Source organism: Solibacillus sp. FSL K6-1554 (genome assembly GCF_038005185.1).
Classification (GTDB): domain Bacteria; phylum Bacillota; class Bacilli; order Bacillales_A; family Planococcaceae; genus Solibacillus; species Solibacillus silvestris.
Map to the genome: position 1 here is coordinate 135,001 of NZ_JBBOSS010000001.1, position 57,671 is coordinate 192,671.

Genomic DNA, 57,671 nt, shown 5'->3' on the forward strand with positions numbered 1-57,671 from the left:
CGACAGGACGGAAAGACCCCGTGGAGCTTTACTGTAGCCTGATATTGAATTTTGGTACAACTTGTACAGGATAGGTAGGAGCCAGAGATCTCGGAGCGCCAGCTTCGAAGGAGGCGTCGGTGGGATACTACCCTGGTTGTATTGAACTTCTAACCCATGCCCCTTAGCGGGGTAGGAGACAGTGTCAGGCGGACAGTTTGACTGGGGCGGTCGCCTCCTAAAGAGTAACGGAGGCGCCCAAAGGTTCCCTCAGAATGGTTGGAAATCATTCGTAGAGTGTAAAGGCATAAGGGAGCTTGACTGCGAGACCTACAAGTCGAGCAGGGTCGAAAGACGGGCTTAGTGATCCGGTGGTTCCGCATGGAAGGGCCATCGCTCAACGGATAAAAGCTACCCCGGGGATAACAGGCTTATCTCCCCCAAGAGTCCACATCGACGGGGAGGTTTGGCACCTCGATGTCGGCTCATCGCATCCTGGGGCTGTAGTCGGTCCCAAGGGTTGGGCTGTTCGCCCATTAAAGCGGTACGCGAGCTGGGTTCAGAACGTCGTGAGACAGTTCGGTCCCTATCCGTCGTGGGCGTAGGAAATTTGAGAGGAGCTGTCCTTAGTACGAGAGGACCGGGATGGACATACCGCTGGTGTACCAGTTGTCTTGCCAAAGGCATCGCTGGGTAGCTATGTATGGACGGGATAAGTGCTGAAAGCATCTAAGCATGAAGCCCCCCTCAAGATGAGATTTCCCATTACGCAAGTAAGTAAGACCCCTGAAAGACGATCAGGTAGATAGGTTCGAGGTGGAAGTGCGGTGACGCATGTAGCTGACGAATACTAATCGGTCGAGGACTTAACCACATTTTATTGCGCAATTCAATGAAACGTTTATCCAGTTTTGAAAGAATGATCTTTCTAAGGGTTTCAAGATACAAGCTAGTCGAGGAAACGACTGAGTGATTGAAGGAGCGTACTTAAGTACGTGACTGAAAGAACGAAGGAAGTTGACGAAGGATAGCGCCGTGTATTGGAAGCCGAAAATAGTGAAGTGATGATGGCAAAGAGGTCACACCCGTTCCCATACCGAACACGGAAGTTAAGCTCTTTAGCGCCGATGGTAGTTGGGGGCTTCCCCCTGTGAGAGTAGGACGTCGCTTCGCACAACGCAAACCCACTGAGGAATCAGTGGGTTTTTTGTTATATTTTATTGAATTTCAACTTTTAAAACCCTGTATTGCCCACTCTAAAATCCATCATATATTAAAACTCCAGAACGGCCCGCAAGTTATTTATATACGATTGACTAACTGGCAATTCCACACCATCATTCAGCTGTACAATAAAATTGGAAGTCAAATCCCGAGAGATTTTCTTTATATAGCAAATATTAATAATATAGGAACGATGAATGCGAAGAAAGTTATTTGGCAATCGAGTCTGCAGCTCCTTTAATGTAATCGCTGTTTTGTATTGTTCTCCTTTGGAATAAAACCATGTCCGCTTTTGCAGACTTTCAATATGCGAAATTTGGTCGATTGAAATCGGTATCCAATCTTCCATTTGTTTACCTGTTAAAAACTGATATATATCTGAACTCTTTACTTTAAATAACGGGGGCAGGACGACAACTAAAGCACCTTGTTCGCCATTTACCAAAATCGGATACCCGATTGCATAATAAGGTGATTCAAAAAGTGTATTTTCCATAACAGCATCTACTTTTCTACCTGTTTGAAGTACTTTATAAGCAATGCTGTCTTTCGGTACATCGGAACCTACTTTCAATGAAAAATGGTGATGACCTGTACTGAAATAAATAAAGCGATTGTTTACTGCTATTGCAATCGATGCATCTTGAGGAATCCAATCTTCTAAAATAATTTTATACTGATTTAAAATGTTCTTTTCGATCTCAATATTTTGTAGTGACAATGCAAATCCACTCCCTCTGTATTATTGCCTAAATGTCAATTCATCCTCCAAATATACACATTCATCCTAAATTAAAGTTAATTTGTCAGAAAATAATGAAAAGTTAAACATTCTGTTATACATTATATTACAGCAAGATGTTCTGTTATGGAACAGGCAATTACAAATTTTTCTAACAGAATATCCATACACAATGGGGAAGGTGGAAATTTATTATGTCAACTCGTCAAGAAAGAATCGAAGCTTTACAAAAGGATTGGGCAGAAAACCAGCGCTGGAAAGGAATTGAGCGTGGCTATACAGCAGAAGAGGTTGTAAAGTTACAAGGTTCATTCATCCAGGAGCAAACATTAGCAAAACGAGGATCAGCTCGTTTATGGAAGTCATTACACGAAGTGCCTTTCATTAATGCTTTAGGTGCTTTAACGGGGAATCAGGCAGTACAGCAAGTAAAGGCAGGTTTACAGGCAATCTACTTATCGGGGTGGCAAGTAGCGGCTGATGCAAACCTTTCTGGTCAAATGTATCCGGACCAGTCTTTATATCCGGCAAACTCTGTACCGGCAGTAGTAAAGCGTATTAACCAGGCACTGCAACGTGCTGACCAAATCGACCATGCAGAAGGCCGCGACGATGGCTTTGACTGGTTTGCGCCGATTGTAGCTGATGCGGAAGCAGGCTTTGGGGGTCCTCTAAACGTATTCGAATTAGTTAAAGGGATGATTGAAGCGGGTGCAGCTGGTGTGCATTTAGAAGACCAATTAGCTTCTGAGAAAAAATGCGGACACTTAGGCGGGAAAGTATTATTACCAACACAAAACGCTGTACGTAATTTAATTGCTGCACGTTTAGCTGCTGATGTGGCAGGCGTTGATACAATTTTAATCGCACGTACAGATGCGGATGCTGCTGACATGGTAACGTCAGATATTGACCCACGCGATGCAGAGTTCTTAACGGGTGAACGTACTCCAGAAGGATTCTACCGTACTAAACCAGGTATTAAGCAAGCAATTGCACGCGGGTTAGCTTATGCACCATATGCAGACTTAATCTGGTGTGAGACTTCTCACCCATCATTAGAAGAAGCTCGTGAGTTTGCTGCTGCAATCCACGCTGAGTTCCCAGGGAAAATGTTAGCGTACAACTGCTCGCCATCATTCAACTGGAAAGCTAAATTATCGGATGAGGAAATTGCAGAGTACCAACGTGAATTAGGGAAACTTGGCTACAAGTTCCAATTCATCACACTTGCAGGTTTCCACAGCTTAAACTTTGGTATGTTCGAGCTTGCGCATGACTACAAAGACAATGGAATGGCTGCTTACTCTAAGCTACAACAAGCTGAGTTTGCTGCAGAGTCTAAAGGTTACACTGCAACTCGTCACCAACGTGAAGTAGGTACTGGTTACTTTGATGAAGTATCACAAACAATTTCAGGTGGTACATCATCGACAACTGCTATGTCAGGTTCTACTGAAACAGAGCAATTTGTATAAGATTAAGATTTTATAGGCAGTGTTATGAATAGATTCATAAACGGGGAACTGCTTTTACGGATTAACTTATTCCTTTTCTTCTATCATATCGATTCAAGTGACATTGGGGAATGTGCACTTAGTAAATAGACGTTATGCCGAAGCGGTTATTGAAAGAAACGTAGGATGGAGAAGGGGAATAACTTTTTGAACTTGAACAGCTTGACTACTACGATAATTACTAAATCGAATTGGAACGCGGTTTAGTATGGGGTTGCCTCCCAACATATAAGGAAAACTTAGGGGTTTTTATAGAGATAAATGTCTTTTTAGCTTGGATGGGGCTAGAAAGGCATTTTCTATTTTTTAAAAATGAAGGAGTTCTAATCTGATATAGAGAATATTATATAGATAGAATATTTTTACTATTGTGAAAAGGGAGTAATTACAATGAAAAATAAAGAATTATTATTAGTACCAGGGCCGACACCGGTAATGGATGAGATTTATGACGCCCTGGCAAGTGAAACGAGAGGGCATACGGATCCTCGGTTTGTGGAAACATTTAAAAACGCACTTGCCAATACAAAAAAGCTATTTAATACAGATGGGGAAGTGTATGTTGTAGCAGGATCAGGAACATTGGCAATGGAAATGGCAATAGTAAATACTATTGCAAAAGGTGAACGTCTGCTTGTTATCAGTCATGGTTACTTCGGTGACCGTTTTACACCACTTGCAAAGGCGTTTGGAATTGAAGTCGATGTACTGCAGTCAACATGGGGTGAGCGTGTAGACTCAAAGCTTGTTGAGGAAGCATTGAAGGCTAACAATTATAAGGCGGTTACAATTACACATGCGGATACATCAACAGGGGTTATGTCCGATTTAGAGACACTTGTACCGATTATTAAAGCATCTGGGGCACTTGTTATTGTCGATGGTGTTGTCGCAACAGCAGCATTGCAAGAGGATATGAGTAAAGCTTACGGTGAAGACGACTATAAAATTGATATTGTGTTAACAGGATCTCAAAAGGCGATTGGTATTCCTCCTGGGCTGGCGATTGTTGCTTTCAGTCAACAGGCACTGGCTGCCCGTGAACAGATCGGGACAGTGCCAGCTTATTATGCGGATATACATAACTGGCGCGCAATTATGGAAAACCCGGCAATGTACTTTGCGACGCCTCCAGTGAACTTAATTTACGCATATGATGTTGCATTAAATATTGTATTAGAAGAGGGCATGGAAAAACGTGAAGCGCGTCATATTGCATTTGGTAAAGCAATCCGTGCTGCACTGCGTTCGTACGGGATGACACCATTGGCTAATGAGGAAGTAGCAGCACCGACATTGAGCTGTATTTTATATCCTGAAGGTATTGATGATGCCAAGTTCCGAGCAAGCTTGGCAAAAAGCGGCGTTATTGTAGCGGGTTCTTTAGCCCACTTAGCAGGAAAAGCATTCCGAATCGGACATATGGGGAATACGACGGCGGAAATGCTGGAGCAGGCAATTGCTGTGATTGGTGAAGCATTGCAAGAGCAACAGCTTCAAGTCGATATCGAAAAAGCTAAAAAAGTATTCTTGCAACAGTTAGAAGCAGCTATGGTACAAAGTTAAAAAGATTGCCCGGAAAGCATATAGAGATTCGGGGGAATATTGAAAAGGGGACGGTGCAATTTATGAGCGTTCCCTTTTTATTTAGTTACTGATAGAAAATATTGTATGATAGTTTGAAATAAAAAGGGTGGGTGGCATATGAAGCAAATCATCGATCAATCCCAAAAACGGGGAAAAGCAGATTTCATTATTCAACATGCACAAATTGCAGATGTCTTTAATTTGCGGTGGCGACAAGGGGATGTTGTAGTAGCAGAAGGAAAAATTGTTGCGATTTCCGAGCCGGGTGAATTTGAAGCAGAAGAAATAATAGATGCGCACGGAAAGTATATTGTGCCGGGCTTTATTGATGCACATATTCATATTGAATCTTCTATGGTGGTGCCAAAACAGTTTAACCGAATCGTGCTTCCCCATGGTGTAACGACTGTTGTTACAGACCCGCATGAAATTGCGAATGTCGCAGGAAAAGCTGGACTGAGATTTATGCTGCAGGATATAGAAAATGTGGAAATGGATATTTATTATATGTTGCCATCCAGTGTACCGGGCACCTCTTTTGAAAACGCGGGCGCAGTGCTGACTGCAAAGGATTTAGAGGAATTTGTTCAACATAAAAGTGTACTAGGTTTGGCAGAGGTGATGGATTTTCCTGCTGTACTAAATGGGGAAAAGGAAATGCTCGCAAAGTTAATGCTTGCTCAAGAAAACGGGATGGTCATCGATGGGCACTGTGCAGGTTTAACAAGTGCACAAATACGTGGCTACCGGGCGGCCGGCATAACAACGGACCATGAATGTGTGACGGCCGAAGAAGCATTGGACCGAGTGGAGCAGGGGATGTATGTGTTGATCCGGGAAGGTTCTGCAGCCAAAAACCTTAAAGCCATTTTACCTGCTGTAACAATGGCTAATTCGCGTCGTTTTGCCTTTTGTACGGATGATAAGCATTTGGATGAATTGATAGAGCAAGGGAGCATCAATTATGCAGTGGCCCTAGCGATTTCAGAAGGAATGGACCCATTACTGGCGATTCAGCTTGCTACAATAAATGCTGCGGAATGCTATCGTTTAGTAAATAAAGGTGCTGTTGCTACAGGCTATGACGCAGATTTTATAATAATTGATGATTTAAAGACGATGAAAGCACGCGCTGTATGGAAAAATGGAAGAAAAGTTGCGGAAAGTGGAGAAATACTTTCACCAATCCCGGAAAAATCTACTGTGGAGAGATCTATTTTACAGTCAATGCACTTAACAAAACTTACAATTGAAGATTTACGCCTGCGGTTTAAAGGAAACCGGGCAAATGTTATAAAAATTGTACCAAACCAACTCATTACAAAACGGATAGAAGTGGAAGTAGATGTAGAAAACGGACAATTTGTACCATCGATCGAAAAGGATTTATTGAAGCTAGCAGTGGTAGAGCGCCACCACCATGTTGGGACAAAAGCAGTTGCAATTGTACAGGGTATCGGTATTCAAAGCGGTGCTGTAGCGACAACGATTTCCCATGATTCACATAATGCGATTGCCGTAGGAACAAATGATGAAGATATGCTAATCGCACTTAATGCACTTCAAGAGATAGAAGGCGGACTAGTCGTAGTTAATGATGGGGAAGTGATTGCTTCTTTTAGTCTGCCAATCGCAGGTCTTATGACAGATATTCCTGCAGAACAGGCGAAGCAAAAGCTGAAAAAATTACATGAAGGACTGCATACCATTCATCCTACGCTCGATTATCATCTGTTTCTGACATTATCATTTCTGGCACTGCCGGTAATCCCTGACATTAAGCTTACCGATACAGGATTGTTTGATGTTAAAAAATTCCGGCATATTCCTGTTGAGATTTTACAGTCCGATCAATCGCATTAACCTATATAGTTCCCATAAATATTTTATTAAGGAGCATGTAAAATGGAGCAAGTCATTATTATGATTCCAGCGCTAAACCCTTTACCGGCCCTTCTGGAATTTGTCAGGAAACTGCGTGCATTGCCGATCGCTCGTATTATTGTCATTAATGATGGCAGTGAAGAAAAATATAACCGTCTGTTTGAACAATTACAGCAAGAAGGTTGCGATGTATTAACACATGACCAAAATCTAGGGAAAGGCCGCGCACTTAAAACTGGGATGGAATATATTCTAAAATCCCGACTGCGTACAAAGGGAATTATTACAGTAGGTGCACATGGTCAGCATTCGGTGTTGGATGTTGAGCAAGTGCTATCAAGTACGAAAATTTTCTCGGATGGGATTATTTTAGGGATTCGTGATTTTAAAGATTCAGACTACCCGTTCATTAGCAAACTTCAAAATCGTGCTTATTCGATGATGTTTGAACTGTTTATTCGTAAACGTTTGCTCGACATTCAAACAGGATTACGTTATATTCCAAGAAAACATCTGCCATGGCTATGTAAAGTGAAAGGAGAGTCTTATCACTATGACACGAATATGCTGATAGAGGCGATAAGACGAAAAGTTCCTGTATACGAGGTGCCGATCGGTCATGCAAAGCTCCGGAAAAATTCAATCATTTACTACGATGAAGTATTGAATCCAACGAAAATTTTTCAGCAACTTTGGATAAATTTCCTACATAAAAGACAAAATACGAAATGAATCTTTTCTAATAGCGAAAACGTATAGGATTACGAGTCGCATATTTGAGGAATACTAATGTAATAGCAAGGAAAGGAGCATGAGTATGAGCGAACAATATAATTTCGAAAAAATGGTTGAAGGTCAAGACCAACATTATTCAGATAAAAAGTTTCTGCATAAATTGAAAAACTTCGGTGGAGGTTTAGGTTATAAAGCGGTGCATGCAGCGGCGACACTTTACGTTGCCCTGCGTAGCCCGGACATGCCTAAATCGAGTAAACTCATTGTTTTAGGAGCGCTGGGGTACTTCATTTTACCATTCGATTTAGTTGTCGATTTTCTCCCTTTAGTCGGTTTGACGGATGATGCATTTATTATTTTAACTGCACTTGGAAAAGTATATTTATCAATTACAGATGAGATGAAGGATGAGGCAAAAGGGTTAATCGATTCAAAGCTTGGAAGCCAGGAAAATGTAGTGAAATAAAAGAAGAAATCCCCTTTCAGCAACTACTGCAAAAGGGGATTTTCTATGTCTACTTTACGGGTTGTGCCCCATTTAATTCACGTAAGCCGCGGTTAAAGATAGCTTCAATCGGCTTTTCCTCACATAACTTTAACGTTATCTTCGGATGTGTTTTTTGGAGCTGTGTAGTTATTAACTCAACAAGCAAGGGATTGTTTTTTAGTATTCCGCCATTTAAAAAAAGTGTATGGGCTATATTGGAGTAACCGGCATTCTTCAATGTCGTTGTTGCCAATAATACAAGCTCATCTGCTGCCTTTTGCATAATTTTTTGTGCAACAGTATCTTCCATTTCGACTGCCTGTTGTAAGTAGGAACTGAAACTTGCCAATCGCGCATTTGTATAATCCGCTGAATAAATTAGATTGAACAATTCATCTGTGCTGTTGACATGATGACCAGCTAAAACAAGCTCTGTTAATAAAGTCGGTTTATTTCGCCCGTCGGCAGCGCGGAAAATTGCTTTTGCAATATGTTTTCCGATCCAGTAACCGCTTCCTTCATCGCCAATCCGATGACCCCAGCCACCGCCGCGGCTAATCCGATCATTCATAAGGCTGTAGCAAATAGCCCCTGTACCGGAAATTAGCAGGCTGACATTGTTTTTCCCGAGCCCCTTTAAAGTTGCTTCAACATCATTTTCGATAATAATTTGACCGAATGTAAAAGGGGAGCGGGCGATACTTTCTTCAATAATCTCTTCGATAATCTTTTTGTCCTGATCTGTATCAATGCCGGCAAGTGCAAATATCGCGATATCAATAAACAGACTTGGTAAATGAGCTGCTGCACTCCGGAGCAGGCCGGTAAATACATGTTGGACATGTTCGATTCCAACAGCTTGGTAATTTGAGCCTGTGGAAGTTGCGGTAAATAGTTCACGGCCATCTGTAGAGCGAATAGTCATTATTGTTTTTGATGCACCACCATCAACGGCTAATACATAACGATTACTCATGTTCCGTCCACCCCTTTAAAATTTGTTCCAATCCATTTTCGGCCTTTAAAATTGCCTCTGTTTTTTCTCTCAGCCAATTTTCAAGATGGACAGTATCATCTTGTGCCTGGCTAAGTGATTTTCGCATTGTTGCAGGCGCAGGACCTCCCTTTAATGTACGAATATTAACGAAGTATTCCGGCTGAATGGCCTGGTAAAAAGCAATCTCATTAATTTGAAGCGTCTTTCCTGTAACTTCCACACATTTCTCATTTGCCAAATTCCATGTCAGGCTTGCAAGCGATTCTTTATTATTTGCCATCAGCTCCCGCACACAAAGGCTAACAATTTTATGTGATTGACGGAATGAAATACCTTCGGAGCGGACAAGGGAATCGGCAAGCTCTGTTACATTGGCAAAGCTGTTTTGTGCACGCTTCAGTAAATTCTCCTTATTCACATCCATCGTGAGAATCATTCCTGCAAATAGCTTATAAATTCCGACTAACCGGTCGATTGCCCGCCATAAATAAGGTTGCATATCATCTTCTGTATCGACAATATCTCCAAATGGTGTATTGTGAACCATCTGCAATACAGTAGCCGCATCCCCGACAACCGATGAGAGCAGTGAACGTGTATGCTCAATTGAAACAGGGTTGCGTTTTTGAGGCATGATGGAACTGATTTGCACATATGGACTGGCTAGCTTAAAAGCATTAAATTCCTGTGTTGCCCATAGTAAAAAGTCCTGAGATGTGCGCCCTAAATTAAGTGCGGCAAGCTGTACGATACTGGCAGCTTCAGCGATATAATCGGCACCGGCTACCGCATCCCAAGCATTTTCGATTAAATCATCAAAGGCAAGCAACTCCTGCACCCGTTCGCGGCTAATCGGAAACCCTGTAGTTGTTAAAGCAGCCGCGCCCATACTGCTTCGGTTAATCGTATTATATGCGGCCTGCATTCGTTTATAGTCCCTAGTAAGCTGGTCAATAACGGCCTTTAAATAATGGGCAAACGTTGTCGGCTGTGCTTGCTGTGTATGTGTATAGCCAATCATAATCGTCTCTACATGCTCTTCGGCAAAGACGATTAGCGATTGACGTAAATTCAAAAGTTCCTGCATGAGCGTGAGCATCTTTTTACGTAGTGTCATGCGGTAAATGGCGATTCCCATATCGTTTCTGCTGCGTCCAATATGTAAATTTCCAGAAACGTCACCACCCAGTTCGATTAGCTTGTTTTCAATACGAAAAAATAAATCTTCAAACTGCGGGTTATAATCACGCGTTTTATAATATTCCAAATCAAGATTTTGGATAGCTTGACCGATACGACGTGCATTTTCTGAGGTAACCAATTCCTGTTCTTCTAGCATCTTTAAATGGGCAATATGAATTTGAAGCATCGCATCCAAAAAATGCTTGCGTGCCTCATCGTAAGCGGGCTGTAAAACCATTTGACGATAACTATTGGAAGGAAATAAAATTCCTTCTTTTTCATTTATTAAATTGCGGTAATTCTGAAAGAACATGTTGAATGGGCCTCCAATCAAATGATAGAAACTACTACCTAATATTCTCATTCTACAATTATTAGAAAATTTTATCAATTCAAATAAATAAAGTGAATTAACCGGAATAAAAGAAAAACAGCCGCCCTAAATTCAGGGCAGCTGTTGTTTTTGATCGATAACACGCACTTTTTTTGAAGCGAAATAAGATGGCAGTACCATACCAAATAGTACAAATACGATACCGAAAATTTGTAGAAGTGTTAAACTTTCATTTAATACAATGACGGATACTGTAATTGCTACTGGCAGCTCCATTGCACTTAAAATTGGGACAAGTGCACCACCGACTTTTGGCGCGGCAATCGAAAATAGTAAAATCGGCAAGATAATACCGAAGAGTCCGAGTGCCAGACCGAACTTCCAAAGACCGTCAGTTAATTGGCCGTTCCATACAATTTCAGGTGATAAGAAGATGAATACGATAATCAGTGACACAACAGATAAAATAAATGTACGTCCAATCGTCGTCACCCCTTCAACAGGCTGAGCGTTAAATTGCATAAATGCTGCAAAAGTAAAGGCAGCGAGTAAACCTAGTGCCCATCCTTGCCAAGCAATCTGCGATAAATCTACATCAATCACACCGGCTGCTAAAATCGTACCTACAAATAAAAATACTAATGAAATTAATTCAATACGAGTTGGCAGACGTCTTTTCAGGAAGCAGTCCATAAACAACCCAATCCATGTGAATTGGAATAGCATAACAACTGCCAATGAAGCAGGTAAATAATTAAGGGAGTGTCCGTAAACAATACCGGTAATCGCTGTACATGTTCCGGCTAAAAGCAAAGTGATAGCGCCTTTTTTTGAAAGCTTCGGTAATGTGCGTTGTGTTACTACAAAAAGTACGAGTGCGAGTAAAAATCCAACGAAATACTGGCTAGTAACAGCTTCTGACGAAGTATAGCCGTGCTGCATTGCCACTTTTACAATTGTTGATAATACTCCATAACTACTACCCGCTATTACGATTAATAGCGGGTAAATCCAGTTTTGTTTCATTTATTACTTCTTCCTATTCTAAAGCGATTTCACCATATGATGAAATGGCTCATTAATTATTGTCCAGCTTTCGGTTGTACGGTAGCCTATTTTTTCATACAAGCGTCGTGCATCTTGTTTCTCTAGTTCCACATTTAGAGAAATTTTTTCATAGCCAAGTTCCTTGCCTTTTTGCTCGGCGAATTGTAAAAGAAGCGTACCAATACCAAGTCCGCGTGCATTTTTTGAGACGCAAACTGTATCGATATAATATTCATCCATATGTGCTTCAATATCCAATGAAGTCTGTATTCCTTTTTTGGCTAGCTGTTGTTCAAGCTGGCGATCGAGCTTGTACCCGAGACGCCCATCATAAAGCACGACAATCCCAACTATTTCACCTTGCTGTTCCGCTACAAAAGTATTCAAATAGCTGTGTCGATTTGTCGTTTCTGTGACATACTGTTCTAAAGCAGCTAAAATTTGCGAAACTTCCTCTTCACCAGTCAAATTGTTTGCAATGTCTCCGATTGCGTCATAAATTAAAGGGGCGACAGCTTTCGCGTCATCTCGTTCTGCTTGTCGAATGGTAATATTCATTAACAATCATCTCCTTACCGAACACAGTATAACAGAAATTAAATTCATGCGCGAAGAAAGCATTAGTTTCAGAATAGTATAAAGTTTTATAAATATATCTTTTCTATGGTAAATTAGTAAGAACATACAACGTCGGAGGTTAGACAATTAATGAGTCAAATAGACAAAGAATTCATCTTAGTTTATGGAGATGCATTCGTTGATTATATTGCAAATGATCAGACCAATACTTCATTTACGAAGTATTTAGGTGGCGCAACAATCAATGTTGCAGCAGGGATTAGTCGTATTGGGGCACCGTCAGCACTTATTACAATTACAGGCGATGATGAAACTTCGGAATTTTGCCGTCAGGAGATCGCAAAAGAAGGTGTGAATCTTGATTTCGCTGTATTTGATGCGAAGAAGCGTGTAAGTGGTGTATATGTGCATTTAACTGAAAAATGTGAGCGAGTATTTAAAGATTATGTCGATGAGACGCCGAATTTACAAGTAACACCTGAGCAGTTACAGGAAGAAGCATTCAAACGTGCTTCCGTTTTAAATGTTTGTTCAGGAACGATGTTTGAAGAAACCGCATTAAAAACAACACGTGCTGCAGTGGATATGGCCAAAGATAAAGGAGCGATTATCGCAATCGATGCGAATATCCGCCCGCTTCGATGGGAATCCGAGGAAATTTGCCGTGAGACGATTGCTTCATTTTTTGAAGATGCCGATATTTTAAAGCTTACCGATGAGGAATTATATTTCCTGACAGAAACAACAACAATTGAAGAAGGTCTCCAAAAGTTGGATGAGCTGTTAGTACCGATTGTGTTAATTACAGTTGGAGCTGATGGAGCATATGCTGTATTAAACGGTGAAGTAACACATGTTCCGGTTGAACAGGTAGTCCCTGTAGATACAACAGGTGCCGGTGATGCATTTATGGCAGGCGTACTCCGTTATGTTCATTTCAATGGTTTACCTACAGTAACAGAAGATTTAATCAGCTGTGTCGCATTCGGCAACAAGCTGGGAGCAATGGCTGCTACTAAAGCAGGTGCGTTAACGGCACTGCCAAGCTTCGAGGAAATTAAGCATTTAATTAAATAAACTTTATATAGAGCAAGCTGTCTCCGAAGTGTTTTTACATTTTGGAGGCAGTTTTTTGTTGAGCGCAAGTTTGGGTTGCGGTTATTAGAAGAGTGAAGCCGTTTATTAGAAGAAGTTGGATGGTTATTAGAACAACGGGTGGTGTTATTAGAAAGTGAGGGGAATTGCGAGTGACAAGGTCTTCGTTTAAACATGAATAGAGGAGAAGGAAGGGCGTTTTAATTTTTATTAGAACAATGGTACGAGATATTAGAAGAAGTAGGAACGATATTAGAAAATACCTTAGCGATATTTGAACAATTCATCCGGATATTCGAACAATGAACGGTTATATTAGAAAATCGCGATTTTATTAGAACAAATAAAAATATATTAGAACTTCCCCCATTTTATTAGAACATCCTGCCTCCACAATCCTAGCCACCACCGCCAAACGAAACCATCAGTTGACAAAATCTATATTTCGAAAGAATTAGTCGCTATTAATCAGCCAAAGTTCTTTTATAATAAGAATAAGAGGTGAGGGGGATGACCAACTTTCAATTTGCGGCCATTTTTACAGAGCGCCGTAAACAATTACAAGTGACACAAGAGGAAATTGCGCGGCATGTCGGGGTATCAAGGGCAGCTGTTTCGAAATGGGAGAAGGGGCAAAGCTATCCGGATATCGCACTATTGCCGAAGCTTGCAACATTTTTCAATATTTCAATTGATGCACTGCTCGGTTATGAGCCTCAATTGACGAATGAACGGATTTTGAAAATGTATGCGGAATTAGCAAAGCGCTTTTCAAAGGAGCCATTTGCTGAAGTGGACGTAACAATTGATCAACTCATTGAAGAATATTATAGTTGTTTCCCGTTTTTACTGAAGATGGCGCAGCTTTACGTCAATTACTATAATCTTGCACAGAATAAAGAAGCCGCTGCGGACAAAATACAGGAACTCTGTAAACGTGTAAAGGAGTTCAGCGGAAATTACCGGCTGAAAAACGAGGCGAATTTACTTGAGGCATATACGTATATTTTAAGAGGAGAACCTCAGCATGTACTCGAATTATTAGGAGAAGATGCTGTAGTTCAGCTTGGTACTGAACAGCTTATCGCTACGGCACAAACGATGCTGGGCAATATAGAAAAGGCGAAGGAAATTCACCAGGTCAACATGTATCAGCATTTGCTGTATATGATTACGAATGCGAATGAAGCACTTGGATTGGAAATAGGAAATGTATCTTATTTCGAACAGTCGGTCAGCCGAATTGAAACGATAATAGACACTTTTCATTTAAATAAACTGAATATACACAACACACTGCTGTTTTATATAAAGGCAGCGAGCGGATATGCAACACAAAATAATATAGAAGAAGCAATTCGCTGTATTGAGCGCTATGTAAAAATTTGTACGCAAATCAAATTTCCATTTCAAATTACAGGAGATGATTATTTCTACTTGCTGGATGGCTGGATCGCAAAGGAAGTTATGCTGAGCACGCAAACACCACGTGATGAAGAAACAATCAAAAAATCAATTTATGAAAGCATTGCCCACAACCCGATGTTGGCAAGTGTGCAAAACGATACGCGCTATAAAAGTTTACTGGTCAATTTAAAACATCATTTAAAAATTTAAGGGGGATTTATAATGGATCAATTATCGAATATTCCTTGGGGACTTATTGCGCCGTTATTAGTATTGCAATTGGTGCTTGGGGCGGTTGCCATAGTGGATATTGTACGCAGTTATGAGACGCGCGGCCCGAAATGGGTATGGGTGCTCGTATCACTCTTTGTTAATACACTCGGACCGATCGCCTACTTTCTATTCGGACGGAAAAGCCAATGATCTGTATTGAAGTGAAGGGACTCACAAAGCGGTTTGGCGCAAAAAAAGTAGTAGAGGATTTATCATTCACATTACCGATGCATACATCAACCGCGCTGATCGGTCCGAATGGCGCGGGGAAAACGACGGCCCTTTCGATGCTTTCCAATATACTGGAGCCGACAAGCGGCAAAATCATGATGCCGGATGTAAAGGATATACGCAGTGCAATCGGCTTTTTACCCCAATATCCCCAGTACTATTCCTGGCTGACTGCACTTGAATATATGGAGATGGTGGCAAATTTAAGCGGTCTTGAAAAACGCTCATTAAGAAGTGAATGTAAAAAGATGCTGGAATTTGTGGGCTTGCATGATGCGATGAACAAAAAGACCGAGACTTTTTCAGGAGGAATGAAGCAGCGCTTAGGTATTGCCCAGGCAATAGTTCATAAACCAAAACTTCTATTGCTGGATGAACCAGTATCAGCACTTGATCCGGTTGGACGTCGGGAAGTGATGAACTTGTTAAAGGAAGTGCAGCAGCAAACGACGATTTTGTACTCAACGCATATTTTAAATGATGCAGAGGAAATGACCGATCAGCTGCTGTTTTTACGAGACGGTAAACTTGTCGAGCAAGGTTCATTAACAGAGGTGAAGCAAAAGTTTGAGGAACCGCGTTATAAAATTACATTCAAGCATGCGGAAGAGGCGATTCAATTTGCGAGTCAGTCTACATTAGGAGCTGTAGCTAATGGTATAGCAGCATATGTGGAAGTTATAGATGAACGTCCTTCGATGCAACAGCTGCTTCAGCAATTGGCGGCCTCACCATTTGAAGTTGTAAAAGTAGAGCGGGAAACGGCAAGCCTGGAGGAAATCTTTATGAAGGTGGCGGGAAAGCATGCAGCAATTTAAGGCATTACTTTTAAAAGAATGGCGTGAAAGTGTTCGTAGCTTTAAAATTATATGGATTCCGCTCGTTTTTGTATTGCTCGGAATTAGTGATCCGCTCATGAATTACTTTATGGAAGATATTTTGCAGGCGGTTGGCAATATGCCCGATGGATTTATGATGACAATGCCTGAACTTCAGCCTGCTGATCTGCTTATGGCATCAACCGGGCAATTTCAATCAATTGGACTGCTTGTATTAATTACTGCCTTTATCGGTTCCGTGAGCCGTGAACGTCAGAATGGTACTGCGACACTTCTTTATGTACGCCCAATGTCTTTTACTGCGTTGTTTTTCAGTAAATGGATTGTTGCAAGCATGATTGCTATTCTCAGCGCATTGGCGGGATATGCGGGGAGTATGTATTATACAGTACTGCTTTACGGGACTGTTGATTTATCAAAATTTTTAGCAATGCTCGGTACGTATTGTGTTTGGCTGATGCTAGTTATGGCGCTTACTGTTGCGATGAGTGCAGCCTTCCAAACATCGGTCGCTGCTGCGATTACAATTATTCTCATCCCAGTCGGTCTGCTTATTGATACATTAATCGGCAGCTTTTGGAGTGTGACACCTTGGAAGCTTGCCCAATACGGAACAGGCCTTCTGACAGATAGCGTATTAATGGAAAATTATTGGTATACTTTATTAGTTGTCCTCATTTTAATTTTTGTCATCGTACTGCTTGGCATTAAAATGAGCAAGAACAATATTCGTTATTTAAAAGTATAGATGGTAAGCAGAAATCGTTGTTTTACAATTGATTTCTGCTTTTTTGTATTAACTTTCAAGAAAATTGGTAATATAATGAAGATTAAATGTCTTTTCAAATGGTTATGAAGGTGGACTAGCATTTTTAATACTAATATAAAGTGATCCATTTTCTAAAATTTGCGCATAATAAACTTTATCGATCTCGTGGATATTTTTCTTTGCTAATTTTTTTCTGAGCCAGTCTTCAGTAAGCTGAAGATCCGTTAAGTTTTTTTGAATAATTTTCCCGTCCGAAATCAATTCCAGAGGAAAGTATTGCGGGGCAGGGGCAGACACTGATACGTCTTCTTTTGTTGCAGTCCGGGCAAGCGGCTTTTTCAGGACACTTAATTCTCCATTTGTTTCAAAAACGGCATATAGTACTTCATCAAATGAGAAAATGCTCTGTTCACGCAACAGCATAGCGAGCTCGTCCGGATGAAGCCGTGCTTTTCTCAATTCATTATTTAATATGACACCGTTATTGATGACAATCGACGGTTTATCGTCAAAAAGGATACGTGCTTTTGAAGATCTGAATGAAATATAACTAACGATAATTGTTAATGCAGCCCACACGATTAAAGAAACCATGCCGTCTAAAAAAGGGGTTTCCACTTGAGTCGAGACTTCGGCAGCAATCGAACCAAAAGTGATCCCCGTGACATAATGGAAGAAAGTGAGCTGACTCACTTGCTTTTTACCGATGATGCGGGCGAGTATTAATATCGCGAAAAAGGAAAAGCTTGCACGTAAAATCATTTCGCCAAGGTTCAGTTCTATGATAATCCCTCCTTATAAAGGGTAGTATGAATAAAATGCGATAATCTATGCACCCTTAATGCATTCAATACGAGAGGCAAAATTGAGGGGTATTTTTATAAAATTAGCGAGTTGCTGAATTAAAAATTATGAGTAATGTATTGATCTAGCAGAAAGAATGTGAAAAAATGTCGACTACAACAGTAAAACAATCAAACCCTGTCTATCCTATTATGGTCTCCATTGGGGTATGTCACTTAATTAATGATACGATGCAGGCGGTTATACCGGCAATGTTCCCATTATTAGAGCGCGACTTAGGACTGACGTTTACGCAGCTTGGAATGATTTCATTTGTCCTGAATATGTTCGCCAGCCTGCTGCAGCCGGCCGTCGGATTTATGACAGATAAGAAACCATTCCCGTATGCATTGCCGCTTGGGATGGTGAGCTCTTTTATCGGGCTGACAATGCTCATATTGGCAGGCGAATACTGGATGATTTTAGTGTCGGTTCTATTCTTGGGGCTTGGTTCAGCCATTTTCCACCCCGAAGGCTCACGTGTATCGTTTATGGCGGCAGGCAATAAGCGCGGCTTAGCTCAGTCCATTTACCAGGTAGGGGGGAATAGCGGACAGGCATTAGCTCCATTGCTAAGCGCATTTATCATTTTGCCTTTTGGGATGTACGGGGTTTCCGTTATTCTTATTTTTACATCGATCGGCATCTTTTTATTAACGAAAATATCGATGTGGTATAAACGTCAGCTCGAAGCGGAAAAGAGATCGAAAATCAAAAAAATGCTGGTTTCGTCCTTGCCGCCTTTAACGAAAAAGCAAGTTGGAATGGCTTTACTCGTGCTGCTGTTCATTATATTTGCCCGTTCGTTTTACGTTACGAATATAACAAGTTTCTATGTCTTTTATTTATCGGAACAATATGGGATGAGTGTTGAGCGCGGTCAGCTGTTTATCTTTATATTCATGGCAGTTGGGGTTGTAGGCACTTTTTTTGGTGGTCCATTATCAGATCGCTTCGGACGAAAAAATGTTATATTGCTGTCGGTAATCGCACCGATTCCATTTTGTTTAGCACTGCCGTTTGTTCCTTTGCCTGCTGTATTGGTATTACTTATTATTATCGGATTGCTGATTATGGTTAGCTTTACCGTCACGGTTGTTTATGCACAGGAACTTGTCCCATCGAAAATTGGGACAATGGCAGGTTTAACAGTCGGAGTTGCCTTTGGGATGGGGGCAATTGGATCGATTGTTATCGGGATGCTCATAGACAAAATGGGCATTCATTTCACAATGAATGCTGTGTCGGTACTGACATTATTATTGCTCGTAGCGTTTTTACTGCCACGCGATCGAGTAGGGGATTAGGGAAATAAAAAGAACTTCGGATTTTATTGTCCGAAGTTCTTTTTTAATAATCCTCCACCAAAATATACGTCATTCTCACTGGTCCGTGTACGCCGACAACTAAGTTCATTTCGATATCTGCGGAGTTGCTTGGTCCTGTAATAAAATTAATGCAGGAAGAGACATGTGACTGCTCACGTAAAAACTGGGCAGCTTGTGTCATGCGTGGAACAATACTGCTTTTCGGTATAACGGCAATCGAATTTTCAGGCAAAAATGAAATTGTTCGGCCGACTTCCGGTGACGCTTGAAGCATAATTGTGCCGGATTCTGCTAATGTCACGTTGCTGATTACGACACCGACATTGGCCTGTTCAGCAAAATCGATATTTCTTTCACCGTTCCCAGATTGCCATTTTAAATGTTCAAATTGCTCGAAAACAGGTAACACATTCAATACTCCAAACCGCGGATCATTGCTGTAAAGTACTCGCCCACCACCATAGTCTACAATTGTTTCATTTAATATTTCAGGCAGTTGCTGCTTTGTGCATTTCTTTAATGTAGTGTGGATGTTCAAACATTGTTCTCTCAACACTTCGATAAGTTCTTCCATCGAAGCATCCTTCAATACTTCGTGTTGAGGGAGATGCTTCCAGTTTCGCTCCGGTTTGGTTAAAGAAGGAGTGGATCTGCCGAGACGAGCAGCGACTGACTGTAAAAACGATTCTCGATTTTGAATCATTTGGGATTGCCTCCTTTGTTATGCTGTTCAAACCAGTCACGGAAACGCTCTTTTTGTAATGATGGAAAATCGCGATACGCTGTCCAGTTTTTCAACGGACCAGGACCATTAGTAATTTTCTCGTTCTTCGTGAACGGCTTCATAACCGTTGAGGCTACTTTAGTACCTAGCTTATAGATTGATTGCGATGAAGTTCCCATTCCAAATGCCTGCATCAGTAGACTTTCACTAATCGGAGCACGGCCTTCTCGTTCAACGATCACTTCCCGATGCTTATGAAGCAATTGGTGTAGCGGAATTTTCACTGGGCATACATCTGTGCATGCACCACATAAAGTGGAAGCGTAAGGCAGCTCTTTATAATCATCATATCCTCCTAATAACGGTGATAATACCGCCCCAATAGGACCCGAATAGATGGAACCGTACGTATGGCCGCCAACATGGCGATAAACAGGGCATGTGTTAATACAGGCAGCACAACGGATGCATTGTAAAATTGACTGAAATTCGCCGCCTAAAATCGAAGAGCGTCCATTGTCCACAATGACTAAATGGAATTCTTCCGGACCATCGACTTCAAGCGCTTCTTTTATGCCTGTCAAGACGGTAATATAGCTCGTCAGCTTCTGGCCAACTGCACTGCGTGTTAGCATACCGACGAGTACTTCCATTTCTTCAAATGTTGGTACTAAACGCTCCATCCCCATGACAGAAATTTGTGTTTTCGGCAAGGCTGTTACAAGATCCGCATTGCCTTCATTTGTTACTAAACAAACAGAACCCGTTTCAGCAACGGCAAAATTGCAGCCCGTAATACCTATATCCGCCGTTAAGTAATGTTCGCGTAAAACTTTGCGGGCATGCAGTGCAAGTTCTTCAGGTTGAGAGGAAGCTGTATAACCAATTTTTTGTTCAAATACTTCACGTATCTGATCTTTGTTTTTATGAAGTGCCGGTGTCACGATATGGGAAGGCGGGTCATGGTCATCAAGCTGTAAAATATATTCGCCTAAATCCGTTTCAATCACTTCACATCCAAGTTGTTCCAAGTGTGAGTTTAAATTGATTTCTTCCGTTACCATCGATTTTGCTTTCACAATTTTTTTAGCATTTTTCTGTTTGGCAATTGTTGAAATGTATTCAGTAGCTTCTTCAGCAGTTTGTGCAAAAAATACATGGCCGCCTCGCGCTTCGACGTTTGTACTCAATTCATATAAATAGTAATCGAGATTTTCCAGTACGTGCTGCCGGATTTCTTCTCCATGATTGCGCCATTCTTCCCAGTTTAAAGAATCTACAGCGGCGCTTCGTCTCGTTTGAAAACGGTGCTGTGCGCCGGCTACGGCACCACGCATAAAATCATTTTCCAAGTTGGACGAAAGGCGTTCATTAAATTTTTGCTGACTGATTTTCATCGCCATTTGATACACATCCTCCTCTCTATTAACGGCTATTCAATATTTCTGCGATATGCATTGTTTTAATGTCAATGTTTTTCCGGTCAATCCGTCCGCCGATATTCATAAGACAGCCTGCATCAGCCCCGATTAAGTAGTGGACAGCAATCTGCTCAGCAGAAGCAATCTTTTCATCTACCATTTGTTCAGATATTTGGCCCATTTTAATAGAAAATGTCCCGCCAAAACCGCAGCAATTTTCTTTTAAAGGCATTTCCAGCAATTCAAGGCCTTCTACATGCTGGAGCAATGTGAGGGGAGCTTTCTGTACTTTCAATAAGCGCGTCATATGACAGGAAGGGTGATAAGTAGCCGTTCCGTTTAGTTTTGCTCCGACATTTTCAATTTTAAGTACATCGACAATAAATTGTGTCAGTTCATATGTTTTGTCTGCGATTCGTTGTGCTTTTTCATGCCAAAGCGGCTCATCTTTAAAAATATGAACATATTCTTTTAGCATGTAAGCACAAGAACCTGATGGACAGACGATGACTTCTGCGTCTTCAAATACTTGAATTGTATTTTTCATCGTTTCTTTAGAGGCTTTTACATAGCCACTATTATAGGCTGGTTGACCGCAACAAGTTTGGCCTTTTGGAAAGCTTACTGTACAACCTAAGCGTTCCAACAACTCAACCGTGTTTTTCCCGATATTACTTTGAACCATATCGACTAAACATGTAGCGAATAATGATACATTCATCCAATCCCCCCCTGTTCCATTAAATTTACAACTTTCTGATAATTAAGTCAACAGGTCATCTGATGACTTTGTAAATTAGTATTTAAAGAGAATTATATTGAATTAAAACATTATTTGTCGAAAAGTAATGATTCGACTGTTTCAAGATGTTTTGCCATCGCTTGTTTAGCTTGTACATCATCTGCATTTACTAAAGCGCTATAAATAGCGGTATGTTCCTCATGCAAATTGTATAAAGCCGCATGATCTGTAGTGGATAAAATGGAACGGGTATGCTGGATTTGCTGTGCAATCGGCTTTGAAACACTTTGTAGCATCGAAACGAGTAAAGGGTTGTCCGCTGCTTCAGCGATGATTGCATGAAAGCGCATATCGGCGTTACTGCTTGTCTCAGGATCGATCAAGGCATCGTTCATTTTGATGAGCGCTTCTTTTAATTGTTCAAGGTGACGAGCCGTTCTGCGCTTTGCGGCATTTTCAATTAAACCTAATTCTAGAATTTTTCGTACTTCAAATATTTGTTGTAAATCCTGCTGTGAAAAGGAGGCATATGTAGGAATGTTCAATGAAATATCCTGGGCCGTTACTTTGCGGATATAAGTTCCTTCTCCTTGGCGGATTTCGATAATACCGCGAGCCTGAAGAGCTGTTAAAGCTTCACGAATAGCAGAGCGGCCAACTTCAAAGTTTTTTGCAAGCTGTTCAACAGAATCCAGTTTATCGCCAGGTGAAATATCCCCGTTCGTAATTTTTTGTTCTATAATAGCGGCTATTTGTTCATATAGTTTTTTTGTTTTAGGCACTTCAAATTTCATATTAATAATCCTTCCTATTTATAAATTCTAAAAAAAGCTGCTCCAATAACTTGGAAACAGCTTTCGTATTAAGGTTTTAGTGATGTAAAGCGATCTTTAGGGAGAATTTCAGGGTTGTTAACAGTACCTTCTGTTATATCAGCTTCTAAAAGCTTCCCGTTATAATTAAACTTGAATATACCATTATCGAAGTCTGTCCCAATTTCCTTAAAGAAAATTCCTTCAAGTGCCACAATTTTAGGGCATGTAAACACGACTTTATAATAATCATTTTCCTGGATTATATAAGCACGAACACCTTTTTCGTATACATCGATCAGTTCATCCTCAGAAGGACGCTTTACCGATACTATATGAAAATCGACGAATGGTACTTCTTTTAAGAGAACATTCAAGAAAGAACCTTTTGTGATTTCCTCCCAGCGGCTTTGGGCACTCTGACCCACGATGATTTGGGTAATGTTAAAGTCCATTGCAATTTCTGTAATGACTTTATGGAATGGACGCTTTTCATTATCCTTAATAATAAACTGTTCTACTTCCAACTCATCAGTCAGTTCTTTCCACTGCTCGATATAGCCGGATTTTTCCGCATCAAATGCATCAATTGGCTTTGAATCAACAGTCAACACATATAATGGGCAGTCAAGTAATGTAGCAAGCTTGTGTCCTCGGCGAATTAAACGCTCACCATTTTGTCCGTAATATACACAAACCAAAATACTTTCGTCTAATCGGCCTTTAACATGTTTCATTTTAGTTCGCACCTCTTTTTCTTATCCTATAATAATGAATTAAATCCGAATATATTTTGAGAAACTAAGCATAATTGAGATAAAACGAAGGCTATTACAGTGCAATGCACTCATCATTATTGTATACTTATTTCTATGATGCATATTTATATTCAGTAAATTTTATGTTATATTTTTGCTTTTGTAATTTTTATTAAATTACTGTTGTTGGAAAATATATTCCCCATATGCCACATTATTATGAAGATAGTTATATAGATAGTCAAGTGTGATTGTTCGAATGCCGAACTTTACATATTTTTATTGGCTCACTCGGTTAGGAGGTTATCGCTTTTGGTTGTTGCTTTTTCGATTATGCTCCCATTTCTTGCTGCAGCATTAATCCCATTAATATACAGGAAATTTAAGAATATCCATTTAGGTTGGTTCGTTTTACTTGTTCCTGTTGCTTTATTTTCGCTTTTAGCTACATATATCCCTCGAATTGCCAATGGTGAAGTATTCATTAGGACATTTGAGTGGATCCCCACTTTCGGTATTAATATTACTACTTATTTAGACGGCTTGAGTATGATTTTTAGCTTACTCATTACTGGGGTAGGCAGTTTAGTAATACTTTACTCAATTTTCTATTTATCAACGAAAGAATCATTACACCATTTCTATTGCTACTTACTATTATTTATGGGCGCGATGTTAGGCGTCGTCTTTTCAGATAACTTAATGGTGCTTTATGTATTTTGGGAATTAACGAGTGTATCGTCATTCCTATTAATCGCATTTTGGCATCATCGTAAAGCATCTCGTGCAGGCGCACGAAAAGCAATGACCATTACGGTTTCTGGTGGTGTTGCGATGCTGGCTGGTTTTTTAATGTTATATGTTGCATCAGGAACGTTTAGTATTCGCGAAATTATTGCGAATTTGGATGTCGTTCAATCGAGCGTTTATTTTGTACCGGCAATGTGTCTTGTACTTTTAGGTGCGTTTACGAAGTCGGCACAGTTCCCGTTCCATATTTGGTTGCCGGATGCAATGGAGGCACCGACACCTGTTTCCGCTTATTTACACTCTGCAACGATGGTAAAAGCGGGTATTTACTTAGTAGCTCGTACAACACCGATTTTTGGCGGGCACGAGGTATGGTTTTGGGCAGTGAGCGGGGTAGGTCTTCTTACATTATTCTGGGGCTCCTTCAATGCGGTCCGCCAGTATGATTTAAAGGCATTGCTAGCATACTCCACAATTAGTCAGCTTGGACTGATTATGTCTTTATTCGGTCTTGGTTCAGCAGCACTGCATTTTGGTTATTCAACACAGTCGGTAATTTATACGCAGGCTACATTTGCTGCATTATTCCATTTAATCAACCACTCGACATTTAAAGGCGCGCTCTTTATGATGGTCGGAATAGTCGACCATGAAGTAGGAACACGCGATATTCGTCGATTAGGCGGATTGATGTCGTTAATGCCGTTTACATTCACGATTGCCGTAATCGGAAGTGCCTCAATGGCAGGGTTACCACCATTCAATGGCTTTTTAAGTAAGGAAATGTTCTTTACAGCTACATTAAAAATTACACAGCTTGATATTTTCTCACTTGATAGCATCGGTCTTTTATTCCCGATTATCGCTTGGGTGGCCAGTGTATTTACGTTTATTTACTGTGTCATTATCGTTATGCGTACATTCTTCGGGAAAATACAGCCGGATCGTTTGGAAAAGCCGCCACATGAAGCGCCGTTTGGTATGTTAATTTCACCATTTATTTTAGTTGCCTTCGTTATTGGAATTTTTATATTCCCGAATGTTTTGGGACATTATATTTTAAGTCCGGCGATGGCAAGCATTTACCCAATGTTCCCATCTGTAGAGGAAATGACGCCTCATATCGCAGCATGGCATGGTTATATAAATACGGAACTTATTATGACGTTTGGTGTCATTGTTGTAGGGGTTTTCTTATACCGTACATTAAAAAAATGGCGTCCTGTCTATCTGTGGATACCGCAAAGCTTTACGCTAAATGCGATTTATGAACGTGTGATTAATTCAAGTGAGAGTGTATCAGGACGTATAACAAACCGTTATATGAACGGTAATTTAACGTATTATTTCGTTTATATCTATGTTTTTTTTGTAACGCTACTGGCAGGGTATATGATTTATGCGGACGTATTCAGCTGGAATCCTTCGAAAGACTCGGTGATTGAGCCATATGAATTGGTTCTTGTATTCGTTATGATTGCGGCTGCAATTGCGATTATTTTTGCAAAGCAGCGTATTACAGTCGTGCTGTTGAATGGAGTACTCGGGTATTCTGTTGCCTTTTTCTTCGTAGTATTTAGAGCTCCTGATTTGGCGCTGACGCAGCTTGTCGTTGAATCGGTTACAACAGCACTGTTTTTACTATCATTTAAATATTTACCGAAGCTTAAAAATGAGTATATTTCGAAAAGCTGGCGTTTTGCGAAGGTGACAATTTCGGTTGCGGTCGGTGCAACCGTGACACTGATTGGATTAGCTGTAATGAATTACGATCGTTTTGAACCAATCTCGAAATACTTTGAGGACTCGTATGATCTGGCAGGCGGGAAAAATATCGTCAACACGATATTAGGCGATTTCCGTGCATTTGATACGATGCTTGAAGTAGTTGTACTTTTCATTGCAGGTCTAGGCGTCTACACACTTATTAAGCTTAAGGCGAAAAAGGGGGATGGAGACGTTGAAAGTAAATGATGTTATTTTAAAATCAGTTGTACGAGGCGTTGTTTTCATCGTCTTTACGCTTGGTATGTATTTATTTTTTGCAGGACATAATGCTCCAGGCGGAGGATTCATCGGCGGGTTAGTGCTTGGCTCTGGGATTGTCCTGTTGTATTTGACGTACGACATTGAAACTGTGCATAAAGGAATGCCGTTCGACTTTAAAAAAGTGGCGGCAATCGGTGTATTGCTGGCGACAGGTTCGGCCATTGCCTCGATTTTCTTTGACGTACCTTTTTTAACACAGACAGCTGGCTATTATAATCTCCCGTTGGTAGGAGAAAAGCATTTGTCGACTGTTACGATTTTTGAAGCAGGTGTCGCAATGACGGTTGTCGGTACACTCGTAACGATTATTTTAAATATAAGTGAGGATGATTAGTATGGAATCATTAATGATTGTACTTGTCGGCATTCTAGTCGCAGTCGCTACTTATTTAATCCTCTCTCGTAGTGTCATACGTGTGATTGTCGGCACCGCCATTTTATCTCATGCCGTTCATTTATTGTTATTGACGGTCGGCGGGTTAAAAAAAGGGAGTGTGCCGCTATTAGGTCAGGCGGCTGCACCATATACCGACGCTTTGCCACAAGCATTGATTTTAACAGCAATCGTTATTAGTTTTGCTGTTACGGCCTTTTTACTCGTACTGGCTTATCGAATGTATTTAATGAACGGAACCGATGATCTAGGGGAACTTGGAGGGTCATCAGATGAATAATATAATTGTTTTACCAATGATCGTGCCGATTATAACGGCCGCATTGTTAGTATTTTTAAATAATAATATTAAACTTCAGCGGGTAGTAAGTTTAGTGACAATGATTTTCGTAGTGGGGACTTCTGTTGTCCTTCTGCAGCTTATTCAGACAGAAGGTATTATGCGTATAGACTTTAGTGGCTGGGCACCGCCGTTCGGTATTTTATTTGTTGCCGATTCATTTTCGGTACTCCTTGTTTTAACGGCAAGTCTAGTTACGATGTTCTGTTTAATTTATGCCTTTTCCACAATCGGCGAGCGTCATGAAAAAATGTACTTCTATCCGTTTGTATTATTCTTACTAGCAGGTGTAAACGGATCGTTTTTAACAGGCGATATTTTCAATTTATTCGTTTGTTTTGAAGTAATGCTTCTTGCGTCATACGTCCTTGTTGCTCTTGGCGGAGGAAAGATACAGCTGCGCGAGTCAATCAAGTATGTGCTCATTAATGTTGTCGCATCCTGGATTTTCCTCGTTGCACTGGCATTCTTATATGGAACGCTAAAGACGCTTAATATGGCGCATATTGCACAGCGTGTTGCAGAAGCCGGTCAAGACCCGTTATTAACGGTTGTCGCACTTGTTTTCCTAATTGTTTTTGCTTTAAAAGGAGGCTTGCTGCTGTTCTTTTGGCTGCCTGGTTCATACAGTGTGCCGCCAACAGCAGTACAGGCATTATTTGCGGCATTGTTAACAAAAGTCGGCATGTATGCATTGTTCCGTACGTTCACGCTCATGTTCCCGTTACAGCCGGAAATTACGCATACGGCCATCGGTGTGATGGCAGGGCTGACGATTATAGCGGGTTGTATGGGCGCATTTTCCGGACGAGATGTTCGGACAATTGCTACGTATAACGTCATCATTAGTGTTGGCTTTATACTGGTGGCACTTGCGATTGGAACAGAATCCGCAATGGCAGGAGCGGTCTATTATTTAATCCACGATATGCTCGGTAAGGCGTTACTGTTTTTACTTATTGGAACAATGGTGCTATTAACAGGGGAAATTGTCGTAAAAAATATGAATGGTTTAATTCGAATTTATCCATTGTTCGGCTGGCTGTTCTTTATTATGATGTGTGCACTTGTCGGAATTCCGCCGTTAAGCGGATTTATCGGGAAAGTATTGATCGGCCAGGGTGCTGTTGAAGCAGAGGCCTATATTTTATTGGCATTGGCATTTGGCTCGAGTATCATCGTACTCTATTCATTATTGCGTATTTTCCTTGCTTCATTTTTTGGAGAAACATCGATTAATGAAGAGGACAAAATTCGGATGCCACGTGGTGCGATGGTATCGTTCATACTCTTGACGATTTGTATCGTTGGCTTGGGAGTTGGCGCAGAAGGACTGGCGGTCTATGTTAATGATGCAGCATACACATTATCAAACCCTGCTGTTTACATTGATGCGGTTTTAAATACGAATAAATAAAGGAGGGTGAGCACTTGTTAGGTCAATTTATTATTAATTTATTTATTGCGGCGCTTTGGTTTTTGTTAAAGGATGATCCAACTGCAGACTTTACGACATTTATGTCAGGATTTTTAGTCGGAACATTGATTTTATATGCTATGCACCGATTTTTCGGAACACAGTTTTACTTGCGTCGTGTATTAAAGATTATTAAGCTCATCCTAATATTTATTCGAGAGCTGCTTTCATCAAGTGTTTCTGTATTAAAACAAGTGCTAGATCCACAGATGAATTTTACACCAGGTATTTTCACTTATGAAACAAAATTAGAAGGAGACTACCAAATAACGACATTGGCCCTGTTATTAACGTTAACTCCGGGTTCTGTTGTAATGGAAGTCTCAGAAGATAACAGTACGTTTTATATTCACGCGATGGATATAGAAGAATCGAAAGAAACGGTACTCCGTTCAATCGGCAAGTTTGAACGTGCCATTTTGGAGGTGACACAATGATCGATTTGATTCTTAAGGCGGCACTTGTTCTATTTATGGTGGCAATCGGTCTATCCTTATTTCGTGTGATAAAGGGGCCGTCACTGCCTGACCGTGCAATCGCTCTTGATACAATTGGTGTTAATTTAATTTCTGCGATCGCCATCGTGTCAATTGTTTTAAAAACAAAGGCATTTTTAGAAGCCATTTTAATATTAGGGATTTTAGCATTTATCGGAACGATTGCATTCTCGAAATATATCGAAAGAGGTGTCATTGTTGAACGTAAATCAGCTGATTGAATTAATGGCGGCACTTCTTATTTTGTTAGGAGCAATTGTGAGTGTCATTAGCGCATTCGGCATGATCCGTTTACCAGATGTGTACACACGCTCACACGCTGCAACGAAAAGTGCGACACTCTCTGTATTGCTTTGTTTGTTCGGTGGGTTCATTTACTTTTGGATCCATGATGGCTATGTGAGTATTCGCCTCATTTTAGGGATTATCTTCGTATTTATTACAGCACCAGTTTCGGGGCATTTAGTCTGTCGCGCGGCATATCGTTCACGCGTACCGCTAGCTGAAGGTTCTGGAGACGATGCATTAAATGAAATTTTGTTTGGCGAAGAAAATTTGCAAGTGAAAGAAGAAGTAGAAGCTACATTGAAAGAAATTAAATAATGAATGGAAAAGCATTCTAAAAGTGATGGCATGTCACTTTTAGAATGCTTTTTTTAGTGGATAAAAAAGAAAGAGGTGTGGATAACTTGTAGATAAAGTTTTGTAAATATCAATAGAAAAGGAGCAGTTTACTTTTTTTTGCGGAAGATTAATACGTAAAGTTAAAATTATTCCTTTTTTATATGAAATGGCTACGTTTAATGTAGAAAAATGTGACATTTTATAGAACAAATGAATATATATTCGAATATTTTTTTAATATCTTGTTCTAAAATAGAATTTCAAGATATTAATATGTGGATAAGTTAATTGCAACCTGTTGAAAAATCGTGATTAAATTGTGGATAATTGACGTTAATGTGTATAACTTTGTGGATAAATAGTATATGTGGATAATATTTCTTGATTTATTGACAAATAAGCTCGTTTTTTATATAGTACATTACAACACTAATGTACTGGATAACTTTGAAAGGAGGATCCCTTTGATTTTTAATACACAAAGTACAATGCCTATTTATATGCAAGTAGCGGAATGGATCGAAAATGAGATATTGGCCGATCGGCTGCTACCGGAAGGGAAAGTTTATTCCCAATATCAGCTTGCTGAAATTTTTAATATTAATCCGGCAACTGCCGGAAAAGGCCTGACAATTTTAGTTGAAAAAGAAATTCTATATAAAAAGAGAGGGCTTGGAATGTTTGTGGTCGGGGATGCAAAATATCGTATTTTAACAACAAGACGAAGTGATACATTGACGAAGATGGTAAAGGAAATCGTAGAAGAGGCAAAACGTTTAGGCGTGATGGATGAAGATTTGATTGAGTTGATCAAACATATTCAAAAGGAGGGGTGAGCGAATGATTGTATGCGAACAAGTGGAAAAACGATACGGCAGGAAAACGATTTTGACACAGTTGTCTTTTGAAATTACAGAGCCGAAAATCATTGGGCTGATTGGGCGCAATGGTGTTGGCAAGTCGACATTGCTGAAAATACTGGCAGGTCATGTAAAAACATCGGCTGGAAAAACAGAAGTTATTGGTAAAAGACCATTTCAAAACTTAACGGTTGCCGCGAATACGATATTTATCGAAGATGGAATAACATTTCCGTCTGTGATGAATTTAGAGGAAATTTTGAAGTCGGGTGAAAAATTCTATAAAAACTTTGCAACGGATTTAGCGTTTGAACTATTGAAGTTTAGCCGCATATCCGATAAAAGTCATCACCACCACCTTTCAAAGGGTCAAAAAGCGGTATTCAATTTAATTTATGGCATTGCAAGCCGCTGTGCGATTACTTTGCTGGATGAGCCAATGAACGGCATGGACGAAACAATCCGTGATGATATGTACCGCATCATTTTAAAGGATTTCCTGGCGTATCCGCGTATTATGATCATTTCAAGTCATTATTTAAATGAAATGGAACATTTAATTGAAGAAATTTTACTGTTGCATGAAGGTAAAGTTGAATTATTCGCTCCTGTTGAAGAAGTGCAGAGTCTTGCCATCAAGCTTGTAGGGCAAAAGGAGAACGTGGAGCCGGCTTTAAAAGCGTATGAAGTACTTGCGACATATGAAAACGGCCCAATTTTCGAAGCAATTGTTAAAAACAGTGAGTTGCCATTACCTGAAGGAGTAAGAATGCAAAATCTATCGGCAAGTGATGTATGCAAAGTGTTGACGACATCGAAAGGGGGTTCCGTTGATGACATCTATCGTAACAGTAAGTCCAATGTGTAATATTTATGAGCAGGTGAAGTGGAAATGTAAGGCGTACAGTTCAATGTTCAGTACGGTGCTGATTGTATATATTTTAATGGGGTTACTTTCAGGTGGTATGAGCGGCTCGTTAGGAACAGGAACCAGTTTTGTGAATTATGAAGAGCAATTCTATTCACTGGACGGATTTTTTATCTATACAATCATGCTAATGCTGATTTTAGGATGGATGCTCGCTTCAAAGCAGCTTTCCCGGCAAAACTATTCAATTGTAACGACAAATCTGACGGAAGTTGTATCAACCGGAATATTCCTGATAGTATTATGTGTTTTTACACTTGCAGCAGCGGTTAGTACTTTAACGATTTCCGTTTTAATCAATCTGTTGAGTACAGGAGATCAGAGTTTGTATTACGACTCTAATATTTCATTTATTGCAATTATCGGTTTTATTGTTTGTACATTACTCGCTGCATCAGTCGGCTATTTTTTGCATGCCGTGTTCAATTTCTCAAAGATTGCTTTTATCATACTCGCTGTCGGTATGTTCTTACTAATTCGTCAATATACATTTGATACATGGCAATTTGTTTTTGGTGATGGAACAATGCAAATTATTGGGAGAAGTGCTGTTTATGTCGTAATTTTATGGCTTCTAATTGCGTTGATCCGTCGAAAAAGGGAGGTGACAAGCCAATGATAGGTGGGGTTATGTTTCTTGTTCTAATACTAGGTATAGTTATGATTTTTACTAGCCTGTTAATTACAAAAATACGAATCTGGAAGCCGAAGCGTACGTTTTGGTTTGCGGCTGTTTACTTTAGTTGTGGAATTATGGCGTTTATATATTTGCTGTTTGTGTCGGGCAATGTGGAAAAGATAGCTTCAGATAAGGTTTTAAAGGAGCAAATGGAGGAAACCGAACAGTTGGAGAAAGATTTAAAAAATCGCCGGTTTGAAAGCTTAAAGGAAGAGCATTTAAAATTTACGGAAACATTTGAAGCGAAAGAAGAAAATATTGAAGTCATACGTAATGAAACCAGCTATTACTTACCGGTTGTTATTTCATGGACGGATTCAGCCGAAAATAAAATAGAGGCTTCTTATTACGAAACACCGCTTTATTTGAATCGTGTTTATATTTCGCCATATGTTAAAGCACCAAAAATCGAGTGGGATGACAATAAACTATACATTATAGAGACCGAAACGAAAATAACAGCGAAATCAATGCGTTTATCTATGGAACTTTTAAACTCTACTGAGTACGAAAGCTACAATAATCCACTCAACGAATTAATTGGTAAACGGATTTTACACTTGAATGTTCCGAAACAGTTCAATATTATTGATAAAGATGGGTGGTATTAGTCGCTGCTTAAAACTCACAATGAATTGAGCGAATAAATTGAAAAAGTTATTGAAATTAATCCTTTTTATAGGCGTTGTCTATCTATTTTTATATATAAATAATAATTGGCTTGTCACAACCGATTATGTACATGAATCAGAGAAAATACCGGAGAGCTTTGATGGCTACCGGATTGCCCAAGTAACCGATCTGCATGATGCGACATTTGGGGAAAATCAATCGCGATTAGTGAAAAAAGTGCGGGCTACCAAACCGGATGCTATTTTCATAACGGGTGATTTAGTTGATAGTCGCCGCTATGACTTGGAAAACAGCTTGCAGGCTGTGCGTCAGTTAGTCGATATTGCGGATGTTTACTATGTTCTGGGCAACCACGAAGTTGCATTGAATTTAACAGATGAAATTTATGCGGCTTTAAATGAGCTGGGCGTCCATGTGTTACCGAATGATGCGGTACAGTTGGAGCGCAATGGAGAGCACATTGTCATTGCGGGTATTGAGGACCCGTTAATGGGGAAAGAAGTGGGACAGTCAATAGATGAAGCACTGTACAATATGAATGCGGATGCATTTAAAGTGCTATTGTCACACCGTCCTGAGGTGTTTGAAACATATGTTGAAAAGGACATTGACCTAGTGTTAACAGGGCATGCACATGGTGGTCAAATTCGTCTGCCATTTATCGGCGGACTTTTTGCGCCAACTCAAGGTTTCATGCCAACATACACAGCAGGTATTTATGAACAGCAGGACACGGAAATGATAGTAAATAGGGGGTTGGGGAACAGCCTGTTTCCTTACCGAATCTTTAATCTGCCTGAAATTTACGTGGTTGAATTGAAAAGGAAAGACTAATTAGTAGTTTTCTAATATATGCTGCAGGTTTTCTAATAAAGTCGAATAAGTTCTAATATAATGTGAGTGTTCTAATAAATTATTAAGAAGTTCTAAAATAGGCCCTTGTTCTTCTAATAACCTGGTGAACTTTTCAAATAAAGTATTCCCTTGTTCTAATAATCTGCAAAAAGTTCTAATATATTTCCAAACCTTCAATAAAGGACGGCATTCCCGTTCTTAAAACGCAAAATATTCGTAAGCTTATGCAGATTATCGTAAAATAAGTGAAAACAGATCTTAGGAGTATGCAAATGGAAGGGATTATTACACTACTTGCAATGGTGGGAATCATTGTAATGATCGTGCGTTTTATGCCGAAAAAAGGCGTGAAATATATGACGGTAAAAGAACTGCAGCCTTTACTGGATGATAAGAAATATGTATTTGTGGACGTCCGTACGGAAAAAGAATATAAAGAGGCTCATATTCCTCAGTTTATTAATTGTCCGCTTGGAACGTATTTAGGAGATTTGCCGAAAGATCGACCAATTGTTGTCATTTGTCAAAGCGGTGCACGCAGTAATAAAGCGTGCAAGGAACTCGTAAAGCTCGGTTATACCGATATAACAAACATTCGTCGCGGGATGAATGGACTGCGTGCAGAATAAAAAGAAGAAGCGATAGAGGGTACCCTCTATCGCTTCTTCTTTCGTTTTATCCCGCATTAACGGTTAGTAAGACCCAGCCTTCATATTTAGGCAGGGCAAAGGGAGATGCGGGAGATCTTCTCCCCGTAAAAGCCCGATTGGTTCAACTAACAATCCGTGGAGGAAAACCTCCCGGATAGAAATTTCACTTTATTGAACTGCTTCCTTCATTGCCTTAATCAGTGCTTCTGCAGTTATTGCCTTCTCACCGCCACCTTGTACAAGCGCATCATTGCCGCCGCCTTTACCATTAATAAGCGGTAAAGCAGCTGCAGAAATATCTTTCATCGATTTCGTTTGTTCACTTCCGCGTGCCGCAACAAATTGTAGCTTGTCTTCATTATTGGCAACGAGCAGGGCAATTGCCTCATCATTTTGCTGTGTAATAAAACGGGCAAGCTTCTGCAGGCTTTGGATCGAACGGTTTTCGAAAGTCGCGGCTGCAACGGTTTCTTTTGCCAGTTCTTTTGCTTCGAATTCAAGAAGGGTATCTTGTGCTTCCGTTAAACTTTTCTCTGTTTGTTTTGCTGCTTTCGTGAATTTGCGCAACGTATTAGCTGCTTCTTCTTCCGATGCACTCAACTGTCGAGCCACATCGCTTAAGACCTGTTTGCGCATTGCCAGCTGCTGTAATACGCGATTCCCGCATACGAAATGTACACGAATCTGCTTCTTCATCTTCTCGGTAGCTAAAATCTTAATTAAGCCTACTTGTCCGGTAGAAGTAGGGTGTGTGCCGCCACAGCCGTTGTAATCATAATCAGGGATTATAACTAGACGGATATCTTCGTCGACTTTTACATCTTTCCGCAGGTTATATTGTGCTAACTCTTCTTTTGTTACCCACTTTGTTTCAATAGGTCGGTTTTCCAAAATAATTCCGTTAGCCCGTTTTTCCACTGCTGACAGCTGATCTTCTGATACTTCACCAACATTTAAATCGATGGTGACAAGCTCTGTTCCTAGGTGGAAGCTCACTGTCGCCATATCGAATAATTCAACAAAGGCCGCTGATAAAATATGTTGCCCCGCATGTTGTTGCATATGGTCGAATCGGCGCGACCAATGAAGTTTCCCGGATATTTCCCCGGAAATATTCGACACATCGGCTGCCGTATAATGACGAATTTCCTCATTAATTTTCTCAACATCGATAATTTCCACATCATTAATCCAGCCGGTATCATGGGGTTGTCCGCCACCTGTAGGATAAAAGGCCGTATTGTCTAATACGATGAAGTTTCCCGTGTCATCTTTGCCTATTTTCACAACCTGTGCCGTAAATTCCTTCATCATTGCATCTTTGTAATATAATAGATTTTTCAAAGTCCATCACTCCTTAATTTCTAGTTTGTCATATGAAAACGTTGCTGTCACGGTGTAAATAATGATTGTTATTTGACGCGGGGCAATTTTCGTTTATGATAAAATAGAAGCATTTCCCGGAAGGAGCATGAATATGAATATTACGCAATTTTCAATAGAAGAAATTTTAGATCCGACAAAGATTATTGAAGGTAAACGCTATGAGTTTTTATTAGATGTAGAAGTGGATGAGGAAGATGAACTGTATTCCGCTGCAGGATTAGAGATTCGAGTAATTGTAGGGGTAATTGACGATAACGTACGCATCGTGAACTATTTTATTATCGATAAAGAAAATAATGAGTTTTTGGATTTTGCATTGGAAGAAGACGAAGAAGGGATGATTCTGGCGTTTTGCAAAGAGGAATTATCTGCTGATTCTAGTGAAACAGAAGCTGAATAATCTGCATAAAAAAGGTAGCGCATTCGCTACCTTTTTTAGTCTATATATTTCGTTTTAAACTGATTTGAACCAATCCCGTAAAACCAATTAAATGGGATACGCCTGATTTGTTGTATGAATATCTTTTACCAAGCGGCAATTGCGCCATCTGTTCGTGGCTCTGTTCCACCGTATAACACGCCTGTTTTCTGATCCCGCCAAATTATTTGGCCGCGTCCAAAACTGCCGCCGTCGACTGCAACTCGAATGTCGTGCCCTTTCCGCTGCAATGCCTGCACTAAATAATTAGGGAAGTGCGGCTCGACTTCAACGTGCTTTTCACCGATCCATTGCCATCTCGGCATATCGAGTGCTGCTTGCGGGTTGAGTGCGAAATCGACTGTGGATGTAATGACCTGGAAATGCCCTTGAGGCTGCATATAACCCCCCATTACACCAAACGGTCCGACCGCTTCATTATCCTTCGTCAAGAATCCTGGAATAATTGTATTGAATGTTCGTTTTCCAGGCTTTAAGAAGTTCGGATGTGCTTCATCCAATGAAAAGTCATAGCCGCGGTTTTGAAGTGCTACCCCCGTTTCCGGAATGACCACGCCTGAACCGAAGCCCATATAGTTACTTTGGATGTACGATACCATATTCCCATCTGCGTCGGCTGTTGCCAAATACACGGTGCCGCCTTTTGGAATATCGAATGGTTTCGGCTCGAGTGCTGTATTGCTGATTTCGGCAAAGCGTGATTCTCCGTAAGTTTTAGATAATAGTGTTTCGACATTTATCGGCATATCAATTGTTTCTGTGATAAATGCTTTACCGTCCGTATACGCAAGCTTCATCGCTTCGATTTGATTATGTAGTGTCTCGGCATCATGCCACTTCGATTCGGCATGCTGATAAATATTCAGCGCCATTTGTGCAACAATGCCCTGGCCATTCGGCGGGATTTCCCATACATCATAGCCTTTGTAATGCACTTTTATCGGGTTTACCCACTCCGGTTCATAGCTTTCCAAATCGTCCTTTGTAAGAAAGCCGTTATGTTTTTTCATAAAAGCATCAATTTTGTCTGCAATTTCGCCTTTATAGAAAGCCTCCCCATTTGTTTTGGCGATTTTGCGCAACGTATCTCCATGTGCTGGTGAATTCCACACTTCCCCAATTTCCGGCATCCGTCCATCAATGGAAAATGTTTCAAACCAGTGCTGGAATTCTTCGGATGTAAAATTCTTTTTATACTTTTTATAGGCCGATTGCCAGTAGTGTCCGAGCGTTACAGAAATCGGATATCCTTCTTCTGCATACGAGATGGCAGGGGCTAATACTTCACTCAGTGGCAGCTTCCCGAACCGCTTTGACAAGGCCGCCCATGCTGATGGAGCACCTGGAACAGTAACAGGAATAACTCCATGCATCGGAATTTGATCAAGTCCGCGTTCGGTTAAGGCTTTTTTGGAAAACGACTTAGGAGAAGGTCCTGAAGCGTTTAACCCGTAAAGTTCATCCTTCATCCAGACGAGCGCAAATGCATCGCCGCCGATTCCGTTTGATGTAGGCTCAACGACAGTTAGTGCCGCCGCTGTTGCGATCGCTGCATCGACTGCATTGCCGCCTTTTTTTAAAATATCCAGTCCTGCCTGTGCTGCGAGCGGCTGAGATGTTGCGACCATACCTCGATTGGCGATGACCGTATTCCGCTTACTTGGATACGGATAATGTAAAAAGTCCACAAATAATTCCCCTTTTAATTTTAATGACATAATAAAAAGAATATTAAAATTATTTTAGTATACAAGAGGGGTATTTACAATTCAAATATTTCAGAATCCGAAATAAAAACTGTTTGGAAAGTTAATCCGCTTTCCAAACAGCTCCATAATACCAATTGTTATTTCAGCAATTCATCAATCCAGCGCTGCACTTTTAGGCCTTCCTGAAATGGTACGACAAATGCTTCCTCTCCTAAAAGGACTTTTCGGCATGCATCGAGCATTGTTTCAGGAGTTTCGTCAGATGTTATTTTCACTTCCGGTTCATATGCTTTGCTGATATAAACTTCGGACCAGTTGCGCAATGTTACGACTTTTTCTGTACCGAAAATTTTAAAGTCGATGCGCTCTTCCTGTCCAATACCTGCAAGACCGTTCATGACCATTGGAATACCACTTGCTGTTTTTGCTAAAGCAGATACCCCAGTTTCACAAAGTGCTTCATTTTCAGGGTAAGTAGTTTCATGCGCCAAAATATCAACATCACCGAATAAATGATGCGTTAATTGCAAATAATGCGGGAAAATCTCCCGAATAAAGCCACCTTGCTCACGTGAAGCAATCCAAGGATTTTGCTGCCATTTACGAGGCCATTCAGGAAAATACGTATGTAGTTCAATACATGTAATATTGCCCATACCTGTTGCCAGCTCTTGTTTTAGCTGGTAGACTGCTGCACCGTACATTAAAGGAAAGTGCATCGCTGTTTGAACATTTGCTTCATTTGCAATGCGTACCATTGTTTCTCCGTCTTCTGCATCATGGGCAAGCGGTTTTTCCGATAAAATATGTAATCCATGCTTTGCAATTTCTGCGGCAAGTGTTGCATGACTGACAGGCGGTGTGCCGATGTACACCCAGTCCGGTTTTAAATTTAATAACGCTTGTAAATCATTAGTAGTGGGTACATTATATTTAGACGCCAATTGCGCTGTACGTGCTTCATTTGTATCGAAAATTGCCGCAATTTCATAATGTACGTTTTGCAGTGCCTGGTTAATAATGCGTTCACCGACAACACCAGTGCCGATAATGCCAATCGTTGTTTTAGTCATTCAATATTCTCCTTTTTTACCAATTATGCCTTGGCGTAATTGCGTCTGGATTCGGCTTTGCGCACCGGCGCAAAGATGTCCTTATCGAATCCATGACATCCGCCGGAGGCTTTATTTCTTTCGTCCGGTGTATGCCGACGAAAGAAATATGGGATTTTTCTGATAGTTAGTGTAACATATTTTGGGAATACATAGGATTACGAAACAATAGTAATGGTATGCTATTAATAGAAATAATTTTCGGTGGCATTTTATAAAGAAGAGAAAAGTGTATTGAGGAGTGGATCAGCTATGAAAGTTGTAATTATAGGCGGCGACGCGGCGGGGATGAGTGCGGCTATGGAAATCGTGCGTAACAATAAATCCGCCCATGTTGTCGTATTGGAAAAAGGAGAGGTCTATTCGTATGGACAATGCGGATTGCCTTACGTAATTAACGGAAAAGTCCCTCATGCAGAAGAATTGATTGCAAGGGATGTTGAAGAGTTTCGTTCGAAATACGGAATTGATGCCCGCATTTTCCATGAAGTGACTGCAGTTGATACGAAACTGCAAAAAGTGTGTGGGACTGATGTAAACAGCAATGAGCCATTCGAATTTATATACGATAAACTGCTCATCGCCACAGGGGCATCACCGACAATGCCGAAAATCGAAAATGCCCATTTAAAAGGGATTCATACAGTAAAAACAATTCCGCAAATGAATGAACTGATGGAACAGTTACCGAATGTGAAGCACGTAACGGTCATCGGTGGAGGATATATTGGTCTGGAAGTTGTCGAAACAGTACGGGAGCGAGGTCTCGATGTACGTCTCATTCAACGTGGAAGCAACTTAATGTCGATTTTAGATACGCAGCTTACTGAACTTATATATGAAGAAGCAATCAAAAACGGTGTGGAAGTTTTATTAAATGAAGATACGATTGGCTACGTAGGAACCGAATTTGTGGAGGCTGTTCGGACAAATAGTGGTGTGCATACTACAGACCTCGTTATCGTCGCAACAGGAGTGCGTCCAAATACACAGTTTGCACAAGGTTTTGCCAAGCTGGAAAATGGTGCACTTATCGTCAATGAGCAAATGGAGACTTCGATTCCCAATGTGTATGCGGCTGGGGACTGTGCCTCTCATTTTAATCGCGTAAACCAAAAGGATGATTATTTACCGCTTGGGACGACGGCAAATAAACAGGGGCGAATTGCCGGGTTGAACATAGCCGGATTTAATCAGAAGTTCCGCGGTATTGTCGGAACATCCATCTTGAAGTTTTTCGACCTGCACATCGGCATGACAGGATTAAATAATGAAGCTGCAGATCGTTTAAATGCACTTGTTGAAGCGTATGTGATGGAAGTAAATGATATTGCTAGCTATTATCCGAATGTCCAGCCGATGAAGCTGCGAATGCTCGTTGAACAACATAGCCGCAAACTTGTGGGTCTTCAAATTGTCGGGAAGCACGGCGTCGATAAACGCATCGATGTATTTGCGACAGCACTATACAATAAAATGACCTTCGAGGAACTACTGAATTTGGACTTAGCGTATGCACCGCCATTTAGCGGCGTGTGGGATGCCATTATGCAGGCACCGAAACGCTATGGTAAAAAAGAATAAAATATCAAAAGCTCCAGCTACTATTGGGAAATAGCTGGAGCTTTTTTGTGTTTAACTTCTTTTAGTAGCATCTTCCCACCTCTATGAAAGGTTGCAAGATGGCTGGAGGAAGTGTCTATATTGTTTCAAGTGTGTGTTATAAACACTCGCTAAATGAAGTTAAAACCTCGGGTGGATATCCAACGTTTGGATACAATTACGCTGTGACGTAATCGGCAAAGAGGTGTTAGTCAAATTTGTTCAAATTAATTATGTATAGTTATGCGTTCGCTCATGCTAGCAGCTGTGATTTTCTGCAAAGGTGGAATCATGATGAAGGCTAACTACTTGTTTTGAACTTATCCATACTATAGCGCATAATTATTAGCAAAATGTCAATTTAATAAAGATGTAAATAAGATGTAAAGTAGCAAATTATATGAAAAAACCTATTGTATCAAGGCTTTGAAGGTGTTTTTTGCATTTTTTATTATTATTTTATTGTATTTGTATAACAAAAATATGACATCTGTGACGAAATAAAGAAAAATTATGTTGGAATAAATAAAGTGAAGGAAAACAAACTAAATTTATCATCGAAAAGGAGGAATAGTGATGAAAAACAACAGACATGAAGTGTTTAACAAAGGGTCGGAAAATGCAATAAGTTTAGGGAAAATGATTAACAATACAAAAGAAAATATACACGAAGCTGAAATTAGTAAAGAGTTTGCACTTCCTGATGAATTGGAAAATATTGAAGAGAAAAATGCGCGTCGCAGAACAGCCATTGCCGAACTAGAAGAACAAATCAAAGAAAGAAAAGCAGCCAAAGCTAGAAGAGAATCATTTAAATAGCATATTTATTTTATAAATAAAAAGCTCCCTTTAAACGTTAATCTTATTTTTAGATTAACGTTTTTTTATGTATAAAACAAAATTTATTAAGAGATTTTTGTTGTGAAGTTTTCATTTTCATACTGAAACTCTCATACAGTGTTTTGGGAGAGTTATTCTATTTTAAATGGGATTGCTCAAAATAGTTATTTGCACCATTCAAATGACTTAAAGGAGGTTTCAAATGAAAGTAACAGAATATTACCAAGCATCTGTACAAGAGGTAATGAAAAAGTTAGATGTGACGCAATATGGGTTAAATGATTACGAAGTTCGTGGCCGACAGAAAAAGTATGGATATAACGAATTAAAAGAAGGAAAACAGAAAAATATTTTTCAAGTATTCTTGGAGCAGTTTCAGGATTTTTTAGTAATCATTTTAATTGTTGCGGCAATTGTTTCGATATTCCTTGGAGATATGGACAGTTCCATTGTCATTTTAGTCGTCATAATATTAAATGCCATTCTGGGAACCGTTCAGCATGCACGAGCTGAAAAATCATTGAACAGTTTAAAAGAAATGTCGGCACCCGTTTCAAAAGTAAAACGCAATGGAGAGATTTTGGAAATCCCATCTAGAAATGTAATTGTAGGGGACTTGCTCATTTTGGAAGCGGGCGACTCTATTAGTGCGGATGGACGAGTAGTTGAAAGTTACAGTTTGCAAATAAATGAAAGTTCGTTAACAGGCGAATCTTTGGCAGTCGATAAAGTAGCCAATACTATTCATGAAACAGAGCTTGCACTGGGAGACAGAAAAAACATGGTGTACTCCGGCAGCTTTGTAACAAATGGACGTGGAGCGGTGGCTGTTACTTCGATTGGAATGACTACAGAAATCGGAAAAATTGCTAAGCTGATCGATAATGCGAAAGAGAAAAAAACTCCTTTGCAAGTTAATCTTGATAAATTCGGGAAACGTCTTGCGATTGGAATTATCTTTATTTGTATTATTATCTTCGCACTGGATATTATTCGCGGCCGCGAGATGATTGATTCCTTTATGTTTGCAGTTTCATTGGCAGTTGCGGCAATCCCTGAAGCGTTAAGTTCGATTGTGACGATTGTTTTGGCAGTAGGGACTCAAAATATGGCAAAAGAAAATGCGATTATCCGCAAATTGCCGGCAGTAGAAAGTTTGGGAAGTGTTTCGATTATTTGTACAGACAAAACAGGGACGCTGACACAAAACAAGATGACTGTTCAGGAAATTTATACGGGGGAGCAGTTTTTCTCATCTAGCGAGCTGGAGCCGGCCAATCCGAATCATAAAAAACTGCTCGATTTCGCCATTCTTTGCAATGATTCTATGATGCTAAGGGATAAAACAATAGGAGATCCAACAGAACTTGCGCTTGTAAAGTTAGGACATGAATTTGAAATGAGTGAGCAACTGATACGCGGGCTTCATCCGCGTGTAGGAGAGATTCCTTTCGATTCTACTCGAAAATTGATGAGTACTGTTCACCGTATGGGGAACCGTAATGTCATGATTACTAAAGGGGCAGTGGACGAGCTTCTTCCCCGTATTAGTCGCGTCGATTCAAGCAGCAGTACAATTATTACAAACGAGCAGCTAGAAAAGATTAATCAGGCGAATACCGCATTTTCGAATGCCGGGTTACGCGTAATTGCCATTACGTATAAAGATGTCTTTTCTTCTCATATAAGTGAAAAGGACGAGCAAGGCTTAACATTTGTCGGTTTAATCGCGATGATGGATCCTCCGCGCGATGAATCGGCACAGGCAGTTGCAGATTGTATTGAAGCGGGAATTAAACCTGTCATGATTACAGGGGACCATAAAATTACAGCAATTGCGATCGCGAAACAGCTTGGTATATTAATAAGTCCTGATGAAGCAATTGAAGGAAAGGAAATTGAAAAGCTCTCGGATCGGGAATTGAAAAATAAGGTGGAAAGCTTCTCTGTCTATGCTCGTGTATCTCCAGAGCACAAAATCCGTATTGTAAAGGCTTGGCAAGAAAAGGGACATGTTGTCGCAATGACGGGGGATGGGGTAAATGACGCCCCGGCTTTAAAACAGGCTGAAATTGGTGTGGCAATGGGGAAAACCGGAACAGAAGTGGCTAAAGATGCGTCAGCAATGATTTTAACCGACGATAACTTTTTAACAATCGTCAAATCGATCTCCAACGGACGAAGTATTTATGCCAATATTAAAAACGCAATTAAATTCCTTTTATCCGGGAATGCAGGGGCCATTTTCGTTGTTTTATATGCGACGCTTTTTGCTTTGCCGGCTCCGTTTCTGCCGATTCATCTGCTGTTTATCAACTTATTAACGGATAGTCTTCCAGCAATTGCGATTGGTTTGGAACCGCATAATAAGAAATTGATGAAGGAAAAACCGCGTCACATAAATGAGTCACTCCTAAATAAAAAATTCGTATCTCAAGTAGGTTTTGAAGGCCTGATAATTGCAGCAGTCACAATTATCGCCTTCCAAGTTGGCTTATCGACAGGCGATACAGCAGTCGCAACAACGATGGCGTTTGCAACATTATGTTTATCAAGGTTACTGCATGGATTTAATTGCCGATCGGAAGAATCCATTTTTAAAATAGGGATTTTCTCAAATTTGGCAGTTTGGATCGCCTTTTTACTCGGGTTTACAATACTGAACTTTGTACTGATCAACGGGTTATTTGAGGTTGCTAATTTGACGAGTAACCAATATTTAATGATTTACGGATTATCTTTGGTGCCGTTAGTTATTATCCAAGTCCGTAAACTGTTTTTCGGGTCTACTAAGGCATAAACAGAAAATAGAATGTATAAAAATGCAAATGGCAACTTTTCTTGCCGGTTAACATAAAAATAAGGTTAACAAGGTTATGGAAGGATGACATTATTAGCACGACAAAACATTTCTTCGGCCAGGCAATGACAGGGCAGGGTATTAAAAATATTTATAAAGAGTTAATGGATGAAGCAAAAGCTGTGTATTTATTAAAGGGAGCACACGGTTTCAAAGTTTCTGAGTTACTGCAGAAAATTAGCTCTCATTACTGTGAAAAAGGTGCCCACATTGAGCTTTTCCATGATCCTTTATTTGAAAATACGGTCGAGGCTGTTTATATTCAAGCCCCTCATCAGATTTTAATTGTTCAAGCGACAAACCCGTCAATAGAACCGGTACTGCCGGGGATACGGGATCATGTCATTTCCCTGAATGACTGTTTGGATGAACAATACATTTCATTGTATGGAAATTTGTCTTCAGTAAACGAATCGAAACAAGCCTATTATGACCAATGCTTTGCCAAGCTTGCAGATGCTATTCACATTCATGATGACTGGGAAGTGGAAACGAGAAAGCAAATGGAATGGAGCGGGTTGGATCAGCAGTTTGCGGAGTTGACGAACGATCTGTTTGGCGAAACGAATCGGCAGAAATCCGGCCAGCTTACTCATCGCTTACTCGGAACATTAACCCCAACAGGAGCGCAAGACACAGTACAAAGCATTACGCAAAACCTTGAAAAGAGATTGTTTATTAAAGGGTATCCCGGAACAGGGAAATCTTCGATGATGAAGAAATTAGCCAATGAAGCGATAAGCAGAGGCTTTGATGTACAACTCGTTTGGTGTGGACTGGATTCCAATTCGATTGATATGGTCATTATCCCTGAATTGAAATTCTGTATTTTTGACAGTACGGAGCCGCACGTGTATTTTCCTGATGGAAATCGTCCTGGTGATGAAATTTTCGATATTGCTCAGCATTGTCATCCGACAGAAGTAGAAGAAAAGAATATTGAAGCAATCGTAGAAAAGTACAAAGCAACGATGGCAGGTGCAAAACATTTTGCAGCAAAATACGCAGAACAAGAAAGGAAAGTACGTGAAGCAGTAGATGCTGCTATCAACTTAGATGAATTCAATAAACGAACAGCCGGGCTTTTTGAGCTTTTCTGATTTAAATAACATTTTTAGTAGGCATGGATCCGAATCTATATCGGGTCCATGCCTCACTTTTGTGATGATATATCCTATATTATAAATACTTTTTCCAAATAACATAAAAGTTTACAGAATATTAAATTTTTTAGGGGCTATAAATTTTACTCAAACAGAAAATACTGTATGCTGATGGTGAGCTTTTCATAACAAAGGAGGACAACTCATGAATCGTTTTGAAGGAAAAGTTATAATTGTTACCGGTGCAGGTTCGGGATTAGGACAAGCTGCGACATTGCAAATTGCAAAGGAAGGCGCAAAGCTTGTACTCGTTGATTTAAACCAGGCTGGACTGGATGAAACAAAGAAAAAAGTGCAAGAAGTGGCACCAAATGCTGAAACATTGTTAGTGACAGCAAACGTAGCTACAGAGAGCGAAGTCGAAAATTTTGTCAATCAAACGGTTGAGAAGTTCGGCAAAATTGATGGTTTCTTTAACAATGCAGGAATTGAAGGAAAGCAAAATTTAACTGGTGATTACGGAATTGAAGAATTTCATAAAGTCATATCCGTCAATTTAAACGGTGTCTTCTATGGTATGAAATATGTGCTTAAAGTAATGAAGGAGCAAGGATACGGCTCGATTGTCAATACAGCTTCGGTTGGCGGGATCCGTGGTGTGGGTAACCAGTCAGGCTATGCGGCAAGTAAGCATGGCGTTGTCGGTTTAACGCGCAACTCGGCGATTGAATACGGCCAATACGGGATTTCGATTAAAGCAATTGCCCCTGGTGCAATCATGACCCCAATGGTAGAAGGATCACTGCGCCAAATGGGTGGCGATAACTGGGAGGAAGTCGGTAAGGAGTTTGTAAAGCCGAATCCGATGAGACGTTTCGGTAAGCCGGAAGAAGTCGGTTATTTAGTGGCATTCCTCTTATCAAACGAAGCTGACTTCATCAACGCAGCGGTTATTCCGATTGACGGTGGGCAGTCTTATAAATATTAATTATTAATCCCCTTAAAAAAATCTTTAAGGGGATTTTTTATCCTCATTAATCTCCTCTTTTAACGCTCCAAAACGCGGCTTTCCAGTAAATATGTTACTCCATATTTCTCTGCCAATTGTCTTAAAAAGGTTAATAGTTCGCTGAAGCTTGATGTTTGTATCAATTGTTCATACTGTTTTTTCTCTTCTTCGGTTGCAACCTTTTTAAAATAGCCCCACATATGTTGGCAAGTATTGCGCATGCTTCCTTCTGTTGGCGTTAAGTTTAATGCCTGTTCGATCAGCGCTGAAATTTCTTCATAAGCGGCCTTGTTTTTCATCGTCTGTCGAATCTTATTATAGTAATTTTGGCTGTGAAACATCACATTATACTTTTCCTCACGCCAAAGGATTTCCGTCTTCTTCTGATCCATAAAATTTTATCCTCCCGTTCCACTTTTGCATAATGTACTAGTTGTTCACATTATATAAGATAGAGAAAAGTTTTGCTTTTATATAAAGGCAAACCAAACTTATAGTGTAAAAAATTGTATAATGTAGATAGCTTCAAAATTTACTGAATTTACTTAAAATTAAAGGGGAAGAGGGATTCCGATGGTAAATGAACTAACATCAGTGAGTGGAGAAATAACAGGAGAATCGGTATACCGGGAAAAACAAGTCATTCAGGCTGCTGAAACAATATTCGTCAATGAATTTACAGATGGTGTATTAAATCCGAATGCACCGATGTTAGGACCATTAAAAGATGGGGGGACGATTATTGCCAATACAGCTCCTGGCTGTTGGGGCCCAATGATCACACCGACGATTCGCGGAGGACATGAAGTAACGAAGCCGGTATATGTGGAAGGTGCGGAAGTCGGAGATGCAATTGTTATTCAGATTAAGTCGATTCAAGTGACATCGATTGCGACTTCTTCAGGAACAGACGAAGCTCAGAATGAACGTTTTATCGGAGATCCTTTTGTGAAAGTGAAATGCCCGGGTTGCGGGAAGCTCCATCCGCCGACAATTGTCCAGGGTATCGGTCAGGAATCGGTAAAATGTATGACATGCGGGACGGATACAACACCATTTAAAATTTCAAACGGCTATACGATGACATTTAATTCAAAAGGGAATGTCGGATTAACGGTCGGAAAAGAGGCTGCACGCCGGATTGCTCAAGACAGCAAAAACTATATGCGAACTCCGGAAAATTCCGTTCAAAATCCAATTACTTTATTCGCGCCGAGTGATTTGATCGGAGTACTTGCAAGAATGCGTCCGTTTGTTGGACAGCTTGGAACAACGCCATCAAAAGCAATGCCGGATTCTCATAATGCCGGTGATTTCGGAACATTATTAATCGGAGCACCACATGAATTTACGATGACCGAAGACGAGCTGAATATTCACCGTACAGATGGACATATGGATATTAATCGTGTACGTGAAGGGGCTGTTGTCATTTGCCCTGTAAAAGTTCCTGGTGGCGGTGTATACGTAGGAGATATGCATGCAATGCAAGGTGATGGAGAAATTGCCGGACATACGACAGATGTCTCAGGTATCGTACAGCTTCAGGTGAGTGTATTGAAAAAAGTAAATTTGGACGGTCCAATTCTGCTGCCGAATGTAGAGGATTTGCCTTATACTGCAAAACCTTTTACGAAAGAAGAAAAACGCATTGCACGTGAGTTGGCTGAAGAATTCGGTGTGAAGCAAGTTGAGGAAAGTTTCCCGTTGTCGGTAGTAGGAACAGGAGCTAACTTAAACGTGGCTACAGAAAATGCACTCGAACGAGCAGCAAAATTATTTGAGCTGACAGTGGAAGAAGTGAGAAACCGTGCAACCATTACCGGTGGAATTGAAATAGGAAGGCACCCGGGTGTTGTGACGGCTACGGTTCAAATGCCGAAAACACTTCTGAAAAAAGCGAGACTGTTTAAAACCATTAAACGCCAGTATGACTGAATTTCGTTGATCAGTCGTAAAAAGCAGTAAAATCATAGTTAATTAGATAAGTTTTTGTTCTTTATTTTTCGGGAATTAGGAAATTACTAGAAAAGTAGAGGGGATGAAGCGATGCAGCCATTGATCAAGAAGATAGAAGCTCTTGTCATCTCGATTAGCGTTCAGTCCGGTATTGGTATTATTGAAGCAATAAGTGAAAAAGACGGCAATAAGAAAGTCATATTCCAAATTACATCAAAAACGCCTTTAATGACAAAGGACGGATACCAAATTGGGGCATCTGCCATTCCGGTTAAGGCGAAAATTATTGCCTTTATTGATTCCAGAAATCCGTTGCCAATGGTTTCCCCGCCACATACGACACCATTGCTCATTATTTTTGATCAGTTTGATAAAGAGGGCGAGGTATGTGTCGGTGCATTTGACCGGGTGCTTTACTGTGATCAGCTGAAGCTTAAACTCCATGTTAATGAAAAAACGGAAATTGTGGATTTGTCGGGAAAGCGCGTTGATCAGAAAGATTTGGAAGGAAAGATGCTGTTCATTTTTTATGACCGTGCAACGAAAAGTAAACCAGTGCAAGCCAATCCATCAAAAATTATTGTGACCTCTATTATGCATAATGAATAGTGAAGAGGCATATCGTTTTCTATTTATCAGTTTGTATGTTCTAAGCAATATTTCATACGAATTGGAACAAATGAAACGATATGCTTTTTTTGTGCAAGAAAAGTAAAAAAATTAAAACGTTACATACACAATTATTTTTTGGTATATTTTTGTATAGAAATAAGGTGGAATATATGGAGGGATCTTTGTTGTTGCTTTCATTTGATGAGCAGCTCTTTCAACGGACGGACGGACAAACAGGAAAAAAGCTAGAGCAAGCTTTGGAGGAAGATTTTCTATTTGTAAAACAAACTGCAATTTGGGGTGCAACTGTACAAAGTAATGAATTTTTGTTGGAGCAGGAGCGTGCAGAAAAGTTTTGCTTTCAGTTAATCAAAAAATATTGGGGTAAACTAGAATTATATAGTAATGATTCATTTCACGAGACGAATACAGTGAATGAAAAAATGAAGGAGTATTTTGCCGAGCAGCAAAACAGAAAAGCGTTATTTTCATTTTTACATACACAAGGGGAAGTGGCATTTGACCAGCTGATTGAATTTATTTATACAAAACCTGTTCCTGTATCTCGTCAACAAACAGGACTTGAGAAAATGTATGTGTACAAAGTAAACAATCAATTTTTTGTGCAACCAATTTACTCTGTAAATGAAAAGTACTGGAAAATAATTGGGGCGAAGAAGATTTATTCAATGTTTTTACAAGTACCCTTAAGGAACATTACAAGACCCGTTGAATTAATGAGACATTTTAAAACATTGCTTGCGGGACAATTCACGGCAAATCGGATTGCAACTATTATTCATAAGCTCGTACAAAAGATTGATTATGAAAATCCGAAATCTGATGAAGTAAAGCAGCTGCATCTATTAAATGTCCGAACGCATTTTACAAGTGGACGACGCCATATGCTGAAGCTTCGAAAATGCATTCACGCATTACTGGAAAATTGGTCGACCGGAAAGTTTGCATTAAATATGAAAGAACAAACACTGCTTGGCTATATGTTATTTCAGGAGGCGGTTTATAAAAGAGATTATCGGAGTATTTTACTGCAGGGTATGTATTTAATTGAAGAAGAGCGGATTAATAATCATGCGATTGAACTTGTCGTTGAATATGCTGACGTGTTGAGCAGCATGAACCCGCAGCCTGATACACTTGTGAAAGATTACCGGGAAAACTACTTGGAGCATGTCTTTTATGAACTGATTAATAGTGTTGTAAAAGAAGAGCAGTTTGGGCTTGGGATGGAGCTGTTGAAAAATAATGAGCTCGCGTCATGTACAGCGGTATTTCAGCTGCTGCATGCCGATGAAACGGAAACGATGCTGCATATGATCGAAGCCACTGTTCAACGCGATATTGCTCTATTCGTTGATGGTTCGCCACAAAATATCAGGGAATCGATCATTATTTGGCAACAGCAATATTTAAAAAAAGGCAGCGCTTATTATCATGTCGCTGAAATGACATCACAGCATATTTGCAACTTGTTGAAAATACTGTTTTGGGCAGAAGAAGATCTTTTAGTGGAGAAACTATTAGCGGTCTATAAGAAATATTTGATTATACCGCATCATTTCCAAGATTTGCGCCTATTTATTGAGCGCCGTGTAGCTCTATGTTAAAAAAGAAAAGGTGAGGCAATGCCGATGCATGCCTCACCTTTTTATTTTACTGTAATACCCCTGCTTTAGTTAGTTGCTCGATTTGTTCTTTACTATAACCATATGCAGCTAAAATTTCCTCGGTATGTTCACCCATTTTTGCCCCGACATGTTTATAAGTCGGCTCAACCCCGCTTATTTTCAGGGCAGTTCCAATTTGGCGTTGCGAGGATCCATCCGGTTTCTGAACATCTACAAGCATATTCCTTTCTTTTATTTGCGGGTGTTCGCAAGCTTCGTCAAATGTAAGAACGGGCTCCACACATCCGTGGAAGTCTTCATTGAAAATTTCTAGCCACTGATTAAATGTTTTCGAGCAAAACGCATCGGTAACCGCTTCCTTAAAGCGTTGCTGTGTATAGTAGGAGTCATTAAATGTGCTGTCGATCAGTTCCGGGATGCCAAGCGCTTCACATAGCAGTTTACGGAACTGAGGCTCCAGGCTGCCGACTGAAAAATAGCGCCCGTCTTTCGTACGGTAGTAATCATAAAATGTTCCGCCGTTTAAAATTTCCTCTTCTGGCTGAGGCGGACGGCCGCTTCCGAGATATTGTGTGCCATATAAAGCATTCATGGAAAACACCGCATCGGTCATCGAGACATCAATAAATTTCCCTTCGCCTGTTTTTTCACGGTGAAAAGCAGCCGCTAATATTCCGACAGCAGCATGCATTGTCCCGCCGGCAATATCCGCGATTTGAATTCCCATTGCAACAGGTTTTTTATCCTTTAAACGGGAATGATTGAGCACTCCGCCAATTGATAAGTAGTTATTATCATGGCCTGGCCGTGTTGCATATGGTCCGGTTTGTCCATAGCCTGTAATCGCACAGTAAATGAGGCGCGGATTGAATTCGCGCAATGTTTCATAGTCAATTCCAAGACGCTTCATCACACCCGGGCGGAACCCTTCAATGACAATGTCATAATCTTGGATAAGCTTTTTAATAATTTCAATGCTCTCCTCAGACTTTAAATTGAGCTGCAAAGATTTTTTTGAGCGGTTTAAATGCTGATGGAAGTAAGATTCCTTATCTTCATCATAAGGCGGCATAATCCGCATTAAATCAACACGGCGCTCTGATTCCACATGAATAACATCTGCCCCAAGATCTGCAAACATCATTGACGCAAGCGGTCCCGGTAATAGCGAACAAAAATCCAAAACTTTTAACCCATTTAAAATAGTCATACCCATCCCCCTTATGTGTTGAACAGTTGTTTTTGTAAGAAATATTGAATGTTAAGTGTGGAAAGTAGAAACCCTTTGCCGGAAAGTAGAACTTTTTGGCGTAAAAGTTGAATCAAATTAAGTGAAAGTAGAAAGCATTGGTGTCAAAGTGGAAAGTTCTGAATGAAAAGTAGAACCAACGCCAAAATAAGAGCTTATACAAGAGCAGATGACGCCAACGCTTTCAATAAAATATAAATATAAGAAAAAGAGTCCCCTTATTTTCTCATTCTCTATTATCCATTATATTTTAAATACTCTGAAAATTATAGTGCGAAAATAAGCAAATTGTGCAGAAATATAGAAAAAACAAACTTAGATAGATTGTTCTCTCTTCTTTTTTTTAAAAAATAGCCCTAATGAGGAATAAAATATAAGTTTAGTGAATATTAACTAGTATAGAAACCCTATTAAAGATTAGAAAGTTTTTAGCTAGGGTAAAGTATGGATGGTTGGCTATTTATTTATAAGAACGATTTTGCTTTAGACATTTAAGTCGGAGCAGGGTCGTTCCTTTTTTTGTCCAAATATAGAAATATTATAGACCCATTACAGGCAAACAGCCCAGCAGATTAACAATTTACATTAAACTTAACTGATATTCATTCGTGAGGTAGGTGAATATAATACGGTTTTCTCATTAGGAAATTATATATACAATTTTATTCTAGATAAAATTTGGAAATATTGTTGGGCAACTAATGATGGAACAACAAATCAATATAGAACAATTAGTAATGTTTTAAACATTTGGTTCCAGTAACTTTTGCTGCATCGATATAATTCACAAAAAATGGGTGTAAAAACTCATCGTATTGGGAAAGTAAAAAGCATAAACGGCAGGATGGTGAGCTGAAAACAACGAAAGAGAAACTAACGAATATAAATATTGAACATATCAAACAATACATTGCATATAGGCAACGCCGTAATAAGCAGTGCTATGTATTTATAATGCTAATCAGTTTACATTTTTCAAGAGAATGTAACTAGTGGCAAGGTTAAAATAACAGAGCTAAGTATAGTCTAAAAGAGACATAATTCAATTTGAATTAGAGTCTTTTTGGTTGTAGTTTTGCTGGATACTCGTTCTTAAACGTTATACAACTTTTATAAATTGTAAAAGGATTTAACTATGGAGTTTAAAATAAAACAAAAGAATACGCTTAGATTAGGATTAAATTGAGATAAAAAGGATAAGCAATTTAGAAGGAAAATAAAAAAATAAAGATACACGACGATTAAAAGGTTATACATTTTTGCAATTATTGTATAATGTTAAGTGGAAGGCAATCTATCTATATACATAAGGATGAACGAACGTAACCGAATAATTATTAGGGGAGCTCATGAATAAAAAGTCATTGTTATGGGAGCGGGTGCAGCAGGAATGGCAAGTACAATTCGCTTGCAACAAGAGGGATACGAGGTGGAGCTGTTTGAAAAGGATGCACTGCCGGGAGGGGGCAGATTCGAGTCTAAACAAAAAGATTACAGAGGGGGAAACACAATATGTTAGGTAAGAAAAAGGTGATTGTAATAGGCGGAGGGCTTGGTGGTTTATCAGCTGCGATCTCACTTCAGCAAAAAGGATACAATGTTGACCTATACGAACAGAATCATCATCTCGGCGGAAAGTTGAACCGTTTGGAGCAGGATGGTTTTGGTTTTGACCTGGGTCCATCCATACTAACGATGCCTCATATATTCGAAACTTTATTTCAGCAAAGCGGAAAACAAATGAGCGATTATGTTCCGGTTCAGCGATTGGAGCATCAATGGCGCTCATTTTTCCCGGACGGTAATACACTTGATTTATTTGAGGATTTACAGGATATGGAGAACTTGAATCCTTCTCTAACGAAAAAAGACATTAAACAATACAAAAAACTACTGGAATATTCTAAAGGATTATATGAAATAACGGAGCAAGGGTACTTTAATCAAGGGTTAGACAATTTAAAGGAAGTGCTCCAATATCACGGTACGTTTCAATCATTGCGGAAATTTGATTTATCTTCCACAATGTTTGATGCAATTGATAAAAGAATAAAGAACCCGCAATTCCGGGATATGCTAAGTTATATTGTAAAGTATGTTGGATCTTCCACCTATCATGCGCCGGCTGTTCTAAATATGATGATTTACATGCAGCATGCCCAGGGAATTTGGTATGTACCTGGTGGAATGCATAATTTAGCAAATGCTTTAGTGAAGTTAGCAGAGGAGATTGGTGTGACATTCCATCTTGGGAAAAAGATCGTGAAATTAGATAAAAACAAACGAGTTATTACAGCTGCCTATACAGATGATGGAATGAAGTTGACTGCCGATTATTTTGTTTCCAATATGGAAGTCATCCCAACGTACAAACAATTAACAGAAGAAAAAGAAAGTTATACCGATAAATTAGATAAAAAATTCGAACCCGCAAGCTCGGGGCTTGTTTTACATTTAGGGGTTAAAAATAGCTATCCGCAACTTGCCCATCATAATTTCTTTTTCTCCAACAATATGAAAAAACAAATGAATCTGATTTTTGATAAGCATGAACTGCCTGATGACCCGGTCATTTATTTAGTGAATGTGAATAAAACTGATCCAAAACAAGCACTGCCAGGCCATGAGAATCTGAAAATTCTTCCACATATTCCTCACCTTCAAGAGAAGCCCCTAACTCGACAGGAGTATACCGAGTTTGCTGAAAAGGTATTAATCAAGCTGGAAAATATGGGATTGGACAGACTTAGAGAAAGTATTGTCACAAAGGATATGTGGACACCGCATGATATTGAACGAACGTACTCTTCAGACCGCGGGGCAATTTACGGAACCGTATCCGATAAGAAAATGAATAAAGGATTTAAACATCCGAAGCAAAGTGAACGTTATGACAATTTATATTTCGTCGGGGGAACCGTCAATCCAGGCGGCGGCATGCCAATGGTTACGCTTAGCGGGCAGCAGGTGGCGAAGAAACTAATGGAAAGAGACAGGCTGAAGTAGACAGCGTATTAGCTATTAGACAAAAGCAAATGGAAGGAACATGATCAATGGAAACTTTGTATTTGGTTGTGCAAATACTATCCTTACTCGGATTATTATGTGGTGTGCTGATGTTTTGGTCTACAAGAAAACCACCAGCAAAAGAGGGGAATCAGCCATTACCTGCATTGTCGATCATCATACCAGCCAGAAATGAAGCGCTTCGGTTACCGCCATTGTTAAAATCACTCCAGCAGCAAAGTTGGAAGCGTTTTGAAATAATTGTAGTCGATGATGGTTCCTCGGATCATACTGCTGAAGTTGCATTGTCATACGGAGCGAAGGTATTAAATAGTAAAAAAGTAGGCGGGATGAGCCCGGGTAAATCCAATGCTTGTGCGTACGGGGCACAATCTGCAAAAGGAGAATGGCTGCTGTTTTTAGATGCGGATGTTCAGCTTGCCGATGAGGACAGCCTTGAGCGCATGATGAATAGCTTCAGCAAGCAAGAAGGAAAAGGGATCTTATCCATTCAACCGTATCACCGGATTGTAAAATGTTACGAAAATTTATCCGTAATATTTAATATTATTGTGCTGACAGGAATGAATGTATTTACCGTTTGGAAAGGAAAGTTTGCAACGGCAGGATCATTTGGACCATGTATCCTTTGTGATAAGGAGAGCTATATTTCAACAGGGGGGCATGAGGCGGCGGAAGAGTCGATTATGGATGACTTTGCACTGAGTGATGTTTTTTTAGCTAAAGACTTACCGGTAACCAATTATGCCGGCAAAGGGATTATTAATATGCGTATGTATGAAGAGGGACCGAAACAATTATTGGAAGGCTGGACAAAAAATCTGGCAACAGCTTCACAGTCTACTCATAGATTTGTTATGATGCTCATTCAGCTTTGGATTTTTGGTGTCATAATGGCAGTGTTGGCACCAATTCTCGCTTTTTTGACGGAATCTTCTGTGGCGCTCTTATGCGGAATTATTGTCTACTTATTATACGGAGGGCATGTGTATTTTCTGGCGAGAAGAGCAGGGAATTTTCATCTCACGATGTTCTTGTTCTATCCTTTTTTTGTTTTATTTTTTACAGCCGTATTTTTATATTCATTATATCGCACACATGTTTTACATTCGGTCATGTGGAAAGGCAGAAAAATCAAAGTGTAATAGGAGAGAGGTATGACAGTCATAAATGCAATTTGGCTTCTCATTGTTAATATAATGGTATGGCTTGTTCTTCATTTTTCGATTTCAGCGCTCTGTTTCAAAATTCCTTTACGCTATTTTTTGAAGGATGTTGTATTTCTCCGTATTGCAGAGTGGGAGGAAAACGGGAAGATATGGAACCGGTTATTTTTAGTGAAGAAATGGAAAAGGCACTTAATTGATGGGTCTTCGATTGCAAAGAAAAGTTATAATAAAAGCCATTTGCACGGTACAAAGCGGGAAGATTTAAAGATTTTTGCAGCTGAAACAAAAAGAGCGGAGATAACGCATTGGCTGCTAATTTTGCCAGCGCCCCTTTTTTTCATATGGAATCCTGTTTGGGCAGGCTGGATTAACATCGCCTATGCACTCTTCGCCAACTTCCCATTTATTATGACGCAACGTTATAACAGAGGACGAATTGAGTCTATTGTAGGTTTATCTAATCGTAGCAATTAAAAAGTATATCTATATCGTTCAATCGCAAAATAAGACGTATGGAAGTTCACTATGTTAAAATTTTATTGAAATAATGTTTGAAGGAGACGATAAAATTGGGTCAGTCATTACAAGGTAAAGTAGCGGTTGTAACAGGTGCTGCACGCGGAATAGGTAAAGCGGTAGCGGTAGCATTAGCAAAAGAGGGTGTGAACGTAGGGATCATTGCACGTTCGGAAGAGGCACTACAGCAAGTAGCGAAAGAAATTGAAAGCCATGGCGTTAAAGCTGCTTATGCAGTGGCGGATGTTTCGAATTTAGAACAAGTACAGAAGGCTGCTGCCCATCTAAAAGAAAAGTTGGGGTTAACGGATATTTTAGTTAACAATGCAGGTGTCGGGAAATTTGAAAAGCTCGTGGACATGGATCCGGCAGAATTTAAAGAAATTGTCGACATTAACGTAATGGGTACTTTTTATGTATCGCACACAATTGTACCGCAATTAATCGAGAAAAACGCGGGTGATGTTATTAATATTTCATCAACAAACGGTTTAAACGGTGCGGCAACATCAAGTGCATACAGTGCTTCTAAATTCGGTGTCATCGGCTTAACCGAGTCACTTGCTGCAGAAGTGCGCCGTAACAATATTCGCGTAACAGCATTAGCGCCAAGTACGATTGCAACAGATTTGGCGGATGCACTGAACTTAGTGCCTGATGAAAAAAGAGATCAATATATGCACCCTGAAGATATTGCGGATTATATTATTGCTCAATTAAAGCTGAACAATCGCATGTACATTAAAAACGCGACATTAATGAATACAAATCCATTCTAATCATGGACCGGTTTTCATAACTGTTGAATATGAAAAAGCCCTTCATTCTGTTTGCTGCAGACTGAAGGGCTTTTTTTAATAATTCTATTTTAGGGTGTAAAAGCGATTAGAATTCCTCTTTTAATATAGAGTAATAAACACTATCTACGAGAGTACCTTTAATCATATGATTTTTTCGCATCGTTCCTTCATGGGTCATCCCTAAACGTTGCATAACTTTAGCGGAGGCCGCATTTTGAACGTGAGATTCAGCAAATACACGTTCTAAGCTGAGTGTATTGAAGGCTAAGGCCAATATTACTTTGCTTGCTTCTGTTATATAGCCTTTTCCCCAGAAGCTGCGGTTTAATGTAAAGCCGAGTTCCCCGCTTTTATTCCA

General features: G+C 40.0%; 55 protein-coding genes and 2 rRNA genes (2 of these 57 only partly in view). 40 read left to right on the top strand and 17 right to left on the bottom strand.

Translation table 11 applies throughout. The features are described 5' to 3' along the window. Nucleotides 1–853, top strand: a 23S ribosomal RNA gene (locus tag MHB58_RS00675) (it extends 2,076 nt beyond the left edge of the window). 183 nt (nucleotides 854–1,036) lie between these two features. Further along, nucleotides 1,037–1,152 (top strand): 5S ribosomal RNA (gene rrf / locus MHB58_RS00680). Between the two features lie 100 nt (nucleotides 1,153–1,252). Here the strand turns inward: rrf and MHB58_RS00685 are convergent. After that, nucleotides 1,253–1,924: a LytTR family DNA-binding domain-containing protein gene (locus tag MHB58_RS00685; protein WP_008407409.1), complete on the bottom strand. Its 672-nt coding sequence runs from the start codon at nucleotides 1,922–1,924 to the stop codon at nucleotides 1,253–1,255. Between the two features lie 215 nt (nucleotides 1,925–2,139). Between MHB58_RS00685 and aceA the strand changes: the two genes are divergently transcribed. From aceA to MHB58_RS00710, 5 genes are all read left to right on the top strand, one after another. Further along, nucleotides 2,140–3,423: an isocitrate lyase gene (gene aceA / locus MHB58_RS00690; protein ID WP_008407410.1), complete on the top strand. Its 1,284-nt coding sequence runs from the start codon at nucleotides 2,140–2,142 to the stop codon at nucleotides 3,421–3,423. A 429-nt stretch (nucleotides 3,424–3,852) separates the two neighbouring features. Continuing rightward, on the top strand, nucleotides 3,853–5,028 hold the full coding sequence (locus MHB58_RS00695; protein ID WP_014825064.1) for a pyridoxal-phosphate-dependent aminotransferase family protein: 1,176 nt from the start codon (nucleotides 3,853–3,855) through the stop codon (nucleotides 5,026–5,028). Nucleotides 5,029–5,166: 138 nt separating this feature from the next. Then, nucleotides 5,167–6,912 carry an adenine deaminase gene (gene ade, locus MHB58_RS00700; protein ID WP_340734508.1) on the top strand — a complete coding sequence of 582 codons (1,746 nt, stop codon included), beginning with the start codon at nucleotides 5,167–5,169 and terminating at the stop codon, nucleotides 6,910–6,912. Between the two features lie 42 nt (nucleotides 6,913–6,954). Then, the gene (locus tag MHB58_RS00705; protein ID WP_014825062.1) at nucleotides 6,955–7,665 is read left to right on the top strand and encodes a glycosyltransferase; all 711 of its coding nucleotides are present in this window, start codon (nucleotides 6,955–6,957) and stop codon (nucleotides 7,663–7,665) included. Nucleotides 7,666–7,750: 85 nt separating this feature from the next. Continuing rightward, on the top strand, nucleotides 7,751–8,134 hold the full coding sequence (locus MHB58_RS00710; protein ID WP_008407415.1) for a YkvA family protein: 384 nt from the start codon (nucleotides 7,751–7,753) through the stop codon (nucleotides 8,132–8,134). Between the two features lie 49 nt (nucleotides 8,135–8,183). On the opposite strand, the gene MHB58_RS00715 is transcribed toward MHB58_RS00710, so the two are convergent. The 4 genes from MHB58_RS00715 to MHB58_RS00730 all read right to left on the bottom strand — a co-directional run bounded on the left by MHB58_RS00715 (nucleotide 8,184) and on the right by MHB58_RS00730 (nucleotide 12,273). Further along, on the bottom strand, nucleotides 8,184–9,131 hold the full coding sequence (locus MHB58_RS00715) for an N-acetylglucosamine kinase (protein ID WP_014825060.1): 948 nt from the start codon (nucleotides 9,129–9,131) through the stop codon (nucleotides 8,184–8,186). After that, complete coding sequence (gene argH / locus MHB58_RS00720) at nucleotides 9,124–10,647, bottom strand: argininosuccinate lyase (RefSeq protein WP_008407419.1); 1,524 nt, start codon at nucleotides 10,645–10,647, stop codon at nucleotides 9,124–9,126. The genes MHB58_RS00715 and argH overlap by 8 nt, the downstream gene beginning before the upstream one ends. Nucleotides 10,648–10,779: 132 nt before the next feature. Then, nucleotides 10,780–11,694 (bottom strand): EamA family transporter, encoded by a 915-nt coding sequence (locus tag MHB58_RS00725; RefSeq protein ID WP_340734509.1) that lies wholly within the window; start codon nucleotides 11,692–11,694, stop codon nucleotides 10,780–10,782. Between the two features lie 18 nt (nucleotides 11,695–11,712). Next, on the bottom strand, nucleotides 11,713–12,273 hold the full coding sequence (locus MHB58_RS00730) for a GNAT family N-acetyltransferase (protein WP_340734510.1): 561 nt from the start codon (nucleotides 12,271–12,273) through the stop codon (nucleotides 11,713–11,715). A gap of 150 nt (nucleotides 12,274–12,423) precedes the next feature. Here MHB58_RS00730 and MHB58_RS00735 point away from each other — a divergent pair, with 150 nt between their 5' ends. From MHB58_RS00735 to MHB58_RS00755, 5 genes are all read left to right on the top strand, one after another. Then, nucleotides 12,424–13,371 (top strand): carbohydrate kinase family protein, encoded by a 948-nt coding sequence (locus MHB58_RS00735; protein ID WP_014825058.1) that lies wholly within the window; start codon nucleotides 12,424–12,426, stop codon nucleotides 13,369–13,371. Nucleotides 13,372–13,899: 528 nt separating this feature from the next. Further along, nucleotides 13,900–15,006 (top strand): helix-turn-helix domain-containing protein, encoded by a 1,107-nt coding sequence (locus MHB58_RS00740; protein ID WP_014825057.1) that lies wholly within the window; start codon nucleotides 13,900–13,902, stop codon nucleotides 15,004–15,006. 12 nt (nucleotides 15,007–15,018) lie between these two features. Further along, nucleotides 15,019–15,219 carry a PLD nuclease N-terminal domain-containing protein gene (locus MHB58_RS00745; RefSeq protein ID WP_008407429.1) on the top strand — a complete coding sequence of 67 codons (201 nt, stop codon included), beginning with the start codon at nucleotides 15,019–15,021 and terminating at the stop codon, nucleotides 15,217–15,219. Then, nucleotides 15,216–16,118: an ABC transporter ATP-binding protein gene (locus MHB58_RS00750; RefSeq protein WP_014825056.1), complete on the top strand. Its 903-nt coding sequence runs from the start codon at nucleotides 15,216–15,218 to the stop codon at nucleotides 16,116–16,118. The genes MHB58_RS00745 and MHB58_RS00750 overlap by 4 nt, the downstream gene beginning before the upstream one ends. After that, nucleotides 16,105–16,887, top strand: coding sequence for an ABC transporter permease (locus tag MHB58_RS00755; RefSeq protein ID WP_008407433.1), 783 nt, complete (start codon nucleotides 16,105–16,107; stop codon nucleotides 16,885–16,887). The genes MHB58_RS00750 and MHB58_RS00755 overlap by 14 nt, the downstream gene beginning before the upstream one ends. A gap of 102 nt (nucleotides 16,888–16,989) precedes the next feature. On the opposite strand, the gene MHB58_RS00760 is transcribed toward MHB58_RS00755, so the two are convergent. Further along, the gene (locus MHB58_RS00760) at nucleotides 16,990–17,670 is read right to left on the bottom strand and encodes a YetF domain-containing protein (RefSeq protein WP_014825055.1); all 681 of its coding nucleotides are present in this window, start codon (nucleotides 17,668–17,670) and stop codon (nucleotides 16,990–16,992) included. A 188-nt stretch (nucleotides 17,671–17,858) separates the two neighbouring features. On the opposite strand from MHB58_RS00760, the gene MHB58_RS00765 reads away from it, so the two are divergent. After that, nucleotides 17,859–19,058, top strand: coding sequence for an MFS transporter (locus MHB58_RS00765; RefSeq protein ID WP_014825054.1), 1,200 nt, complete (start codon nucleotides 17,859–17,861; stop codon nucleotides 19,056–19,058). Nucleotides 19,059–19,101: 43 nt separating this feature from the next. On the opposite strand, the gene MHB58_RS00770 is transcribed toward MHB58_RS00765, so the two are convergent. The 5 genes from MHB58_RS00770 to MHB58_RS00790 all read right to left on the bottom strand — a co-directional run bounded on the left by MHB58_RS00770 (nucleotide 19,102) and on the right by MHB58_RS00790 (nucleotide 23,515). After that, nucleotides 19,102–19,782, bottom strand: coding sequence for a LutC/YkgG family protein (locus tag MHB58_RS00770; protein ID WP_065216256.1), 681 nt, complete (start codon nucleotides 19,780–19,782; stop codon nucleotides 19,102–19,104). Further along, on the bottom strand, nucleotides 19,779–21,206 hold the full coding sequence (locus tag MHB58_RS00775; protein ID WP_014825052.1) for a LutB/LldF family L-lactate oxidation iron-sulfur protein: 1,428 nt from the start codon (nucleotides 21,204–21,206) through the stop codon (nucleotides 19,779–19,781). The genes MHB58_RS00770 and MHB58_RS00775 overlap by 4 nt, the downstream gene beginning before the upstream one ends. Nucleotides 21,207–21,228: 22 nt before the next feature. Next, nucleotides 21,229–21,945 (bottom strand): (Fe-S)-binding protein, encoded by a 717-nt coding sequence (locus MHB58_RS00780; protein ID WP_008407443.1) that lies wholly within the window; start codon nucleotides 21,943–21,945, stop codon nucleotides 21,229–21,231. 110 nt (nucleotides 21,946–22,055) lie between these two features. After that, a complete protein-coding gene (locus tag MHB58_RS00785; protein WP_014825051.1) occupies nucleotides 22,056–22,760 on the bottom strand; it encodes a FadR/GntR family transcriptional regulator in 705 nt (234 codons plus the stop codon). A 68-nt stretch (nucleotides 22,761–22,828) separates the two neighbouring features. Next, a complete protein-coding gene (locus MHB58_RS00790; RefSeq protein WP_014825050.1) occupies nucleotides 22,829–23,515 on the bottom strand; it encodes a histidine kinase in 687 nt (228 codons plus the stop codon). Between the two features lie 333 nt (nucleotides 23,516–23,848). Between MHB58_RS00790 and MHB58_RS00795 the strand changes: the two genes are divergently transcribed. From MHB58_RS00795 to MHB58_RS00855, 13 genes are all read left to right on the top strand, one after another. Beyond that, nucleotides 23,849–26,260 carry a Na+/H+ antiporter subunit A gene (locus tag MHB58_RS00795; RefSeq protein ID WP_014825049.1) on the top strand — a complete coding sequence of 804 codons (2,412 nt, stop codon included), beginning with the start codon at nucleotides 23,849–23,851 and terminating at the stop codon, nucleotides 26,258–26,260. Continuing rightward, a complete protein-coding gene (locus MHB58_RS00800) occupies nucleotides 26,247–26,669 on the top strand; it encodes a Na(+)/H(+) antiporter subunit B (protein ID WP_008407450.1) in 423 nt (140 codons plus the stop codon). The genes MHB58_RS00795 and MHB58_RS00800 overlap by 14 nt, the downstream gene beginning before the upstream one ends. Before the next feature lies 1 nt (nucleotide 26,670). After that, nucleotides 26,671–27,009, top strand: coding sequence for a Na(+)/H(+) antiporter subunit C (locus tag MHB58_RS00805; RefSeq protein WP_008407452.1), 339 nt, complete (start codon nucleotides 26,671–26,673; stop codon nucleotides 27,007–27,009). Next, nucleotides 27,002–28,486 (top strand): Na+/H+ antiporter subunit D, encoded by a 1,485-nt coding sequence (locus MHB58_RS00810; protein ID WP_008407454.1) that lies wholly within the window; start codon nucleotides 27,002–27,004, stop codon nucleotides 28,484–28,486. The genes MHB58_RS00805 and MHB58_RS00810 overlap by 8 nt, the downstream gene beginning before the upstream one ends. A gap of 14 nt (nucleotides 28,487–28,500) precedes the next feature. Further along, the gene (locus tag MHB58_RS00815) at nucleotides 28,501–28,983 is read left to right on the top strand and encodes a Na+/H+ antiporter subunit E (RefSeq protein ID WP_014825048.1); all 483 of its coding nucleotides are present in this window, start codon (nucleotides 28,501–28,503) and stop codon (nucleotides 28,981–28,983) included. Next, nucleotides 28,980–29,264, top strand: coding sequence for a Na(+)/H(+) antiporter subunit F1 (locus MHB58_RS00820; protein WP_008407457.1), 285 nt, complete (start codon nucleotides 28,980–28,982; stop codon nucleotides 29,262–29,264). Before MHB58_RS00815 ends, MHB58_RS00820 begins: the two co-directional genes overlap by 4 nt. Beyond that, nucleotides 29,242–29,646, top strand: coding sequence for a Na+/H+ antiporter subunit G (locus MHB58_RS00825; RefSeq protein ID WP_014825047.1), 405 nt, complete (start codon nucleotides 29,242–29,244; stop codon nucleotides 29,644–29,646). Before MHB58_RS00820 ends, MHB58_RS00825 begins: the two co-directional genes overlap by 23 nt. A gap of 485 nt (nucleotides 29,647–30,131) precedes the next feature. Further along, entirely contained in the window at nucleotides 30,132–30,503 is a 372-nt protein-coding gene (locus MHB58_RS00830) for a GntR family transcriptional regulator (protein ID WP_014825046.1), read from the top strand. A 4-nt stretch (nucleotides 30,504–30,507) separates the two neighbouring features. Then, nucleotides 30,508–31,395 carry an ATP-binding cassette domain-containing protein gene (locus MHB58_RS00835; RefSeq protein WP_014825045.1) on the top strand — a complete coding sequence of 296 codons (888 nt, stop codon included), beginning with the start codon at nucleotides 30,508–30,510 and terminating at the stop codon, nucleotides 31,393–31,395. Next, nucleotides 31,361–32,074, top strand: coding sequence for a silver transporter (locus MHB58_RS00840; RefSeq protein WP_340734511.1), 714 nt, complete (start codon nucleotides 31,361–31,363; stop codon nucleotides 32,072–32,074). The genes MHB58_RS00835 and MHB58_RS00840 overlap by 35 nt, the downstream gene beginning before the upstream one ends. Continuing rightward, on the top strand, nucleotides 32,071–32,745 hold the full coding sequence (locus MHB58_RS00845) for a glucose-6-phosphate isomerase (protein WP_340734512.1): 675 nt from the start codon (nucleotides 32,071–32,073) through the stop codon (nucleotides 32,743–32,745). Before MHB58_RS00840 ends, MHB58_RS00845 begins: the two co-directional genes overlap by 4 nt. A gap of 37 nt (nucleotides 32,746–32,782) precedes the next feature. Next, nucleotides 32,783–33,601: a metallophosphoesterase gene (locus tag MHB58_RS00850; RefSeq protein WP_014825042.1), complete on the top strand. Its 819-nt coding sequence runs from the start codon at nucleotides 32,783–32,785 to the stop codon at nucleotides 33,599–33,601. A gap of 293 nt (nucleotides 33,602–33,894) precedes the next feature. Further along, nucleotides 33,895–34,251 carry a rhodanese-like domain-containing protein gene (locus MHB58_RS00855; protein WP_340734513.1) on the top strand — a complete coding sequence of 119 codons (357 nt, stop codon included), beginning with the start codon at nucleotides 33,895–33,897 and terminating at the stop codon, nucleotides 34,249–34,251. Between the two features lie 189 nt (nucleotides 34,252–34,440). Here the strand turns inward: MHB58_RS00855 and MHB58_RS00860 are convergent, their stop codons facing one another. After that, nucleotides 34,441–35,616: an alanyl-tRNA editing protein gene (locus MHB58_RS00860; RefSeq protein ID WP_340734514.1), complete on the bottom strand. Its 1,176-nt coding sequence runs from the start codon at nucleotides 35,614–35,616 to the stop codon at nucleotides 34,441–34,443. A 133-nt stretch (nucleotides 35,617–35,749) separates the two neighbouring features. On the opposite strand from MHB58_RS00860, the gene MHB58_RS00865 reads away from it, so the two are divergent. Then, on the top strand, nucleotides 35,750–36,058 hold the full coding sequence (locus tag MHB58_RS00865; protein WP_065216247.1) for a DUF6509 family protein: 309 nt from the start codon (nucleotides 35,750–35,752) through the stop codon (nucleotides 36,056–36,058). Nucleotides 36,059–36,183: 125 nt separating this feature from the next. Here the strand turns inward: MHB58_RS00865 and MHB58_RS00870 are convergent, their stop codons facing one another. Together MHB58_RS00870 and MHB58_RS00875 are read right to left on the bottom strand one after the other, a co-directional pair. Continuing rightward, complete coding sequence (locus MHB58_RS00870) at nucleotides 36,184–37,815, bottom strand: gamma-glutamyltransferase family protein (protein ID WP_232504516.1); 1,632 nt, start codon at nucleotides 37,813–37,815, stop codon at nucleotides 36,184–36,186. 128 nt (nucleotides 37,816–37,943) lie between these two features. Next, nucleotides 37,944–38,879 (bottom strand): Gfo/Idh/MocA family protein, encoded by a 936-nt coding sequence (locus MHB58_RS00875; RefSeq protein WP_014825036.1) that lies wholly within the window; start codon nucleotides 38,877–38,879, stop codon nucleotides 37,944–37,946. Nucleotides 38,880–39,170: 291 nt separating this feature from the next. Between MHB58_RS00875 and MHB58_RS00880 the strand changes: the two genes are divergently transcribed. The 5 genes from MHB58_RS00880 to MHB58_RS00900 all read left to right on the top strand — a co-directional run bounded on the left by MHB58_RS00880 (nucleotide 39,171) and on the right by MHB58_RS00900 (nucleotide 46,311). Further along, entirely contained in the window at nucleotides 39,171–40,502 is a 1,332-nt protein-coding gene (locus MHB58_RS00880) for an FAD-dependent oxidoreductase (RefSeq protein ID WP_014825035.1), read from the top strand. Nucleotides 40,503–41,096: 594 nt separating this feature from the next. Further along, a complete protein-coding gene (locus tag MHB58_RS00885) occupies nucleotides 41,097–41,339 on the top strand; it encodes a small acid-soluble spore protein Tlp (RefSeq protein WP_008407481.1) in 243 nt (80 codons plus the stop codon). 223 nt (nucleotides 41,340–41,562) lie between these two features. Beyond that, a complete protein-coding gene (locus MHB58_RS00890; protein ID WP_014825034.1) occupies nucleotides 41,563–44,160 on the top strand; it encodes a cation-translocating P-type ATPase in 2,598 nt (865 codons plus the stop codon). Nucleotides 44,161–44,201: 41 nt separating this feature from the next. After that, a complete protein-coding gene (locus MHB58_RS00895) occupies nucleotides 44,202–45,320 on the top strand; it encodes a nucleotide kinase (protein ID WP_340734515.1) in 1,119 nt (372 codons plus the stop codon). A gap of 208 nt (nucleotides 45,321–45,528) precedes the next feature. Continuing rightward, a complete protein-coding gene (locus MHB58_RS00900) occupies nucleotides 45,529–46,311 on the top strand; it encodes an SDR family oxidoreductase (protein WP_008407489.1) in 783 nt (260 codons plus the stop codon). 59 nt (nucleotides 46,312–46,370) lie between these two features. Here the strand turns inward: MHB58_RS00900 and MHB58_RS00905 are convergent, their stop codons facing one another. Further along, on the bottom strand, nucleotides 46,371–46,724 hold the full coding sequence (locus MHB58_RS00905) for a YbgA family protein (RefSeq protein WP_065216240.1): 354 nt from the start codon (nucleotides 46,722–46,724) through the stop codon (nucleotides 46,371–46,373). A 250-nt stretch (nucleotides 46,725–46,974) separates the two neighbouring features. Between MHB58_RS00905 and MHB58_RS00910 the strand changes: the two genes are divergently transcribed. The 3 genes from MHB58_RS00910 (at nucleotide 46,975) to MHB58_RS00920 (ending at nucleotide 50,531) form a co-directional block, all read left to right on the top strand. After that, complete coding sequence (locus MHB58_RS00910; protein ID WP_340735885.1) at nucleotides 46,975–48,270, top strand: acetamidase/formamidase family protein; 1,296 nt, start codon at nucleotides 46,975–46,977, stop codon at nucleotides 48,268–48,270. 111 nt (nucleotides 48,271–48,381) lie between these two features. Continuing rightward, nucleotides 48,382–48,900 carry a hypothetical protein gene (locus MHB58_RS00915; RefSeq protein ID WP_340734516.1) on the top strand — a complete coding sequence of 173 codons (519 nt, stop codon included), beginning with the start codon at nucleotides 48,382–48,384 and terminating at the stop codon, nucleotides 48,898–48,900. Nucleotides 48,901–49,088: 188 nt separating this feature from the next. After that, nucleotides 49,089–50,531: a Fe-S-cluster redox enzyme gene (locus MHB58_RS00920; RefSeq protein WP_340734517.1), complete on the top strand. Its 1,443-nt coding sequence runs from the start codon at nucleotides 49,089–49,091 to the stop codon at nucleotides 50,529–50,531. A gap of 46 nt (nucleotides 50,532–50,577) precedes the next feature. On the opposite strand, the gene MHB58_RS00925 is transcribed toward MHB58_RS00920, so the two are convergent. After that, on the bottom strand, nucleotides 50,578–51,762 hold the full coding sequence (locus MHB58_RS00925) for a CaiB/BaiF CoA transferase family protein (RefSeq protein WP_340734518.1): 1,185 nt from the start codon (nucleotides 51,760–51,762) through the stop codon (nucleotides 50,578–50,580). Nucleotides 51,763–53,191: 1,429 nt separating this feature from the next. Between MHB58_RS00925 and MHB58_RS20270 the strand changes: the two genes are divergently transcribed. The 5 genes from MHB58_RS20270 (at nucleotide 53,192) to MHB58_RS00945 (ending at nucleotide 57,292) form a co-directional block, all read left to right on the top strand. Continuing rightward, the gene (locus tag MHB58_RS20270; RefSeq protein ID WP_158310130.1) at nucleotides 53,192–53,320 is read left to right on the top strand and encodes a hypothetical protein; all 129 of its coding nucleotides are present in this window, start codon (nucleotides 53,192–53,194) and stop codon (nucleotides 53,318–53,320) included. Next, on the top strand, nucleotides 53,314–54,807 hold the full coding sequence (locus tag MHB58_RS00930) for a phytoene desaturase family protein (RefSeq protein WP_340734519.1): 1,494 nt from the start codon (nucleotides 53,314–53,316) through the stop codon (nucleotides 54,805–54,807). Before MHB58_RS20270 ends, MHB58_RS00930 begins: the two co-directional genes overlap by 7 nt. Nucleotides 54,808–54,854: 47 nt before the next feature. Next, entirely contained in the window at nucleotides 54,855–55,973 is a 1,119-nt protein-coding gene (locus MHB58_RS00935; protein ID WP_340734520.1) for a glycosyltransferase, read from the top strand. Nucleotides 55,974–55,985: 12 nt separating this feature from the next. After that, nucleotides 55,986–56,471, top strand: coding sequence for a glycosyl-4,4'-diaponeurosporenoate acyltransferase CrtO family protein (locus MHB58_RS00940; protein ID WP_041865809.1), 486 nt, complete (start codon nucleotides 55,986–55,988; stop codon nucleotides 56,469–56,471). Nucleotides 56,472–56,566: 95 nt separating this feature from the next. Then, nucleotides 56,567–57,292, top strand: coding sequence for a 3-ketoacyl-ACP reductase (locus MHB58_RS00945; protein ID WP_008407502.1), 726 nt, complete (start codon nucleotides 56,567–56,569; stop codon nucleotides 57,290–57,292). A 106-nt stretch (nucleotides 57,293–57,398) separates the two neighbouring features. On the opposite strand, the gene MHB58_RS00950 is transcribed toward MHB58_RS00945, so the two are convergent. Next, nucleotides 57,399–57,671, bottom strand: partial view of a GNAT family N-acetyltransferase gene (locus MHB58_RS00950; RefSeq protein ID WP_014825024.1) — the end only. It continues 273 nt past the right edge of the window; only the last 273 of its 546 coding nucleotides appear in the window; its start codon lies beyond the right edge, outside the window — the gene reads right to left on this strand; its stop codon occupies nucleotides 57,399–57,401.

Excerpts from the sequence above, each read along its gene's own strand:
- aceA (WP_008407410.1), top strand. The coding sequence starts at position 2,140 with ATGTCAACTCGTCAAGAAAGAATCGAAGCTTTACAAAAGGATTGGGCA.
- MHB58_RS00695 (WP_014825064.1), top strand. The coding sequence starts at position 3,853 with ATGAAAAATAAAGAATTATTATTAGTACCAGGGCCGACACCGGTAATG.
- ade (WP_340734508.1), top strand. The coding sequence starts at position 5,167 with ATGAAGCAAATCATCGATCAATCCCAAAAACGGGGAAAAGCAGATTTC.
- MHB58_RS00705 (WP_014825062.1), top strand. The coding sequence starts at position 6,955 with ATGGAGCAAGTCATTATTATGATTCCAGCGCTAAACCCTTTACCGGCC.
- MHB58_RS00710 (WP_008407415.1), top strand. The coding sequence starts at position 7,751 with ATGAGCGAACAATATAATTTCGAAAAAATGGTTGAAGGTCAAGACCAA.
- MHB58_RS00715 (WP_014825060.1), bottom strand. The coding sequence starts at position 9,131 with ATGAGTAATCGTTATGTATTAGCCGTTGATGGTGGTGCATCAAAAACA.
- argH (WP_008407419.1), bottom strand. The coding sequence starts at position 10,647 with ATGTTCTTTCAGAATTACCGCAATTTAATAAATGAAAAAGAAGGAATT.
- MHB58_RS00725 (WP_340734509.1), bottom strand. The coding sequence starts at position 11,694 with ATGAAACAAAACTGGATTTACCCGCTATTAATCGTAATAGCGGGTAGT.
- MHB58_RS00730 (WP_340734510.1), bottom strand. The coding sequence starts at position 12,273 with ATGAATATTACCATTCGACAAGCAGAACGAGATGACGCGAAAGCTGTC.
- MHB58_RS00735 (WP_014825058.1), top strand. The coding sequence starts at position 12,424 with ATGAGTCAAATAGACAAAGAATTCATCTTAGTTTATGGAGATGCATTC.
- MHB58_RS00740 (WP_014825057.1), top strand. The coding sequence starts at position 13,900 with ATGACCAACTTTCAATTTGCGGCCATTTTTACAGAGCGCCGTAAACAA.
- MHB58_RS00745 (WP_008407429.1), top strand. The coding sequence starts at position 15,019 with ATGGATCAATTATCGAATATTCCTTGGGGACTTATTGCGCCGTTATTA.
- MHB58_RS00750 (WP_014825056.1), top strand. The coding sequence starts at position 15,216 with ATGATCTGTATTGAAGTGAAGGGACTCACAAAGCGGTTTGGCGCAAAA.
- MHB58_RS00755 (WP_008407433.1), top strand. The coding sequence starts at position 16,105 with ATGCAGCAATTTAAGGCATTACTTTTAAAAGAATGGCGTGAAAGTGTT.
- MHB58_RS00760 (WP_014825055.1), bottom strand. The coding sequence starts at position 17,670 with ATGATTTTACGTGCAAGCTTTTCCTTTTTCGCGATATTAATACTCGCC.
- MHB58_RS00765 (WP_014825054.1), top strand. The coding sequence starts at position 17,859 with ATGTCGACTACAACAGTAAAACAATCAAACCCTGTCTATCCTATTATG.
- MHB58_RS00770 (WP_065216256.1), bottom strand. The coding sequence starts at position 19,782 with ATGATTCAAAATCGAGAATCGTTTTTACAGTCAGTCGCTGCTCGTCTC.
- MHB58_RS00775 (WP_014825052.1), bottom strand. The coding sequence starts at position 21,206 with ATGGCGATGAAAATCAGTCAGCAAAAATTTAATGAACGCCTTTCGTCC.
- MHB58_RS00780 (WP_008407443.1), bottom strand. The coding sequence starts at position 21,945 with ATGAATGTATCATTATTCGCTACATGTTTAGTCGATATGGTTCAAAGT.
- MHB58_RS00785 (WP_014825051.1), bottom strand. The coding sequence starts at position 22,760 with ATGAAATTTGAAGTGCCTAAAACAAAAAAACTATATGAACAAATAGCC.
- MHB58_RS00790 (WP_014825050.1), bottom strand. The coding sequence starts at position 23,515 with ATGAAACATGTTAAAGGCCGATTAGACGAAAGTATTTTGGTTTGTGTA.
- MHB58_RS00805 (WP_008407452.1), top strand. The coding sequence starts at position 26,671 with ATGGAATCATTAATGATTGTACTTGTCGGCATTCTAGTCGCAGTCGCT.
- MHB58_RS00810 (WP_008407454.1), top strand. The coding sequence starts at position 27,002 with ATGAATAATATAATTGTTTTACCAATGATCGTGCCGATTATAACGGCC.
- MHB58_RS00820 (WP_008407457.1), top strand. The coding sequence starts at position 28,980 with ATGATCGATTTGATTCTTAAGGCGGCACTTGTTCTATTTATGGTGGCA.
- MHB58_RS00835 (WP_014825045.1), top strand. The coding sequence starts at position 30,508 with ATGATTGTATGCGAACAAGTGGAAAAACGATACGGCAGGAAAACGATT.
- MHB58_RS00840 (WP_340734511.1), top strand. The coding sequence starts at position 31,361 with ATGACATCTATCGTAACAGTAAGTCCAATGTGTAATATTTATGAGCAG.
- MHB58_RS00845 (WP_340734512.1), top strand. The coding sequence starts at position 32,071 with ATGATAGGTGGGGTTATGTTTCTTGTTCTAATACTAGGTATAGTTATG.
- MHB58_RS00855 (WP_340734513.1), top strand. The coding sequence starts at position 33,895 with ATGGAAGGGATTATTACACTACTTGCAATGGTGGGAATCATTGTAATG.
- MHB58_RS00865 (WP_065216247.1), top strand. The coding sequence starts at position 35,750 with ATGAATATTACGCAATTTTCAATAGAAGAAATTTTAGATCCGACAAAG.
- MHB58_RS00870 (WP_232504516.1), bottom strand. The coding sequence starts at position 37,815 with ATGTCATTAAAATTAAAAGGGGAATTATTTGTGGACTTTTTACATTAT.
- MHB58_RS00875 (WP_014825036.1), bottom strand. The coding sequence starts at position 38,879 with ATGACTAAAACAACGATTGGCATTATCGGCACTGGTGTTGTCGGTGAA.
- MHB58_RS00880 (WP_014825035.1), top strand. The coding sequence starts at position 39,171 with ATGAAAGTTGTAATTATAGGCGGCGACGCGGCGGGGATGAGTGCGGCT.
- MHB58_RS00885 (WP_008407481.1), top strand. The coding sequence starts at position 41,097 with ATGAAAAACAACAGACATGAAGTGTTTAACAAAGGGTCGGAAAATGCA.
- MHB58_RS00890 (WP_014825034.1), top strand. The coding sequence starts at position 41,563 with ATGAAAGTAACAGAATATTACCAAGCATCTGTACAAGAGGTAATGAAA.
- MHB58_RS00900 (WP_008407489.1), top strand. The coding sequence starts at position 45,529 with ATGAATCGTTTTGAAGGAAAAGTTATAATTGTTACCGGTGCAGGTTCG.
- MHB58_RS00905 (WP_065216240.1), bottom strand. The coding sequence starts at position 46,724 with ATGGATCAGAAGAAGACGGAAATCCTTTGGCGTGAGGAAAAGTATAAT.
- MHB58_RS00915 (WP_340734516.1), top strand. The coding sequence starts at position 48,382 with ATGCAGCCATTGATCAAGAAGATAGAAGCTCTTGTCATCTCGATTAGC.
- MHB58_RS00925 (WP_340734518.1), bottom strand. The coding sequence starts at position 51,762 with ATGACTATTTTAAATGGGTTAAAAGTTTTGGATTTTTGTTCGCTATTA.
- MHB58_RS20270 (WP_158310130.1), top strand. The coding sequence starts at position 53,192 with ATGGCAAGTACAATTCGCTTGCAACAAGAGGGATACGAGGTGGAGCTG.
- MHB58_RS00930 (WP_340734519.1), top strand. The coding sequence starts at position 53,314 with ATGTTAGGTAAGAAAAAGGTGATTGTAATAGGCGGAGGGCTTGGTGGT.
- MHB58_RS00935 (WP_340734520.1), top strand. The coding sequence starts at position 54,855 with ATGGAAACTTTGTATTTGGTTGTGCAAATACTATCCTTACTCGGATTA.
- MHB58_RS00940 (WP_041865809.1), top strand. The coding sequence starts at position 55,986 with ATGACAGTCATAAATGCAATTTGGCTTCTCATTGTTAATATAATGGTA.